This window comes from Rhodohalobacter halophilus (assembly GCF_001715195.1).
Lineage (GTDB): Bacteria > Bacteroidota > Rhodothermia > Balneolales > Balneolaceae > Rhodohalobacter > Rhodohalobacter halophilus.
Window position 1 is genome coordinate 1 of sequence record NZ_MDWE01000023.1, and the last position, 57,671, is coordinate 57,671.

The 57,671-nt window shown below is 42.6% G+C and carries 55 protein-coding genes and 1 tRNA gene (1 of these 56 running past the window's edge); 34 read left to right on the plus strand and 22 right to left on the minus strand.

Annotated features, from left to right (window positions below; translation table 11 throughout):
* From BG260_RS14155 to BG260_RS07340, 3 genes are all read left to right on the plus strand, one after another.
* The coding region (locus BG260_RS14155; RefSeq protein WP_408005554.1) for a PilN domain-containing protein at window positions 1-768 on the plus strand (768 nt) is incomplete at its 5' end.
* A gap of 12 nt (window positions 769-780) precedes the next feature.
* Complete coding sequence (pilO, locus tag BG260_RS07335; RefSeq protein ID WP_069131317.1) at window positions 781-1,635, plus strand: type 4a pilus biogenesis protein PilO; 855 nt, start codon at window positions 781-783, stop codon at window positions 1,633-1,635.
* A gap of 17 nt (window positions 1,636-1,652) precedes the next feature.
* Complete coding sequence (locus tag BG260_RS07340; RefSeq protein WP_245683923.1) at window positions 1,653-3,530, plus strand: type II and III secretion system protein; 1,878 nt, start codon at window positions 1,653-1,655, stop codon at window positions 3,528-3,530.
* Window positions 3,531-3,591: 61 nt separating this feature from the next.
* Here BG260_RS07340 and BG260_RS07345 read toward each other — a convergent pair whose 3' ends face one another.
* Window positions 3,592-4,401: an alpha/beta fold hydrolase gene (locus tag BG260_RS07345; RefSeq protein ID WP_069131319.1), complete on the minus strand. Its 810-nt coding sequence runs from the start codon at window positions 4,399-4,401 to the stop codon at window positions 3,592-3,594.
* Between the two features lie 252 nt (window positions 4,402-4,653).
* Here BG260_RS07345 and BG260_RS07350 point away from each other — a divergent pair, with 252 nt between their 5' ends.
* Window positions 4,654-5,448, plus strand: a complete 795-nt coding sequence (locus BG260_RS07350) for a lysophospholipid acyltransferase family protein (RefSeq protein ID WP_069131320.1) — start codon at window positions 4,654-4,656, stop codon at window positions 5,446-5,448.
* A gap of 4 nt (window positions 5,449-5,452) precedes the next feature.
* The gene (locus BG260_RS07355) at window positions 5,453-7,045 is read left to right on the plus strand and encodes a VTT domain-containing protein (protein ID WP_069131321.1); all 1,593 of its coding nucleotides are present in this window, start codon (window positions 5,453-5,455) and stop codon (window positions 7,043-7,045) included.
* A 32-nt stretch (window positions 7,046-7,077) separates the two neighbouring features.
* Here the strand turns inward: BG260_RS07355 and tadA are convergent, their stop codons facing one another.
* Window positions 7,078-7,557 (minus strand): tRNA adenosine(34) deaminase TadA, encoded by a 480-nt coding sequence (tadA, locus tag BG260_RS07360; protein ID WP_069131322.1) that lies wholly within the window; start codon window positions 7,555-7,557, stop codon window positions 7,078-7,080.
* A gap of 73 nt (window positions 7,558-7,630) precedes the next feature.
* Here tadA and BG260_RS07365 point away from each other — a divergent pair, with 73 nt between their 5' ends.
* From BG260_RS07365 to BG260_RS07425, 13 genes are all read left to right on the plus strand, one after another.
* Window positions 7,631-8,179 carry an adenine phosphoribosyltransferase gene (locus BG260_RS07365; RefSeq protein WP_069131323.1) on the plus strand — a complete coding sequence of 183 codons (549 nt, stop codon included), beginning with the start codon at window positions 7,631-7,633 and terminating at the stop codon, window positions 8,177-8,179.
* A 63-nt stretch (window positions 8,180-8,242) separates the two neighbouring features.
* Entirely contained in the window at window positions 8,243-8,692 is a 450-nt protein-coding gene (locus BG260_RS07370) for a hypothetical protein (protein ID WP_069131324.1), read from the plus strand.
* A gap of 12 nt (window positions 8,693-8,704) precedes the next feature.
* Window positions 8,705-9,925, plus strand: a complete 1,221-nt coding sequence (locus BG260_RS07375) for a hypothetical protein (protein ID WP_069131325.1) — start codon at window positions 8,705-8,707, stop codon at window positions 9,923-9,925.
* 299 nt (window positions 9,926-10,224) lie between these two features.
* A complete protein-coding gene (gene trpE, locus BG260_RS07380; protein ID WP_069131326.1) occupies window positions 10,225-11,685 on the plus strand; it encodes an anthranilate synthase component I in 1,461 nt (486 codons plus the stop codon).
* A gap of 38 nt (window positions 11,686-11,723) precedes the next feature.
* A complete protein-coding gene (trpS, locus tag BG260_RS07385; protein WP_069131327.1) occupies window positions 11,724-12,719 on the plus strand; it encodes a tryptophan--tRNA ligase in 996 nt (331 codons plus the stop codon).
* Window positions 12,720-12,729: 10 nt separating this feature from the next.
* Window positions 12,730-13,296: an anthranilate synthase component II gene (locus tag BG260_RS07390; RefSeq protein WP_069131328.1), complete on the plus strand. Its 567-nt coding sequence runs from the start codon at window positions 12,730-12,732 to the stop codon at window positions 13,294-13,296.
* A gap of 29 nt (window positions 13,297-13,325) precedes the next feature.
* Window positions 13,326-14,363, plus strand: a complete 1,038-nt coding sequence (trpD, locus tag BG260_RS07395; protein WP_069131329.1) for an anthranilate phosphoribosyltransferase — start codon at window positions 13,326-13,328, stop codon at window positions 14,361-14,363.
* Complete coding sequence (trpC, locus tag BG260_RS07400; protein WP_069131330.1) at window positions 14,363-15,157, plus strand: indole-3-glycerol phosphate synthase TrpC; 795 nt, start codon at window positions 14,363-14,365, stop codon at window positions 15,155-15,157. Before trpD ends, trpC begins: the two co-directional genes overlap by 1 nt.
* A 15-nt stretch (window positions 15,158-15,172) precedes the next feature.
* Window positions 15,173-15,838 (plus strand): phosphoribosylanthranilate isomerase, encoded by a 666-nt coding sequence (locus BG260_RS07405; RefSeq protein ID WP_069131331.1) that lies wholly within the window; start codon window positions 15,173-15,175, stop codon window positions 15,836-15,838.
* 85 nt (window positions 15,839-15,923) lie between these two features.
* Entirely contained in the window at window positions 15,924-17,111 is a 1,188-nt protein-coding gene (trpB, locus tag BG260_RS07410) for a tryptophan synthase subunit beta (protein ID WP_069131332.1), read from the plus strand.
* 46 nt (window positions 17,112-17,157) lie between these two features.
* Complete coding sequence (gene trpA, locus BG260_RS07415) at window positions 17,158-17,970, plus strand: tryptophan synthase subunit alpha (RefSeq protein ID WP_069131333.1); 813 nt, start codon at window positions 17,158-17,160, stop codon at window positions 17,968-17,970.
* A 29-nt stretch (window positions 17,971-17,999) separates the two neighbouring features.
* Window positions 18,000-19,082: a DUF4837 family protein gene (locus tag BG260_RS07420; RefSeq protein WP_069131334.1), complete on the plus strand. Its 1,083-nt coding sequence runs from the start codon at window positions 18,000-18,002 to the stop codon at window positions 19,080-19,082.
* Window positions 19,083-19,100: 18 nt separating this feature from the next.
* Window positions 19,101-19,883, plus strand: a complete 783-nt coding sequence (locus BG260_RS07425; RefSeq protein WP_069131335.1) for a methyltransferase — start codon at window positions 19,101-19,103, stop codon at window positions 19,881-19,883.
* Window positions 19,884-19,888: 5 nt separating this feature from the next.
* On the opposite strand, the gene BG260_RS07430 is transcribed toward BG260_RS07425, so the two are convergent.
* Together BG260_RS07430 and BG260_RS07435 are read right to left on the minus strand one after the other, a co-directional pair.
* On the minus strand, window positions 19,889-20,845 hold the full coding sequence (locus BG260_RS07430; protein WP_069131336.1) for a phosphoribosylaminoimidazolesuccinocarboxamide synthase: 957 nt from the start codon (window positions 20,843-20,845) through the stop codon (window positions 19,889-19,891).
* A 9-nt stretch (window positions 20,846-20,854) separates the two neighbouring features.
* On the minus strand, window positions 20,855-21,880 hold the full coding sequence (locus BG260_RS07435) for a LacI family DNA-binding transcriptional regulator (protein WP_069131337.1): 1,026 nt from the start codon (window positions 21,878-21,880) through the stop codon (window positions 20,855-20,857).
* A gap of 170 nt (window positions 21,881-22,050) precedes the next feature.
* On the opposite strand from BG260_RS07435, the gene BG260_RS07440 reads away from it, so the two are divergent.
* The 5 genes from BG260_RS07440 (at window position 22,051) to BG260_RS07460 (ending at window position 27,118) form a co-directional block, all read left to right on the plus strand.
* Entirely contained in the window at window positions 22,051-23,022 is a 972-nt protein-coding gene (locus BG260_RS07440) for a phytoene/squalene synthase family protein (RefSeq protein WP_083750161.1), read from the plus strand.
* 183 nt (window positions 23,023-23,205) lie between these two features.
* Window positions 23,206-23,919, plus strand: coding sequence for an alpha/beta hydrolase-fold protein (locus BG260_RS07445; protein WP_069131338.1), 714 nt, complete (start codon window positions 23,206-23,208; stop codon window positions 23,917-23,919).
* 9 nt (window positions 23,920-23,928) lie between these two features.
* Window positions 23,929-25,431 carry an acetyl-CoA carboxylase biotin carboxylase subunit gene (accC, locus tag BG260_RS07450; RefSeq protein ID WP_069131339.1) on the plus strand — a complete coding sequence of 501 codons (1,503 nt, stop codon included), beginning with the start codon at window positions 23,929-23,931 and terminating at the stop codon, window positions 25,429-25,431.
* A gap of 3 nt (window positions 25,432-25,434) precedes the next feature.
* Window positions 25,435-26,358 carry an N-acetylmuramic acid 6-phosphate etherase gene (gene murQ / locus BG260_RS07455; protein WP_069131340.1) on the plus strand — a complete coding sequence of 308 codons (924 nt, stop codon included), beginning with the start codon at window positions 25,435-25,437 and terminating at the stop codon, window positions 26,356-26,358.
* 79 nt (window positions 26,359-26,437) lie between these two features.
* Window positions 26,438-27,118, plus strand: coding sequence for an energy transducer TonB (locus tag BG260_RS07460; RefSeq protein WP_141691538.1), 681 nt, complete (start codon window positions 26,438-26,440; stop codon window positions 27,116-27,118).
* A 193-nt stretch (window positions 27,119-27,311) separates the two neighbouring features.
* Here BG260_RS07460 and BG260_RS07465 read toward each other — a convergent pair.
* The 4 genes from BG260_RS07465 to BG260_RS07480 all read right to left on the minus strand — a co-directional run bounded on the left by BG260_RS07465 (window position 27,312) and on the right by BG260_RS07480 (window position 30,360).
* A tRNA-Ser gene (locus BG260_RS07465) sits at window positions 27,312-27,398 on the minus strand.
* Window positions 27,399-27,451: 53 nt separating this feature from the next.
* The gene (gene pncA / locus BG260_RS07470; RefSeq protein WP_069131342.1) at window positions 27,452-28,066 is read right to left on the minus strand and encodes a bifunctional nicotinamidase/pyrazinamidase; all 615 of its coding nucleotides are present in this window, start codon (window positions 28,064-28,066) and stop codon (window positions 27,452-27,454) included.
* Window positions 28,067-28,071: 5 nt separating this feature from the next.
* Window positions 28,072-29,478: a nicotinate phosphoribosyltransferase gene (locus BG260_RS07475; RefSeq protein ID WP_069131343.1), complete on the minus strand. Its 1,407-nt coding sequence runs from the start codon at window positions 29,476-29,478 to the stop codon at window positions 28,072-28,074.
* A gap of 69 nt (window positions 29,479-29,547) precedes the next feature.
* Entirely contained in the window at window positions 29,548-30,360 is an 813-nt protein-coding gene (locus BG260_RS07480; protein WP_069131344.1) for a hypothetical protein, read from the minus strand.
* 205 nt (window positions 30,361-30,565) lie between these two features.
* On the opposite strand from BG260_RS07480, the gene BG260_RS07485 reads away from it, so the two are divergent.
* From BG260_RS07485 to BG260_RS07495, 3 genes are all read left to right on the plus strand, one after another.
* Complete coding sequence (locus BG260_RS07485; protein WP_069131345.1) at window positions 30,566-32,197, plus strand: Ig-like domain-containing protein; 1,632 nt, start codon at window positions 30,566-30,568, stop codon at window positions 32,195-32,197.
* Window positions 32,197-33,069 (plus strand): mechanosensitive ion channel family protein, encoded by an 873-nt coding sequence (locus BG260_RS07490; RefSeq protein ID WP_069131346.1) that lies wholly within the window; start codon window positions 32,197-32,199, stop codon window positions 33,067-33,069. The genes BG260_RS07485 and BG260_RS07490 overlap by 1 nt, the downstream gene beginning before the upstream one ends.
* A 157-nt stretch (window positions 33,070-33,226) precedes the next feature.
* Window positions 33,227-36,694 carry a methylmalonyl-CoA mutase family protein gene (locus BG260_RS07495; protein WP_083750163.1) on the plus strand — a complete coding sequence of 1,156 codons (3,468 nt, stop codon included), beginning with the start codon at window positions 33,227-33,229 and terminating at the stop codon, window positions 36,692-36,694.
* A gap of 221 nt (window positions 36,695-36,915) precedes the next feature.
* On the opposite strand, the gene BG260_RS07500 is transcribed toward BG260_RS07495, so the two are convergent.
* The 12 genes from BG260_RS07500 to thrS form a co-directional block, all read right to left on the minus strand.
* The gene (locus BG260_RS07500; RefSeq protein WP_069131347.1) at window positions 36,916-37,602 is read right to left on the minus strand and encodes a tetratricopeptide repeat protein; all 687 of its coding nucleotides are present in this window, start codon (window positions 37,600-37,602) and stop codon (window positions 36,916-36,918) included.
* 101 nt (window positions 37,603-37,703) lie between these two features.
* Window positions 37,704-38,399, minus strand: a complete 696-nt coding sequence (locus BG260_RS07505) for an ABC transporter ATP-binding protein (protein ID WP_069131348.1) — start codon at window positions 38,397-38,399, stop codon at window positions 37,704-37,706.
* Window positions 38,396-39,211, minus strand: coding sequence for a TIGR00282 family metallophosphoesterase (locus BG260_RS07510; protein WP_069131349.1), 816 nt, complete (start codon window positions 39,209-39,211; stop codon window positions 38,396-38,398). Before BG260_RS07510 ends, BG260_RS07505 begins: the two co-directional genes overlap by 4 nt.
* 81 nt (window positions 39,212-39,292) lie before the next feature.
* On the minus strand, window positions 39,293-39,907 hold the full coding sequence (gene trhA / locus BG260_RS07515; protein WP_069131350.1) for a PAQR family membrane homeostasis protein TrhA: 615 nt from the start codon (window positions 39,905-39,907) through the stop codon (window positions 39,293-39,295).
* Window positions 39,908-39,981: 74 nt separating this feature from the next.
* Window positions 39,982-40,275 carry a cell division protein ZapA gene (locus BG260_RS07520; RefSeq protein ID WP_245683925.1) on the minus strand — a complete coding sequence of 98 codons (294 nt, stop codon included), beginning with the start codon at window positions 40,273-40,275 and terminating at the stop codon, window positions 39,982-39,984.
* Between the two features lie 2 nt (window positions 40,276-40,277).
* Window positions 40,278-40,526 carry a hypothetical protein gene (locus BG260_RS07525; RefSeq protein WP_069131351.1) on the minus strand — a complete coding sequence of 83 codons (249 nt, stop codon included), beginning with the start codon at window positions 40,524-40,526 and terminating at the stop codon, window positions 40,278-40,280.
* Between the two features lie 12 nt (window positions 40,527-40,538).
* Window positions 40,539-42,956 (minus strand): phenylalanine--tRNA ligase subunit beta, encoded by a 2,418-nt coding sequence (gene pheT, locus BG260_RS07530; RefSeq protein WP_069131352.1) that lies wholly within the window; start codon window positions 42,954-42,956, stop codon window positions 40,539-40,541.
* Window positions 42,957-43,037: 81 nt separating this feature from the next.
* Window positions 43,038-44,048: a phenylalanine--tRNA ligase subunit alpha gene (gene pheS / locus BG260_RS07535; RefSeq protein WP_069131353.1), complete on the minus strand. Its 1,011-nt coding sequence runs from the start codon at window positions 44,046-44,048 to the stop codon at window positions 43,038-43,040.
* Between the two features lie 118 nt (window positions 44,049-44,166).
* Window positions 44,167-44,514 carry a 50S ribosomal protein L20 gene (gene rplT / locus BG260_RS07540; protein ID WP_069131354.1) on the minus strand — a complete coding sequence of 116 codons (348 nt, stop codon included), beginning with the start codon at window positions 44,512-44,514 and terminating at the stop codon, window positions 44,167-44,169.
* Window positions 44,515-44,551: 37 nt separating this feature from the next.
* Window positions 44,552-44,755 (minus strand): 50S ribosomal protein L35, encoded by a 204-nt coding sequence (rpmI, locus tag BG260_RS07545; RefSeq protein WP_069131355.1) that lies wholly within the window; start codon window positions 44,753-44,755, stop codon window positions 44,552-44,554.
* Between the two features lie 72 nt (window positions 44,756-44,827).
* Window positions 44,828-45,352 carry a translation initiation factor IF-3 gene (infC, locus tag BG260_RS07550; RefSeq protein WP_069131356.1) on the minus strand — a complete coding sequence of 175 codons (525 nt, stop codon included), beginning with the start codon at window positions 45,350-45,352 and terminating at the stop codon, window positions 44,828-44,830.
* Between the two features lie 36 nt (window positions 45,353-45,388).
* Window positions 45,389-47,338, minus strand: coding sequence for a threonine--tRNA ligase (gene thrS / locus BG260_RS07555; RefSeq protein ID WP_069131357.1), 1,950 nt, complete (start codon window positions 47,336-47,338; stop codon window positions 45,389-45,391).
* Between the two features lie 148 nt (window positions 47,339-47,486).
* Here thrS and BG260_RS07560 point away from each other — a divergent pair, with 148 nt between their 5' ends.
* Both BG260_RS07560 and BG260_RS07565 read left to right on the plus strand, forming a co-directional pair.
* Window positions 47,487-48,899 (plus strand): PAS domain-containing protein, encoded by a 1,413-nt coding sequence (locus BG260_RS07560; protein ID WP_069131358.1) that lies wholly within the window; start codon window positions 47,487-47,489, stop codon window positions 48,897-48,899.
* Window positions 48,863-49,990, plus strand: coding sequence for a sensor histidine kinase (locus BG260_RS07565; RefSeq protein ID WP_141691539.1), 1,128 nt, complete (start codon window positions 48,863-48,865; stop codon window positions 49,988-49,990). Before BG260_RS07560 ends, BG260_RS07565 begins: the two co-directional genes overlap by 37 nt.
* A gap of 53 nt (window positions 49,991-50,043) precedes the next feature.
* Here the strand turns inward: BG260_RS07565 and BG260_RS07570 are convergent, their stop codons facing one another.
* Entirely contained in the window at window positions 50,044-52,164 is a 2,121-nt protein-coding gene (locus BG260_RS07570; protein ID WP_069131360.1) for a M3 family metallopeptidase, read from the minus strand.
* Window positions 52,165-52,540: 376 nt separating this feature from the next.
* Between BG260_RS07570 and BG260_RS07575 the strand changes: the two genes are divergently transcribed.
* From BG260_RS07575 to BG260_RS07585, 3 genes are all read left to right on the plus strand, one after another.
* Window positions 52,541-53,053: a hypothetical protein gene (locus tag BG260_RS07575; RefSeq protein WP_069131361.1), complete on the plus strand. Its 513-nt coding sequence runs from the start codon at window positions 52,541-52,543 to the stop codon at window positions 53,051-53,053.
* Between the two features lie 326 nt (window positions 53,054-53,379).
* Window positions 53,380-54,654 carry a site-specific integrase gene (locus BG260_RS07580; RefSeq protein ID WP_069131362.1) on the plus strand — a complete coding sequence of 425 codons (1,275 nt, stop codon included), beginning with the start codon at window positions 53,380-53,382 and terminating at the stop codon, window positions 54,652-54,654.
* Window positions 54,655-54,710: 56 nt separating this feature from the next.
* Entirely contained in the window at window positions 54,711-55,208 is a 498-nt protein-coding gene (locus BG260_RS07585) for a hypothetical protein (protein WP_069131363.1), read from the plus strand.
* Window positions 55,209-55,307: 99 nt separating this feature from the next.
* Here the strand turns inward: BG260_RS07585 and BG260_RS14355 are convergent, their stop codons facing one another.
* A complete protein-coding gene (locus tag BG260_RS14355; RefSeq protein WP_245683926.1) occupies window positions 55,308-55,454 on the minus strand; it encodes a hypothetical protein in 147 nt (48 codons plus the stop codon).
* A 3-nt stretch (window positions 55,455-55,457) separates the two neighbouring features.
* Here BG260_RS14355 and BG260_RS14595 point away from each other — a divergent pair, with 3 nt between their 5' ends.
* The 3 genes in view from BG260_RS14595 to BG260_RS07600 are tightly spaced (at most 18 nt apart) and all read left to right on the plus strand, a layout consistent with a single transcriptional unit that may run on beyond the window.
* Window positions 55,458-55,568 carry a hypothetical protein gene (locus BG260_RS14595; RefSeq protein WP_408005556.1) on the plus strand — a complete coding sequence of 37 codons (111 nt, stop codon included), beginning with the start codon at window positions 55,458-55,460 and terminating at the stop codon, window positions 55,566-55,568.
* Between the two features lie 18 nt (window positions 55,569-55,586).
* Window positions 55,587-57,107, plus strand: coding sequence for a DNA primase family protein (locus BG260_RS07595; RefSeq protein ID WP_083750164.1), 1,521 nt, complete (start codon window positions 55,587-55,589; stop codon window positions 57,105-57,107).
* Window positions 57,094-57,671, plus strand: partial view of a DUF6371 domain-containing protein gene (locus BG260_RS07600; RefSeq protein WP_069131365.1) — the 5' portion only. 394 nt of this gene lie beyond the right edge of the window; only the first 578 of its 972 coding nucleotides appear in the window; it begins with the start codon at window positions 57,094-57,096; its stop codon lies off the right edge, out of view. Before BG260_RS07595 ends, BG260_RS07600 begins: the two co-directional genes overlap by 14 nt.

Sequence of the window (57,671 nt, forward strand, 5' to 3'; positions counted from 1 at the left end):
ACGGTTGGTGAGGATGCTACAGATTTTTTCAGGAAAAATTTCCCTGATCTAAAAGTTGATAATTTCAAATTTAACCCGGATCTGTTTAGCTGTGAAAACAGCTTGAAAGAGATTGTACCGGGTTACACTACGGCCATTGGTATCGCCTCTCTGGCTGCCGGAATTGGAAGAAAACAAGTACCTGAAATCACCTTTCTTCCGGAATATATTTCGGATCGACAGAAATTTTTTAAACTGCAGTGGCACGGTTTTATTTTACTGATATTAATCGGTGCAAGCCCGGTTGTATTGAACCATTACTACATGCAGTATTCTGAGCAGATCAGTCAGCTTGAACAGGATAATAGCCGACTGCAGACAGATATCCGATCAATACAGCCATTGGTTGAAGAGTCTGAAGATTTGACGATGCAGCTTGGACAGATGCAGAATCAGCTTGAGCTGTTAGGAGATCTAAGTGCAGAAAATATTCGATGGTCTGTGACTATCGATAAATTCAATCAAGCTGCCGAGAGTGTTGGCGGACTTTGGATTAACAGCTTCAGACAAAATAATGATGTGATTATGGTGGATGGATATTCTCTCTACAGAGATCGGATTCCACAACTGGCCAATCAGTTTGATGCAGTGACGCTGCTCTCTGTAAGGAGAGAGGAAGTACGGGAGCGGGAGGTGTTCTATTTCAATATGATGATTCGATCCGTCATTGAAGATGATAGTGAATTTACTCCCGATAATGTTCGAAGTCTTAATGAATTAATCAATTAACCGGTAACAAATATGTCCTACGGTCTTCGGAACACACTCATTCTTTTGTTTGCCTTGCTGGTGATTAATGGAGGTGGATTTGCCTACATGCACTTTTTCCAGAAAGCAGAAATTGAAGAGCTAGAACAGCGAAAGGAGGGATTGGAACGCGACTATCAGCAGGATGTAGAGACTGCCGAACTGGTTCCCATGCTCAGGGAACAGTTTGAAGAAGCTACATCAATCATAGAAAATTTTGACAAAACAATCTTCTCCAATAATAACGCTGATGAAATTTTTCGATACCTGTCTTTGATCAATGAAGGAGCGAATGTCAACTTCAACTTTACCTTTCGCGATTCAACCAGTTCTGAGCAGTATGGTGTCATCAGTTCAGAAATTAATGGCGCAGGACCGTACAGAAATGTGGTTCGTTTCATCAACGCGATTGAATACAGCGAGCCGGTACAAAAAATTAACAATATTTCGATCAGCCCGTCTGGTGAAGCAGATGGATATCAGAATGTGAACTTCACCTTTAACTTACAGAGTCATTACGACAGAGTGAATGTGTTCGATAATAATAACAGAACGCCCGATATCGCATTTCGTTCAAATAGTTCCAATCACAATCCATTCTTTCCACTCATAAGGAACATTCCGCCCAACGAAGACGGACTTCCAAATGTGGAACAGAGCAGGATCGTGGGGCTTACAAGCAACGCTATTTACATGATGGATCAGACCGGAAGGATGAATACTCTGAGGGTGAACGACAGGGTATACCTGGGCCGGTTGGAACGAATCAACATGCAACAAGGATCGGCCTCTTTCAGGCTCAATAAAGGTGGAATTATCGAAGTGGTAACACTGGAGGTACAACGATGAAATTAATCCAAAAAACAATGAAAAGCACGAAAATAGCAGCCTTTTTGATGACACTTTTCATCGCTTCCGTGGCGGTTGAATTTGTTTCTGCACAGGATCGTATCCCCAGAGAGTACACCAACCCTGATGAGATGATCGCTTTTGATCGCAGGACAACTTTTCCTGAAGCCATTGATGTGCTCAACCAGTTTGCCCAGGATTTTGAAGGGAAATTTATTATCGATAGAACCGGATATACGGGACAGATTGGCGTAACACTGCCCGCCATGCACTGGCGCGAAGCTCTTGATTATATTTTACGCGTACAGAAATTTGTGGCATTTGAGGAGGCAGATCTCTATGAAATTGTAACTCAGGCTGAGGCTGATGCCCAACAGGAGGTAGAGCGTCGGGGCACAACAGGACAGCAACCCGGCCAACAGACAGGGCCTGCTGCATTAGATGGAATTCAAATCAACACGGGAACCCGCGAGGTACGTATTAATGCTACATTTTTTGAAGGCAGTAAACGTGCTCTTCGCGAAATCGGTGTGGATTGGTCTACATTGACAAGCGGCGTACCGGAAAATCTCTCTGACCTGGTTAACCAGGATGGAGGCGGTGGAGGCGGATCTTCAGACGGTCAATTTCCGACTTCTGAGTTTGAAAGCAGTTTTGTGAACATTAATTCCCGTGGAGCCCAGAATGTGTCACAAAATGTGTTTAATTCAATTGTAAACTTTGGAGAAGTTGGTAATAGCGGAATTGAAGTGCAGGCACTTTTCAGTGCATTTGAAGCCGACAACCTTGGGCAAATTCTTGCAACTCCCTCAGTGAAAGTGATGAACGGGGAACCGGGCCGCATACAGGTGGGTGAGGATTTTTCCATTAAACAGCGAGATTTTGCAGGTAATGTTACCGACCAGTTTTTTAGCACAGGTACAATTCTTGAAGTGACTCCCCAGATTGTGGAATATGCGGATACGACTCTCATCTATTTGGAAATACAGGCCGAGCGGTCTTCTGCTCAACCGGATCCTGTAAGTACCGTAATCAGTAAGCAGCAAGCAGAAACACACGCGTTGCTTCTTGATGGCGAAAGCACAGTGATTGCAGGACTGTATCGAACCGAAGAAGCCAGGGTCAGAAGAGGTATTCCGATTCTGAAAGATTTGCCGGGATGGTTTTTTGGGTTGAAGTATCTGTTTGGGTACAACTCATCAGATGTCATTGAAAATGAGCTGATTATTCTGTTGCAGGCTGAACTGGAAGAGTCCGTACCGGAAAGGTTTGCTAAACGATTCAGCTCACAGCAAGAGCTGGTTGATAATGCCCAGGAAAGGCACAGAAACCGATTTGAATATATCAGTCCGAATTCACCCTCATATGGAATTGCGAGTGATAATGAACTAAGATACTCAGAAACGAATCACGCAGAATCTGAGAATGAAGTTATTACAAACGGTTTGGAAGTAGTCGAAGAACAAGTTGAACTAAGTACAACACCACAGACCGTTGATCGTGAAGAGATCGATCGATTGAAAGCACAGCTTGAAGCCAGACAACTTCAGGAAGGTAACGTAAACCGAAGAGATCTCTCCGAATACAAGGGTGAGTGGAGAGAAGTAGAGATGGAGAATATGAACGGGGATTACAGTAATCTTAACTTCTATGTGATCGGGGGATCGTTTATTGTAAAATCCAATGCAGACAGATTGTATGATCGATTTCTTGAACAGGGATACGATGCACACATGCTCTTCAACCCTGCTACTGATTACTATTTTGTTGCTTACCGTGGCTTCGAAGATCCGGATGATGCTATCTCCTATACGCGTGAAATTCAAAGCTCAGTACAAGCAGAAGCTTGGCTGTCGAGAATTATTCGTGAGGAGCGATTAACTCCGGGCAGATAGGTAATATTTGCGAACTTTAAGAAAACCTGTTGGGGTGAAAACCCTGACAGGTTTTTTTGTTTCAGGATTCGACTTTCTTTAAGTCACTTTGACGATGTAAATACTCGAGTGTGATTTGATTGAACTCATCGGGTTTATCAACATTCACCACGTGGCCACTTCCCTCAACAACAACCAGTTCGCTGTGTTTAAATTCCTGAATCATTTTCCGAACCGGGGGTAAAAACATGTGATCCTCTTCACCCATAATATAAAGAGTAGGGGCTTCCATCTCTTTCTCTTTAAAGTAGCGTAAAAGAGGGTTCACATCATATGTGAGCCGAAACCATTTCAAAAACTCTTTTCGTGCTAAATTTTTAGCATCTTTTACAAAAAGTGACCTGGACTCCTCATGATTTTTTTTCGGCATGATAATCCATGCGAAAAGCTTATAGAGCCAGATAAAAGGAACCACTTTTTTGAAGGTATGGCCGAGCCAGACCAGTACACGGCTCCTGACATCGAGACGGGTGATAGCACCGCACATTACCGCAGATTTTACCACATCAGGATTAATTTCTGCAATGGTGCGTATAATAATTGTTCCTAATGAAACACCGACAAAATGAGCTTTCTGAATATTTTCCTGTTTCAGAACCTCCAGTACATCGTAGCTGACGGTTTTAAATGTGTATTTCTCTTTGTAGTACTTTTTCATCGTACTCATCTCTTTAGACTTTCCGTGTCCGCGGAGATCCACAAGCAGCACATTAAATTCATCTTTATACGCCTTTAGCTGGCGAAACCAGATGGATGATGATCCACCGGCACCATGCACAAAGACAACCCAGTCTTTGTCTTCTCCGTTAAAAAATGATTTACTGTATAACATTGCTAAGATGGCGTAATAATCTCTATATGATCCGTTTACTGAACGTCTAAAAATACGAATAAGATCCTCACTTCTAAGAAAATGTTTGATCCGTCAAATTCATTCAATGTGGGATTGACTTTAAGCAATGTTTGGTTAACCATTACATATGTGCGGTTTGAAGCCCCACTGATACGGAAAAAATCAATATGGGTATCGCATCAGACAGTAAATCATATTGCAATGCGAGTGTAGAAAGAGTTATTTTCTCGCATGGATTTACTGAGAGCACTTTTTAAAACATTTCTCACGATTCTTGCAACGCTGGTTCTCTACAGCTGTTTTGCGATTGGATATTTCTTTTTAAAACTATTTGGAAAAGAGACCGGCCGATGGCGTAATCTCTGGCTGAGGCAGTGGGGAACATGGATATGCCGGATTCTCTCCATAAAAGTACACATGGAAGGAAAACCACCGGAACCGCCATTTTTTCTTGTCAGTAATCATCTCAGCTACGTTGATATCATGGTCTATTTTAAGCTCCTGGACACCTCGTTTGTAGCAAAGTCTGAGATCAAACAGTGGCCGGTGATTGGATATATGGCAAAAACCCTTGAAGTAATATTTATCGATCGAACCAGGCGGTCTGATGTAACCAGGGTGAATCATGAGGTTGCGCGTCAAATCGACGATCACAAAGGAGTCGTTTTATTTCCGGAAGGGACCACCTCAAGCGGGGATGATATTCTGCCATTTAAAGCATCCATTTTGGAGCATCCGGCGTCCGGTAATATGCCGGTACACTACGCTTGTATTTCATACGAAACCGGACCTTCCGATCAACCTGCACGTGAATCTGTCTGTTGGTGGGGAGACAGTCCATTTGGAGCGCACTTTTTAAATTTTGCCAAGAATCGTTCTGTTGATGCACACGTTTGTTTTGGAGAGACGTGCATTTCGAATAGCGATCGAAAGGAGTTGGCTTTAGATCTGTATGAAAAGGTAAGTCTCCTGCAAAAGAAGATGGATCAGGTTGATAAGGTGAATCAAAAGGTTGTGGAAGAGTGATTTGATGAGCAGTAAGAAACAAATAGTATTTTATAGTTTTCTGATTTACGCTTTTCTGCTTTCTGGATCGTGGCTTGTTCAGACTTTATACCCTACAGTTGAGAAACCGGGTAAGTATGAGAAGCAGATCGAAGTTACTAACCGGGGGGAGAACTGGGTAGTAAGTTATCATGATGTTTGTAAACTGAATTGTAGTGATAGTTCTGTATTGGTGATGATTCCGGATGTCTATTTTGATACGGAGGCGGTTCTGCCGCTTGCTGAATATTTAAGTGATTCGATTCGTGTTATCATCCCTGACTTCAAATCCATTCATAAAACTGGTTTTCCGGACAGATTTACAATTTCCGGTAAGGCTGAACTAATCCGTAGTTTATTAAATCAGTTGAGTTTTGATTCTGTTCATCTTGCCGGTCATGGATATGGCGGTCTTCCGGCTGTAGAAATTGCAGTAACCGACTCGATGAATTTACCTGTTAAAAGTTTAACTCTGATCGGATCGCTGGGGGTACAGGAACTTCGGTTTCTTGGTAATCATCATGTTAATCAATCTCTCTACAGTATTGTACGTCCGCTTGTGCAATTGTATAATTATGCATTTCCACACTTTGGGTGGGCAAACCACCAACGGTTTAATCTCGACTATGTGGATACCATGCGGAGGATCGATCAGCGTGATTTTAGAGATCAGGTTTCCGGGATTGAACTGCCGGTGAAAATAATTCATGCAGAAAAAGATCCAAATGTACCGCTGATTACCGCCAAAGAGACCAACAGGCTAATTCCACAGAGCGATCTAAAGGTTATGAATCATGATCTGTCGGGGTATGAAAACGATGTAACCGGGTGGGGGAACGAAATTTTATCTTTCATATCTGAAGTCAACAGTGGCTTAGCAACTACCCGCGGTGGTGCTTCGAGTGAACGAGTTGAAAAATCAAACGAACCTTTCGACTCTGATGATGTTGAACCTCTTCACGGCAAAGCTCTTGTTATTATTATTTTGCTGATTATGACATTTACCATTTTCAGCGAGGATCTATCCGTCATTACAGCAGGGCTTCTTGCTGCAGGTGGGATCCTGCCATTCTACGTGGCCGTGCTGAGTGTCTTTATCGGCATTGTAATTGTTGATACCAATATTTATTGGCTGGGTAAAGCTGTTGGGAGTCCGATTCTAAAAAGAGCACCATTTCGTTGGATGGTCGCAGAAAATGATTTGAATCGTGCTCAAAATCTTTACGAAATGTATGGGATGGAGCTACTCTTTATTGCTCGATTTATACCGGGAGCTCGTTTTCCAACCTATTTTTCTGCCGGACTTCTAAAAACAAGCTTTAAAAAATTTCTGATCTATTTTGTGATATCCGTAGCGGTCTGGACTCCGCTTCTGGTCGGGTTAACCGTTTTGATCGGTCAACCAATGATCCACTACCTGACTGTATACCAGGATTATGCTATCTGGATTCTGCTACTGACCATCTTTCTCATTTATATGATCGTGAAGGTAGTCATACCACTGACCACGGTACGGGGTAGAAGACGATTACTTGTTAAATGGGCTCGTTTTCTGGAAACCTGGGGAGTAGGTCGATAGAGGCTTGGTTGATGAAAACGTCCCAGGAATTATTATCCTCGCTTACTTCTAAAAAATTCTTTGAGCAGATACTCACAATCAGCTTCCATAACTCCCTGAATCACCTCCAAACGGTGGTTCAAATTTCTGTTTTCTGTGATATTGAAACGTGAACCGCAACCGCCGGCCTGTTCATCCATGGCTCCAAACACCACTCTTTTTAACTTTGACCATACCGCTGCACCGCTACACATCATGCAGGGCTCCAGGGTGACATATAGAGTGCAATCACTTAAGTATTTGTTCGTAAGCGTGTCACAGGCTGCAGAGATCGCAATCATCTCGGCATGGGCTGTCGGATCATTTAACCGTTCAACCTGATTATAGCCTTTTCCTACAATAGTATTTTCGTAAACTATTACGGCCCCGACAGGTACTTCACCTTCATCAAATGCCTTTTCGGCTAAAAGAAAAGCCTGCAGCATAAATCGCTGATGAAAATTTTCAGTTTGTGTACTATTTCCATTAAACATTTGCAGCAAAATATATTATGTTTAGTGCTTTGTGTTAATATAAAAGAAATTTACGGCGAAGCGGGTATAAGGGATGTCATTAAATGATGCCAAACAATCGTTAAACAAAATCCTGAAGGAGGCTGTACGTTCAGTTTCGGATTTTCCAAAACCGGGAATTGTTTACAAAGATATCACTCCTCTGTTGAACGACAAATACCTGCTTGAGTTAACCTCCAGGCTTTTAGCGGAACCATTTAGAGGATACCGAGTGGATTATGTAGCCGGACTTGAATCGCGTGGCTTTTTATTTGGTACAAACCTTGCGCAGGATTTACATGCAGGATTTATTCCCATCAGAAAACCGAATAAATTACCGGCTGAAACCGAATCTGTTGAGTACGAACTCGAATATGGAACAGACATACTGGAAATGCATAAAGACTCTATTCAGCCCGGAGACAACGTATTGATTCATGATGACTTAATTGCAACAGGCGGTTCTGCGCTTGCTGCCACCAGACTGGTCGAAAAACTGGGAGGAAACATCATCGGGTACTCTTTTGTTATGGAAATTGAGGCGTTAAATGGTGTAGAAAATTTGGATCAAACCATACCATTTCACGCTATTTTAAGCGTTTAAGAAACAAATCTATCATAAGGTTATATAAACCAATAATCACTAAAACATCATAAACTAACTACTATGGCAAAACCAACAATTACCACACTCGCAATGTGTGTTGCACTCTTGTTTGGCGCTGCAGCCTGCGGGCCGTCGTTAGTTATTCAGAATGTGGATTACGCTCAACCTATTGAAAGCGTACTCACTCCGGATTCGAATAACGACGTACACGATCAGCGTTATGCAATTAAGTTCAACATCTCAAATTTGCTTGAAGAAGAGGGTTCTTCCTCAGCGAATGAGATTCGCCTGATTCGAAACAGTGCGGGTTACTATTTTGTAACAGCAGCCGATTTCAACAACGTATATGTATTTGAAACGGACGAAGGGGAACTGAAACTGAAAAATAAAATTGAGATTACAGCAAATGGCCTTGGTCAGCCTGCGTTCAACCAGCGCGATGGATTTATCGAATTGGTTGATCTGGCTTCAGGGAATACATACAATCTCAATCACGAAGGACGAAACTAAGAGACAAATATCATGAAGAAATCAATACAACAAACTCTATCGATTTTTGCTGCTCTCTTGTTCGTTATCAGTTCAACAGCTGTAGCTCAACAATCTGACTACCAGATACAGCAAGATTTCAGAGCAGATTACTCAGAACTTGTAAACCGGGTAGATAACGCTGTTTCTTCCGATGATCTGCAAGGGTTAAACGCAGATATTGATGCACTTGAGGCAGACTACTCTGAATACTCTTCAATTATCAATGCGGCACTATATCCAGAAACATTTTCGCAGAGAATTGAAGATTTGAGAAACCGCTACACAGCTTCAGAGCAGAATATCACTGTAATTGAGGAGCTGAATGAGCGAATCCGTGGTTTGATGGACGAACTGGACGGCTTTAGAAATCAACTTTCTGACCTGGATGAAGAACAGGCGAACCTAAAAGAGCAGCTCGACAGATCATCTGCCAATGAAAGAAGACAAGCAGCCCTGATTCGTCAATATCGCGAAAATCTGGAAACACGGGATCAGTTTGTAACCGAGTTTCTCGAAAATCTGATGACGAAGTATCAGTCTATGGATGCTGCAACTCAGTCAGAAATTGCTGATGCGGCTGAGCGAATGGAAGACAATCCAGTAGAAGTGCTGAAAACAATTATCGCCGAATACACCAATACAGCAAATCAAAGCTCTGATTTGGCTGCGGGTGACTATCTGGCCATGAGAGCTCAGCATGGATATTTTGCTGATGTGTGGGACAGAATTGGCGACCGTTTGACAAATACATTTACACCTGACTCTCCTGTTCAGGAACGCCAGGAAGTGTCTGATATGCTAGCTGCATGGCAGGCAAGTATAGACAACAAACTGTGGAATTCACTCTCAACTGCATTTAACCAGAATGGCATTGAGCTCGGGTCTTTCACAAGTGCAAGCACTTTCTTTGATGCACTTGGTATCTACGTGCGGGAGTCTTCACAGCAAGCTGTAGAATCAAACAGCGAAGAAGACTACGAAGTGTATCGTAATTTTGCCAACTTCTGGAACTCAACTGTGAAAGGACAGTGGGGAGAACTGATGATACAGGGTAATGTACTCAGTACATCAGAAATGGCAGAAATTGACGTAGAATTGGGAACCTGGGGGGAGAATGCTCCTGCAACATCTAACTTAATGTTTATCCTGTTCCTGGTAAGTTTAGCTGTAATTATCGGTCTTGTTGTTCTTCTTGTAACCAAGAAAAACTAAGTGACAGACAGATAATAAACTATTTAAAGCCGGCTCATTGATGAGTCGGCTTTTTTTATGCAAATTTGTAATGATCAGCTTAATCGAAAAGTTTTATCACATTTGTTCACAAATCTGTTGCATTTAAACAAACCAACCTATACTTTCTGCACGTATGAAAAAGCATAACGTACATATCAATTGGTGGTGGCCCGCGCGAAATATTTCGGCAGTGGAATCACTATGATTTGATTACGTTTCAGAAAGAATTATTAAACCCGCTGCCGTGTTACGGTTGCGGGTTTTTTTATTTATAGCATATGGATTTCAATCAATTTTCAGAGTTAGCCAAGCAGTATACTGCCATTCCGGTCTACAGACGGATGATGGCCGATATATTAACCCCGGTTTCACTTTTTCTATCAATTCGGGAAAAGGCGCACTACCCGTTTCTTTTTGAGTCTGTAGAGGGGGGAGAACATCTTGCCCGATACTCATTTCTGGGCAGTAATCCATACCAGGTATTGACATTCGACGGTAACCGGGTTGAACTGCAGGTAAACGATGAAAAAACAGAACTTAAAGAGAACTATTTTTCAGCACTTGAACGGCTTACAACAGAGCACAGTGAGCCAAATTTGCCTGAATTACCCCGTTTGACAGGTGGTGCTGTGGGATTTTCATCCTATGACACCGTTCGAGAGGTTGAAAATCTTCCCCATGTTCCCAAACAAGATCTGGATGTACCGGAAGCGATCTGGGCTTTCTATGATGAAGTGTATGCATTTGATCATGTAAAGCAACAGGTCATCATCATGAAGACGGTTTTTGTAGATGAATCTACTGATCTTGAAAAAGCCTATTCAGAAGCAGAATCAGCCCTGGATATAATGGAGGATAAAGCTGTAGCTGTTCCATCCAAACCGGGCTCCTTTCAACTTGATACGTCATCATTGAGCAGCAATATCACGCAGACAAAATTCCATTCCGTCGTTAACAGGGCAAAAGAGTACATCTACGAAGGGGATATTTTTCAGGTTGTCCTTTCCCAGCGGTTTGAAGTTCCGTTTGAAGGCGACAAATTCACTCTTTACAGAGCATTGAGGATGGTAAATCCATCTCCCTACCTGTTCTTTCTGGATTTTGATGAGTTTTCATTAGTAGGCTCATCACCGGAGGTATTGGTTCGAACAACGGGGAAAGAAGCACGGTTACTTCCAATTGCCGGAACCCGGCCGAGGGGAATAAATCATGAAGAAGATCTTGAGCTGGAAAAAGATCTGTTGAATGATCCGAAAGAGATTGCTGAACACATCATGCTGGTTGATTTGGGGCGAAATGATCTATCCCGGGTTTGTAAATCCGGAACTGTTAAGCTGGAAAGAAATATGGCCATTGAGCGATTTTCACACGTGATGCATATTGTATCGGATGTAATCGGAGAACTTTCGGAAGATCAATCATCCGTGGATGCCCTGATGCAGTGTTTTCCTGCCGGCACCGTTAGCGGCGCACCGAAAATTCGTGCCATGGAAATAATTGATGAACTGGAGCCAACCAAACGTGGACCCTATGCCGGAGCTGTCGGTTATTTCGATTTTTCCGGCAACATGGATACCTGCATTGCAATTCGTACCATGCTGGTAACCAATGGATCCGTTTTCATTCAGGCAGGTGCGGGGATCGTGGCAGACAGTGAACCGGATAAGGAGTTTGAAGAGACCAAAAATAAAGCCGGTGCGCTAATTGAAGCGCTAAACGTTGCACTGAATATCACTTAATCTAAACGTAAAGAGACTAAAAGAACGAAACGAATACGATGACAAAAAAGAAAACGATTCTCTCCGGAATTCAACCATCAGGTAAACTGCATATCGGGAATTACTTTGGTGCGATGAGACAGCACATCGCCATGCAGGAGGAGGGAGATTCCTTCTACTTTTTGGCCAATTATCACTCACTTACTTCTCTGAACGACGGACAACTTCTTGAGGAGTACACAAAAGATGTAGTGCTTGATTACCTGGCATTAGGGCTAGATCCCAATAAATGTACATTTTTTGCCCAGTCGGATGTTCCGCAAACTACCGAACTGGCATGGATTCTCGGATGCCTGACTCCGGTTTCCTTAATGGAGAAAGGAGTGGCGTACAAAGATAAAATCGCGAACGGATTGAACCCGAATATCGGTCTGTTTACCTATCCAATTCTACAAGCTGCGGATATTTTAATCTACCACTCTGATCTGGTTCCGGTCGGTGAAGATCAGAAACAGAACATTGAAATTGCACGTGATCTGGCCGGAAAATTGAATCGGGCATATGACGAGGAACTGCTTAAGATTCCGGAAGAGTATATCGTAAAAAGTGTGGCAACAGTTCCGGGAATTGATGGACGTAAGATGAGTAAATCGTACGACAATACGATTAATATCTTTGATGAAGGGAAATCACTTAAGAAGCGGGTGATGTCTATCGAAACGGACTCCACGGCTTTGGAAGAGCCCAAAAACCCCGATTCATGCAACGTATTTTCACTCATCAAACTATTTGCAGATGAAAATCGACAGCATGAAGTGGCTCAAAAATATAGGGCCGGCGGATACGGCTACGGTCACGCCAAAAAAGAGCTTCTTGGATTGATTCAGGACTATTTTGCCGATGCACGAGATCGCAGAAAAGAGTTGGAAAATGATATGGATTATGTTCACGATGTACTCAGGGAAGGCGGTAAAAAAGCGCGTGAACGTGCTGAAGAGGTCATGGAACCGATTCGGTCCGTTACAGGTTTGTTCAGAAGCTTTAACTACGAATGATTACTGAGCAATGATACTAATTATCGACAATTACGACTCTTTTACTTACAACCTGGTCCACATTGTGGCTTCGGCTACTGACAACTACAAAGTGGTTCGGAATGATGTAATGAGTGTAGAGGAGATTAAATGCCTGAACCCAAGTAAAATATTGATTTCCCCCGGACCCGGTCGACCGGAAAATGCAGGTGTTACAGAACAGGTGATACGGATTTTAGGGAAAGAGATTCCGATTCTGGGAGTTTGTCTGGGACATCAGGCAATCGGTAATGTATTTGGCGCAAAGGTTGTACACGCACCCAGCTTGATGCACGGTAAAACCTCACAAATACATCACGACGGCAAAACCGTTTTTGATAAAGTAGATGATGCATTTACTGCAACCCGATACCACTCACTTGCACTGGATTCAACCACCATACCGGATGTACTGGAAGTGAGTGCACGGACAGATGATGAAGTCATCATGGGGGTGAGGCATAAAGAGTATCCAATTGAAGGTATCCAATTCCATCCGGAAAGTATCTTAACAACGGAAGGACCGAAAATTGTAAAGAACTGGATCCGTCAGAACTAAGTATTGAATCATATAAACGGTAAAATATTTTGAGCAAAGAGTTTACATACTATTTAGAGAAAATTTCTATCAGTGAAAACCTGGAGACAGATGAGGCATCTTCTGCCTTGAACCTGATACTGAAAGGTGAAGTATCTGACGCCGAAATTGCCGCGTTTTTGATGGGCATGCGGAGTAAAGGAGAGACGGTGGGTGAATTAACCGCTTTTGTAGAAGTGATGCGAAAGGAGTCTGTCCCGGTTGAAGTAAACAGCGATGGAGCCGTTGATCTTTGTGGAACGGGAGGCGACAAATCCGGAACATTTAATATTTCAACAGCAGCCATGTTTGTTGTTGCAGGAGCGGGTGTGCCGGTCTTAAAGCATGGAAATCGAAGTGTTTCGAGCAAGAGTGGCAGTTATGATGTACTTGAGGAGCTAGGAGCTGTACCCAATTTGCAAAAAGCGGGCGTGGAAAAGATGTTTGATGAAACCGGAATGGCCTTTATGTTTGCTCCCAATTTTCATCCTGCCATGAAATACGTGATGCCGGCAAGAAGGTCACTGAAAATGAGAACATTCTTCAATATGCTGGGGCCGCTTTTAAACCCTGCAGATGTTAAAAGCCAGGTAATCGGCGCATTTAGCCGCGAAGCTGCATCTATGATGGCTCAAATACTCGCAAATCTCGATACTGAACGCGCCTACACCCTGAACGCTCATGATGGGCTGGATGAAGTCTCTCTGACAAGCCAGAGCGAAATTTTTGAACTTCAATCAAACCTCACCAACGGTTCCGTAACATTTGATCCTGAATCGTTGAATTATCAAAAGGAGAGTATGGAATCTCTTATGGGGGGCGATGCTAAAAAGAATGCTTCAATCATCAAGAACATTATGGATGGCGAAGCAACCCGGGCACAGCAGAATATCGTAACGCTGAATGCGGCATTTGCCATACATGCTGCCGGAGCATCAGATTCACTTCAAGATGCCAATCAAAAAGCGATAAAGAGCATTGAGACGGGCGAGGCGAGTCGAAAACTGGATGAATTTATTACTGTATCTCAAAAATTATCTCAAATCTGATGGTATCCATTCTGAATCGAATCACTGAACAGACTTTAGAGGATCTCAAGAAAAAGAGACGCAGGGTATCAATGCGCGATTTTGAAAGTTTTCCACGGTTTGAAAAACCACGGAAGCTGATGAGTGATGCACTTTCTGACAGTGAGTCTGTATCGATCATTGCTGAAGTGAAAAAAGCTTCTCCCTCAAAAGGAGTGATACGAGACGATTTTGATCCTGAGAAAATTGCAGATCGGTACATCGAATCAGGGGCATCGGCTATCTCTGTACTTACAGATGAACCCTTTTTTCAGGGATCTCTTGACTACCTGGAGAAAATCTCTGATTTGAGTCCCATACCTGTATTAAGAAAGGATTTTATTTTAGACCCGTATCAGATAAAAGAGGCGAGAGCGAGTGGTGCAGATGCCATACTTTTAATCGCAACGATCTATGAAGGCAATCAACTTTCCGAGTTATTGGCTGCAACCAAAGAATTTGGTTTACAGGCGTTGGTTGAGTGTTATCATGAAGAAGAAGTTGAGTCCATGAATTGGGATCAGATTGAGATTCTGGGCGTGAATAACCGTAACTTAAACACGTTTGAAGTGGATCTTCATCGAGGTATTGAGCTACTGAATCGGGCACCGGAAAACATTATAAAAGTTTCGGAAAGCGGCATTCACAAACGAGAAGATATTTCCCATTTGAAGAAAAAAGGCATACATGCTGCTCTGATCGGTGAACATTTAATGAAACAGCACGATCCGGGTAAAGCATTGAAAGAACTCCTGAACAAAGAACAGAAATTTTAGAAAACAAATCAGTTCATGTTTGCAGAACCAGAAAACAGAACAAAAGTAAAAATTTGCGGATTAACCACGTTAGAGGATGCACGATTTGTGTCAGGTGCGCTGGCAGATTTTCTTGGTTTTATTTTTTATCCGGAGAGCCCGCGCTATGTTGACCCTGCAAAAGCAGGTGCTATTATTAACTGGCTTGAAGGGCCGGGGAAAGTTGGTGTTTTTGTAAATCAGCCGCTCGATGATGTGAACAGTATCGCTAAACAGACCGGAGTGGACTATGTGCAGCTTCACGGTAATGAGTCGCCCGACTACTGCAGCTTAGTTGAAAAACCGGTTATAAAAGCATTTCATATAGACGAAGATACAGATCCGGCGGATCTTGAGAACTCCATCGAGTCATATTTGAATGAGATTGAGTTCATTCTATTTGATACCAAAAGTGAAACAGAGTGGGGCGGGACGGGCAAATCTTTTGATTGGAAAATATTGGAGAATATCACTCACGATAAACCATTTTTCCTTTCCGGAGGGTTAAAGACGGAGAATGTTCGTAAAGCCATTGATGCTGTTCAGCCTTACGCCGTGGATCTCTCAAGCAGTCTCGAGGATTCTCCCGGTTTAAAAGATTTTGATAAGATTGAACGCTTCTTTGATGAAATGCGTGAGATTTGGGAGGAGCAGGAACTTTAAAGCATCATGTTTGGGATTGTTGACAAACCGATTGATGGATCCCGCTGCTAATTATTGACTTTATAAGAATTGACAGGCTAAGATTATGAAATACACAGCCCCAACAAAAGAAGGATATTTTGGGAAGTTTGGCGGTAAGTTTGTTCCGGAAATTTTAATTCCTGCCCTTGAGGAATTAGAAGCTGCCTATGAAGAAACTCTGGACGACCCGGTTTTTCAAAAGGAGTATCACGATTTACTACGCGAATATGTTGGAAGACCGACAAAATTGACCTATGCGAACCGGTTGACAGATCACTATGGAAAAGCAAAAATTTATTTTAAACGTGAGGATTTGTGTCATACCGGAGCTCATAAAATCAACAACGCAATTGGGCAGCTTCTTTTGGCAAGAAAAATGGGTAAATCCAGAATTATTGCCGAAACCGGAGCCGGGCAACACGGAGTAGCGACGGCAACTGCTTGTGCAAAGTTCGGCTTTGACTGTGTTATATACATGGGTGCTGAGGATATGGAGCGCCAAAAATTGAATGTTGAACGAATGAGGCTTCTGGGCGCTGAAGTTCGCGGTGTACACAGCGGATCGAAAACCTTGAAGGATGCCACAAATGAAGCGATCCGGGATTGGGTGACTAATGTGGAAAATACATTTTATATCATCGGATCTGTTGTGGGTCCGCATCCCTATCCAATGATGACCCGAAATTTTCATCGCGTGATTGGGGAGGAGACCGGTGAACAGATACGAAAATCAGAAGGGAGAGACCCTGATTATCTGATTGCCTGCGTTGGCGGTGGAAGTAATGCCATAGGTTTTTTCTATCCATTTATCGAAAATGACATGGTAAAAATGATCGGTGTTGAAGCGGCGGGGCTTGGAGCAGATACCGATCAAACAGCCGCTACCATCACAAAAGGTGTTCCGGGAGTTTTACACGGTTCACTAAGCTATTTGCTGCAAAGTGAAGAAGGGCAGATTCAGCTGGCTCACTCCGTAAGTGCCGGTCTCGACTACCCAGGTATTGGCCCGGAACATGCTCATCTCCACGACTCAAAACGTGTGCATTACTACGGTGTGACGGATGAGGAGGCAATGAATGCGGTAAAATTGGTTTCAGAAAAGGAGGGGATCATTCCGGCAATTGAAACAGCACATGCTCTGGCTTTTCTTGAAAAGTTGATGCCAACGACTCAAAAAGATGAAATTGTAGCTGTTAACTTTTCAGGGAGAGGCGATAAAGACATGAAAACCATTTCAGACTGGTTTGCCTGAACCATGCCTTACTTTTATCAAGAATTGATACGCAAAAATTTAGAAAATGAACAATCATAACGGACGAATTACATCTCTCTTTACAAATAGAGACAAGCACGATAAGGTGATGTCTCTCTTTATAACGGCAGGATATCCAAATCTTGAAGATACGGTTGATCTTGTATTGGGATTCGAAGCAAATGGGGCTGAACTCATTGAGTTGGGGATGCCATTCAGTGATCCCCTGGCTGACGGCCCGACCATTCAGGAGGCCAGCAATGTGTCAATTCAGAACGGTATCACCATCCCGAAAATATTTGATATGGTTAAACAGATACGGGAAAAGTCTGAAATCCCGATCATCTTAATGGGGTATATCAATCCGGTGTTAAAGTATGGAGTGAAAAAGTTTTGTGAAGAGGCTTCAAAATGTGGCGTGGATGGGTTGATTATCCCGGATGCACCGCTTGAGGAGTCTGCGATATTATCTAAAGCTGCATCCAATAATAACCTGAACATGATCTACCTGGTTGCCCCAAACTCTACCGATGAACGAATGCGGAGAGTGGATGAAGAGAGCAGCGGTTTTGTTTACTGTGTATCTGTTACAGGAGTAACTGGAGCCCGTGAGGGGAATGAAGTAGCTGATTCTGTATCGATGTTTATTGACCGGGTCAATAAAAATGTGACTCAAAATCCGAAACTGGTCGGTTTTGGAATTAAAAATCACCAAGATGCGCAAGTAATTTCTAAAAAACTGGATGGGTTTATCGTGGGCAGTGCCTTAATCGATACTATTAAATCCAACTATCCCAATAACGGCTGGCAAGAAAACGTTTTTCAATTTGTTAAAGAATTGAAATATGGGAATATTTGAGCCTACAAATCAAGCATACTTAAAAAGTTATGAAAAATAGATTTTACCTGCTTCCAGTTATCCTCGTTCTATTAATTATGAATGCCTGTGAATCTGATTACAGGCCGATGTCGATCGGTCAGATTGATGAAGTGTTTGTTGTAATGGACTCCACAAAATGGGACAGTGAAACTGCACTAGCCATTGAAGAGACGTTTGGCAAAGCGATTGAGACGCTTCCTAGCTATGAGCCTACTTACCGACTCATTTTCAGGGACTTCCGGAATAATGATGAACTGGACCGACTCAGAGAACTCAAGAATATCATCTTTGCGGCTCCCATCGACGAAGAGTCGAATGTTGCCTCATTTATTCGCGCGGTGCTTAGTGATGAGGTTGAAGAGAGGGTGCGAAGCGGCGAAAGTTTCGCCTTTCCTCTTGAAGATCGCTGGGTACGTGACCAGTGGGCACTCATTTTGACATCAAACGATGATACTGAACTTTCTGAAAAAATCAGGAATTCTGAAGAGTCACTTGTCGGCCATCTGATGGATCGTGAATTTGATCGACGTATCGATGAAGTTTACCGCAGAGGAGAGCAAGTGGCTCTGAGTGATTCTCTGTGGGAAAACCACGGCTGGAGAATGCGGATTCAGCACGACTACGTGAAGACGATAGATACTACGAATGTTCAGGTGTATCGAAGGTCTTTGCCTGACAATGATCGGTGGATTCTTGCCTGGTGGAAGGATGATGTACCGACTGCCGATTTTCTGGATTATGACTGGATCAATTCTACACGAGACTCTCTGCTTCAAAAATATGTGCAGGGAACAAGAGAAGGATCATATGTAACCACAGAGTACCGTGATCCGCGTGTAGTAACCACGAAAGAGATGGAATTAGACAACCGACTAACCGGCTTTGAAACACTAGGAACGTGGCGAATGACAAATGACTTTATGGGCGGCCCCTTTGTGAATTTTTTCTATCATGATCCTGAAACAGAGCGGCTCTTTATGCTTGAATACGGCCAATTTGCTCCAAGTGTTGGGAAACGCCGTTTTGTTCGGCAGTTCAGGGCAATGGGGCGTACATTTGAATCCGATTCTACCTGGACGAACCCAAATTAAAATATTCAATCATCAAGTATGGAATTTCCCAAACAGAAAATCATTCAACGATTTTCTGAATCGGCAGATGAGTATGACCGGTCAGCCAGAATTCAAAAGTTGACTTCAGACCGCCTGGCAAATGCACTTCAGCCGTGGCAGTACTCCATTCCGGAAGGGACGATTCTTGAAGTAGGTGCCGGTACCGGTTTTCTTACAGAAAAACTTGCCGGTATGTATTCATCACGTGAAGTGCTGATTACAGATGTATCCTCCCAGATGCTGAATAAAAACAGGGAGAAACATTCCGGAAATTCCAACTTTACGTTCAAGCAGTTAGATATTGAACAAGAGGAGTGGGAAGAGGAGACGTACTCACTTATTCTATCCAACTTTTTACTCCACTGGCTCAAACATCCGGCTCAAACAGTAGCCAAAATTCTGCCGGCACTTAAACCCGGCGGTTTACTATTGATGTCATTTCCGGGGGATGATTCATTTCCTCAATGGAGAAAAAACTGTTTAGATTTAGGATTGCCCTTCACAGCCAATCCATTACCGGACCTGGAAGAGATGGTTATTAACCTTTCGATGGGGCCGGTGAAGGTTGATTATTACGAGGATCAGACGAATCTTGAATACACTTCCCTTTTTGAATTCTACAGGGAGTTGAAAAACTCAGGTTCAGGAACAAGTGTAAACGGAAAGAGGCTGAATGTTAAGCAGTTAAAATTACTGGACCGGTACTGGAGGGAGAAGAATAACGGCAAAATTAATGTGCACTATCATACCGCATTTATTGCCGTTAAACGGGACCTTTGATCGTTTTAGATATACTCTTTAAATACTTTGTCCAGATCGGAATCGATATCCCGGATCAGTTTGGGTTCAAAAGACGATCCTGTCAAAGTTTCAAACAGTTCGGAATAACGTTGATAGATACTCCATCGGAACTGGTCGGGCAGGTCCGGCAGTGTTTGTCCATCTTTTCCCTGAAAATTTTTCTCCATCAGCCATTCACGCAAAAACTCTTTTGAAAGCTGCCGCTGAGGCTCTCGTTTTTTCTGGCGCTCTTCGTATCCGTCCAGGTAAAAATATCGGGATGAATCGGACGTGTGAACTTCATCAATCAGTGTAAGTTCTCCGTTATAAAGGCCAAATTCATATTTTGTGTCTACAAGGATTAAACCTTGTTTATAGGCAACCGCAGTTCCCCGTTCGAATAGTTGAAAAGCAACGTCACGAATCTGACTCCAAAGTTTCTCCGTTACAATATTGTTTGACAAAATCTCAACTTCAGAGATATCCTCATCATGTCCCTCTGTAGCTTTTGTAGCAGGAGTAAGGATCGGCTTTTCAAACTTTTGGTGTTCAATCATGCCGTCCGGCATTCTTACACCGCAAATTTCGCGAACGCCGGAACGGTAAACTCTCCAGGCGTGTCCGGTTAAATACCCTCTGATCACCACCTCAATAGGAATAGGATCGCACTTTTTGGCAATGGTAACATTAGGATGAGGAACCTCTATGATGTGGTTTGGAACGATATCGGATACCGCATCAAACGAGAATTTTGATAGCTGATTCAGAATTTGCCCTTTAAACGGAATTGCCTGTCGCATAATGTGATCAAAAGCAGATATTCGATCGGTAACAACAATTCCAAGTGTGTTCTCATTGAGCGAATATACGTCTCTAACCTTACCCCTGTAAGGTTCTGATAATTGTGGCAATGATGTGTTGGACGTGGTAATACAGTTGGAGAGCGCCTCCTGCTGATCCATTATGAAAGATTATTTGTTCGGGTTGTTAGTTGAATTCCTTGGCACGAGTACCGGGTCAATGGTAATCTGCAGTTTATTGTCTGTTTCTCCATTGATGATCTCAGCCAATCGTTTAGTTGCTTGAACACCGATGGAGTGCATCTTCTGATCGATTGTGGTCAAATCAAGATATTTGGTAAATTTGATATTGTCGTACCCCATCAAGCCGATGTCGTCCGGCACCCGCATTCCAAGTCTGTTAAGCGCATGGTAGGCTCCAATTGCCTGCGTGTCGTTTGCGCAGAAAATGGCATCCGGAAATTCACCCATTTGGTCGTAGATGTTGATGGCTTCAAAACCGGCTTCTTCTGTAAATCCGGCATGCTTAGTACTTTCACCGGTAATGAAAAGGTGATCATGTATTGGCATTTTAAACTCTTTGAGGGCATCCAGAAATCCTTTTTCGCGTAAACTGCCTGCTTTTGTTTCCAGAGCCGGACGTATCAAACCAATTTTTTTATACCCCTGTTTTACCAAGTGTTCACCCGCTAAGAATCCACCTTTTCGATGATTGAGGTCGATATAATCATATTCCGGGTGAGAGCTGCCAATTAATACAATGGGCATTCCGGAGGCCTGAATCTGGCGGTGGATATTATCATCAATATCAATACTGATACTGATAACTGTATCAGCCGTGCCTCTGTTAAAAAAGTTTTCAATTCCCTCTTTCGGATTTTTTGAACCGGTGTTATAGATCACAATGTCGAGATCCATCGGTCCAATCTCATCCTTAACCCCTTTCAGTACCTCATTATAGTAGGGGGTAGTAAAAGATGGAACTGCAATGGCCAGCATTTGTGGTTTACGGCTGGCCAATTTTCGTGCACTTACCTGTGGTCGAAAATTGAGCTCATCAATCGCCTTTTTCACTTTCTCCTTCGTCTTTTCTGAAACGTTGGGAGAATCGTTTAATACCCTTGAAACCGTGGAAATGGCAACTCCGGCACGGTTAGCTACCTGGTATATCGTTACTTTTTTATTCTGAGGCTTCATTTGATCTTGCGTTAACAATGATAATTAACCGGTTATTGGTAATAATACGCTTAATAATTATGAGCTTAAAATAGCAGAAAAAAGAGAAGAATATGAGAAAAATTTCCTATTGAGGAACTATTTGCAGTAATGGAAGCATTGCATATACTGAATAAAATAATTAATGGCTGATGACCGGACTTCTTAAATATCCTTATTCTCTTATTCGCCCTATCTATGAACGGACGAACTTTCATAAGTCTGTTATTCAAGAATTGGATAGTGACAAACTCAGATCTGCCTATGCTCACTGCAGGGCAATAACCCGGGTACATGCAAAAACGTTTTATATGGCAACTCGTTTTTTGCCAAACCATAAGCAGAGAAGTATTTTCGCCATTTATGGATTATGTCGCTACCTCGATGATCTTGTAGATGAAGCTGAAGATCTCATCAAGCACGAGAAAATCAGTCCTTTCGATGTGCTGGAAAAATTGGAGGAGTTTAAAACCAGATTGATCGATACCTATAGGGGAGAATCGCAGGAAGATCCGATTTTAATCGCGTTCTCAGACACTCTCAACCTTTATAAAATTCCTCTCGATTTGCCTCTTCAGCTTATGGACGGTGTGATGATGGATTTAACGAAGAGTAGATACGACAATTTTGACGAGTTGTATGACTACTCCTATAAAGTAGCTTCGGTTGTTGGGTTGATGACCAGCGAAGTTTTTGGATACGATAACCCCAAAGCTGTAGAGCATGCGGTTGACCTTGGGATTGCCATGCAGCTAACCAATATTTTACGCGATGTTGGTGAAGACCTGGAACGCGATAGAATTTACCTGCCACAAGATGAACTGAAAAAGTTTGGACTCAGTGAAAGTGATCTTTTCAATCACTCTCTGAATGAAAACTTTATTGATTTCATGAAATTCCAGATTTCCCGTGCCCGGAGCTATTACGACAGTGCCGATAAAGGAATCCCGATGCTATCCAGAGATAGTCGTCTGCCTGTGTGTTTGGCGCGAGAAAACTACTCTCGAATTCTTGGTAAGATTGAGGAGAATAACTTCAATGTCTATCAGAAAAGAGCCTACCTCAACTCAACAGAAAAGCTTTCTATCGTGCCAAAAGTGATGTATACCCTCCGTTCAGCGTAAGTCTCAAATTCTTTTACTATTCATTGGAAAAGCGCTTACAAGAGCCTGAAAAATTCCTATCTTTCTGTTATTCAACAAAACCACGCGGGATGGTACACCGCAAATCTCACACCGGATTGTTCTCATACCGTTGATGATGATTTCAAACTCTGAAAACTTCAATTAGATAGAAATTTACAGGCTATGCAGCGAGAATACAGAAAATGGAAAAGCCCTACATTGGGCAGAGAGATGGAGATGCTTGTATTTGGAAAAGAGGGGACGCCGGTCCTGATATTTCCAACAGAAAATGGCCGCTTTTTTGAGTGGGAAGATCAAGGCGTTATGGATCATGTTGAGGAGCAGATCGAACTTGGGTACAATCAGTTCTTTTTGGTTGACAGTATTGACTCCGAAAGTTTTCTGAACAGTGATGTAGATCCTTACACACGTGTGATGCGCGAAAATCAGTATCAGATGTATATCAAGGATGAAGTACTGCCTTTTATTGAAGAGCAAAATTCAAATCCGTTTGTGATAACAGCCGGCACGGGTTTGGGAGCATACCATGCAATGGTGTTTGGTCTAAAATATCCGCAGTTGGTAGACAAGATTTTGGCTATTTCGGGCTATTACGACATCAATATACACCTGGATGGGTTTAAAGATGATAATAGTTACTACAACAATCCTATTGAATTTATTCCCAATCTGCACGACCAGCAGATATTAAGAGATATTTCTACGATTGATATACGCCTGCTCAGCTATTTGAATGATCCGCACCGGGAGGAGACGGAGAAAATGAGTGAAATCTTATGGTTGAAATTTATAGACCATGAACACTATGTTTGGGATCAGGAAACGAACAATCCATGGACATTGGTTTCGTCAATGTTTAAAGAAAATCTCTTTTAAATATTCCCTATGCCTAAAATCAAAAAGGTTCTGATCGCCAACCGGGGGGAGATCGCCCTTCGTGTCATTCGAAGTTGTAAGGAAAAAAATATTCAAACCGTAGCGGTCTATTCTCGCCCCGATGCTGCATCACCTCACGTTTTGGCCGCTGATGAGTCTGTTTTTATCGGGGAAGCGGCATCTTCAGAAAGTTATCTGGTTGTTGACAAAATCATCCGTGCCATTAAAGAGACCGGTTGTGATGCCGTACATCCCGGGTATGGATTTTTGAGCGAAAATGCAGGTTTTGCACAGCGCTGTAAGGACGAAGGGATAATTTTTATCGGGCCGGAACCGGATGCAATCGATTTGATGGGAGACAAAACCAAGGCCCGTGAATTGATGGCGAAAGCGAATGTGCCTTATCCACCCGGAACAGAATCGGCTATGAAGGATATTGACAAGGCTCGTTCTATAGCTGAAGAGATTGGGTACCCGGTGTTGATTAAAGCTGCTGCCGGAGGTGGGGGTAAGGGTATGCGTATTGTACACGATCCCGCTGATTTTGACAAAAGTGTAAAGGCCGCAAAATCTGAAGCAAAGAACGCCTTTGGAGATGACAGGGTTTATATCGAAAAATATCTTGAAGAACCGCGTCATATTGAGTTTCAGGTTTTGGCAGATAAGGAAGGGAACACGGTTCATCTCTATGAACGCGAATGCTCAGTTCAGCGACGGCACCAAAAGGTGATTGAAGAGGCTCCATCCTCTGTTTTAACGCCCGATCTTCGGAAGGAGATGGGAGAGGCCGCAGTAAATGCAGCCAAAGCCTGTAAATATGTGGGAGCCGGTACGGTTGAGTTTTTGGTCGATAAACATCTCAACTTTTACTTTTTGGAGATGAATACTCGCCTTCAGGTGGAACATCCGGTTACTGAATTAATTACAGGTCTCGATCTGGTATCCCTGCAGATCGATATAGCTGAAGGTGAACGTCTGCCGTTTACCCAAAAAGATATTGAAGCAAACGGACACGCCATTGAATGCCGGGTTTATGCGGAGGATCCATCGGATAACTTTCTGCCCAGTACCGGCTTGTTAAAAAAGCACCGTATGCCTTCCGGCCCCGGAATCAGGGTTGATGCCGGTGTGGAAGAGGGACAGGATGTAACCATCAACTACGATCCGATGATCTCCAAACTCTGTACGCATGCACCAGACAGAAAATCTGCCATCAAAAGAATGCTGCGTGCACTGGATGAGTACGAAATTGCGGGTGTACGTACAACCATTCCGTTCTGCAAGTTTACGCTGCAACACGAATCATTTACCAGTGGAAAATACGATACTCACTTTGTGCAGGATCACTATACACCTGTGGCTGATGAGCTTCAAAAAAACAGTAATCCGGAAGTAATATCTGTTGTATCTTCACTGTTGAAATTAAGGGGAAACAAAGATCAGACCAATCGAAAAGCGGCCGTTGCTGCAGAGTCCCCGGCAGACAATTGGTGGAAAAACAGAACGAAGTAGTTTGTGAAAAAAGACCAGTCTCTATTTAATCAGCTCGAAAAATTACTAACAGAACAGCGTAATCCGGCCAGTGAAGAGATTGATCTGGCCGACTCCAGGCAGATTGTTTCAATTATCAACAGTGAGGACAAAAAAGTAGCTCACAGTGTAGAAACCCGTTTGGATGAAATTGCCTCAGCAATCGATACGATTGTAAGTAAACTTAAAACTGGCGGGAGGCTCCTCTACTTCGGAGCGGGAACAAGTGGCAGACTTGGCGTACTGGATGCTTCCGAATGTCCGCCAACATTTGGTACGAAACCCGAAACGGTTCAAGGTTTTATTGCCGGTGGTAAAGAGGCAATGTTTGTAGCGCAGGAGGGTGCAGAGGATAGTGAAGAGGAGGGCAGGAAAGAGATTATGAATGCCGGTGTAACTTCGAATGACATTGTTGTCGGGCTGGCAGCCAGCGGACGCACCCCCTATGTACATGGAGCTGTTAAAGCCGCCGCTGAAATTGGAGCGCCAACTATTTTCGTAACCACTGTTTCTGCCGATCAGGTAGATTTAAAGGTCGATCACATGATTGATATACCGGTGGGACCGGAAGTAATTATGGGCAGTACCCGAATGAAAAGTGCAACTGCACAAAAAATGGTTCTCAATATGTTCACCACCGGGGCTATGATTCTTCTCGGTAAAGTGTATCAAAATGTGATGGTAGATTTACAGCTCACCAATAAAAAACTCGAAGAGAGAGCCAAACGAATTGTTATGTTGCTTGCAAAACTATCCTACGATGAAGCGTCCTCCTATCTGGAAAAAGCAGACTATCATGTAAAAACAGCTCTGTTAATGGCACTTGGTGACTTAAATCAGAAGCAGGCTGTTGACGAACTGAAAAAGCACAATGGTTTTATTCGCAGGGCGTTAATCAATCTTCAATAACTTATTGCCTAAATCACACCTTCTGCTTCGAAAGTTGTATTTTCAATCTCTTGTTTTTTGATAACAGATCAGAGAAAGTTTGTCAAACAGTAATTCTACAGATCGCCGAATGCCTGAACCGGTTTACAGAAACCGGTACCTGCTGGCCATTGTAGTTATAGAATTATTATTGATAGCTTCTATAAGGCTTTGGCCTGATACAGAATACATACCAACACTTGATTTTGAAATTCCCCCTCAAGAGCAGGTTTTTCTGGATGAGATTGAAGTAACACGTCAGGCCACCTCGCCACCACCGCCACCCAGACCGATCATTCCGATTCCAATTCCAACCGATGAGATTATCGAGGTTGAGCTTGATAATGAACTCGATCTGGATCTGCCCGACCTGCCGGAACTGGAAGATGGATTTGGCACGGGGGATACAGGGGATGAGGAGAGAATAGTTGCTAACCCTCAAATACCACCTACGGTAGTACGTATTGTTGAGGCCACAGCTCCTGAAGAGGTACCGGCAGAATATAAAGGGAAGCTGGAGATGATCGTAAATTTTTTAGTAGATCGAGATGGGAGAGTTGAAGAGGCAAGTGTTATGGAAATTCGGCTCTATAAAGATGACGGCAGTTATGAAGAGCTGCCTTTTGTGCAGTATGGCTTAATGGATGCTGTTCTTAGAGCCGCGATGCAGTGGCGATTTAGGCCGGCCCGGCAGGATGGGGAGCCTGTAAAAGCCTTTACTCGTCAAAGATTTAATTATTGATATTCTGATCAATCGGGGATTGAAGAACTTTATTTGATGAGAGGCGATCTTCTGAATAGGAGAGAGAGGGATTCCCCGATTTGCGCCTGTCGGCTTAATTACCCTTCGGCGGGGCAGGCTTCTCATCCCTTGTAAACTAAAGAAGGATAGAAGAGAGAATCAGGAAAGTAAAAATTAAACAATATCGTAAGTGCGGAGAGAGAGGGATTCGAACCCTCGGTACCCTTGCGGGCACACTCGCTTTCCAGGCGAGCCCATTCGACCACTCTGGCATCTCTCCAAAAAATCGAAGACTGAAAAGATAGGAGTTTAAGTCAGCAGATTCAAAGTTATTTACACGAAAATTTCTGCTGCCTTCACAATTTTTACACCTTTTTTATTCATCTCTTTCCAGGCTTGTTGCAAAGATCCGTTAAGATCAATTCCCCGGACGGCATCTTCTACAATATGCATGGTAAATTCCTCATCAATACCGTCAAGAACGGACCATTTCACACAGAAATCCGTTGCCAGTCCCACCGTGTAGAGATCTGTAATTCCGCGCTCTTTTAGATAACCACTGAGTCCGGTCGGTGTTTTCTGATCATTTTCAAAAAAGGTGGAGTATGAGTCAATCTCTCTGCGAAACCCTTTCCGAATGATAACTTGAGATTTATCTGTAATCAGTTCCGGATGAAATTCAGCTCCCTTCGTTCCCTGAACGCAGTGATCGGGCCAGAGAACCTGTGTTCCGTAGCTTGCTTCAATGGTTTCATATGGCTCTTTATTCTCATGGTTTGAAGCAAATGAAGAGTGATCTGCCGGATGCCAATCCTGAGTTTGTATTACTGTATCAAACCTCTCAATCAGACTGTTAACCGTTGGGATGATAGAATCACCGTTTGGAACCGCAAGAGCTCCACCGGGGCAGAAATCGTTCTGAATGTCAACAACTAAAAGTGCTTTCATGTATGTTATGATTTAAAAAATTTGAGCAGAATATCTCGTTTTTCCATCAGTTTGGTACTGATTCCTACTTTATAGATGTGAGGATTGTCAAGGCGTTTATATTCCGGTTGCAGTAACTTAAGACGTTTTTTTGCGTATTTTGCAATCGATTGAACATCAGGGAGTTCCTGAATAATATTTCCATTTTTAATGACCGGACTTAACAGATCTTCATACGTTCTGTTGGTCAGGTCGCTTTTCTTTGCCGGAAATGTTGGGTGATGCATTCGTTCGATCACTTCCTCATTATCAAATAGAATTGCATCTCCGTAAAATGATCCATCTCCATTTAAATACCGAAACACTTTCTTATTTCCGGGCAGGGTGATCTTCTCAATATTCTCAGAAATTTTTAGCTTCGGCTCTCCATCGATAGAGTTTAATTTATAAACTCCATCAAGTGCCGGTGATGTATGACCTGTAACCAACCGGGTACCCACACCATAAATATCGATTGGGGCTGACTGAGTGCGCAAACTGTGTATTACCCGTTCATCAAGTTGATTGGAAGCTGCAATTTTTACGTAGTTTAGTCCGGCTTCATCCAGTAATTTTCGCGACTTTTTGGAAAAGTAGGCAAGATCGCCGCTGTCTAAACGAATCGCTTTCAGTTTATGACCCTTTACTTCGAGTTCCTTTGCAATTTTGATTGCGTTGGGAACACCGGAATCAAGAGTGTCATATGTATCCACCAGCAAGGTTGTATCGTCAGGGTAGTAGTTGGAGTAGGTTCGGAAGGCTTCAATTTCGGAGTCGAAGGATTGTATCCATGAGTGCGCCATGGTTCCACCTGCGGGCACATTAAAGCGCTGGGCAGAATAGACGTTCGAAGTGCCGTCAAATCCGCCAATCATTGCTGCGCGGGTAGCATGGATACCGCCGAGTCCCTGCGAACGCCGAAGACCAAAGTCGAGTACGACAGAATTTTCACCGGCAGCGAGCTTTATCCTCGCGGCTTTGGTGGCAATCAGTGATTGAAAGTTCAATATATTGAGCAAGAGAGTTTCCAGTAGCTGAGTCTCAAGCAGATCTCCTTCTACTCGAAGGATCGGCTCCGAAGGAAAAACAACTTCCCCCTCGCGAACTGAATAGATATTTCCGGTAAATGTGAAATGTTTCAGATACTCCAGGAATTCCTCCTTAAATCCCTCTTTTCTAAAATAATCGATCTCTTCATCACTGAAGGTCAGATTCCGGATTGTTTCTACCAGCTCATTCAATCCTGCGAAAATAACATAACCGCCATTAAATGGGATATTTCTGAAGAAATAATCGAATCCGGCGGTCTTTTTGTGCATTCCGGAAAGAAAATAGCCCTGCGCCATCGTGAGCTCGTAGTAATCAGTGTAAGACGCGGGTTTGTTGATATACATAGTTAAATTCTTACGATGTTTAAATGTGGACTAAAAATAGGGAAGTGAAGGCCAATCATAAAAAAGTATTTATACTGAAAAGAGCATCAGAGAAACAATAAACCACAGAATAGGAATCGACTCTATCCAGAAGGAGGCGAAGTAGTTGGCTTGATAGATCGGTAAACGCAATATGGCTGCAACAAGCAATATCAAAACGAAAAGTTGAGCCATTAACATGGGGAACTCTTTTGAAGGCATACACAACGCCATAATGATAATTACCGCCGAGATGACGATGCTCAATCGTTTAGTTTGATGGATACCGATCAGTGAGGGTATCGTTTTAACTTCTCCATAGTCTGCTCGTAAATCACGGAGGTCGAACGGGAGAGTCAGCAGGATCACAAACAGACATCGCTGAATGAATTCGCTTAACAGAACTGTATCAAGCCGGACATTAGCTTCAATGGCGGGTAACAGCACAGAAAACCCTGACCAAACAATCGAGATGGCCACAATTTTGAAACCTGTAATTCTTCTCAGATTTCGTTTTGAAGCGAAGAAGGAGTGAGGGTAGAACAGTACAATCAACCCAAGCAGAAATAACAGGCTTAATGAAGGTAGCCGGAGGTCTGTGACCAACAGAAGCGATGCCAATACTGAGATTAAAGTGATGCCTGCTATAATTATTTGTTCAACCTTTGGCGAGATTAGAACTCTACGAACCAGATGACCAAATTTGATGAAATTATAACCTGCTACCGTTCCCAAAAAGGAAAGTGTGATCATCCTAAGATTAAATGGAAGACCGAAATGAAGATATGTCAACCCCGTAAATGAAGCCACGGCAAGGGCTACATGCAGGCTTGATTGAATGTAGAGGTCAAAAATTCGTTTCATAATCTCACGATCATCCGATCGAATATCTTACCGAAAGAAAATCAGCAGTTCAGATACGAATCGAATCACAAATTCTATATATTTGCACCTCCATGAATGTAGCAACTCATTTAGCATGATAACAGAGCAATATCGAGAAAGATGTAGCGGTAACGGCAGACGTACAGTGTATGTGTTGATCTCTTTTATAACAGTATTCATTGCTATGAGCTGTGCTACACCCATTGCTCCGACAGGCGGCCCCCCCGACCGTACAGGACCGGAAGTGATTGAAACAACTCCGGCAACCGGAACAACAAATTTCCGTGGAGACGAAGTTCGATTTACATTTGACAAATTCGTTGACAGAAATTCGGTTCGCCAGAATGTAAGTATCGAACCGGATCTCGCCATACCTTTTGAAGTTAATTTCAGGCGAAAAACCGCCATTGTTTCGTTCGATTCAGACCTGCCGGATAACACCACCATAGTCGTAAAACTTGGCGTGGATGTAACCGATACCGATCGCAATAAAATGAATAGCTCTTTTGATCTGGCGCTCTCTACCGGTGATGTGTTGGATGAAGGGAGGGTAACCGCAAGAATTATCGATGCAGAAACAGGTGAAACTGAGAGCGGGCGCCGCGTCTATCTTTACCGGGAACCGGCAGATTTTTCATCACGGGCGAACTATGTCGCTCAAACCGATACAGCCGGTGTAGCAGAGTTCGGCTATCTGAGTGGCGGATCCTACCGCGCTATTTGGATCAACGATGTAAACCGCAACAGGATATGGGAGAGAGGACGTGAGGCAGCACAACCGTTTTCTGTTGAGTTGTTTGAACTTGAACAGAATGGAGAGTTTGATCTTGGCACTCTCTATACTTCTGTTCCTGACACAACCGCACCTGTACTTGAAGGAATTGGATTACTTTCTGAGCGCAGGCTCCGTTTGCGTATAAATGAAGAGGTGCAGTGGAGTTCTAATGCTTACATCTCGGTTGTTGATACATTGGAAAATGAAATAACCCGGGCATACCCGCTTTATAAAGACGAAAGTGACCCAAATGTACTATTCTCCCAAAGTGATGATCCGTTAACAGAGGAGGGAACGTATAATGTTAATCCTGTTCGTTTTAGAGATCGAGCAGGGAACTCTTTGGAGTCAAATATTGAACCGTTTACCGGGTCATCGGAGCCGGACACAACGGCTCTCCGCCCAATTTCTCATAACGCTCGAAACGGTCTGTTTCCTTTTGAATCGCTGGAAGTAACATACTCTAAGTTTATAGATGAGAATACAATTGTAGATTCTCTCCTGGTGTTTGAGGGAGATCAAATGTTTGAAGAGTGGCCCGCTTTTGAAATCGATCGGCATATTTTGCGTATATCTCCGAAAGACAGCGTATGGGAGGCGGGATTGAGGTATGAAATGAGAGTATGGGATCCGTGGGAATCAGAATATCTTCGGATCAACCCGGAGATTTGGCAGAGAAATCAGCTCGGTAGCATTGAAATTACTGTGGAAAACGGAGAGCCCGATCTACCAAAAAGGCTTACAGTTCATGACCGGGATGAGAGCGTAGTTGTGGATACAACATTTACCGGGCAGAAGATAGAAATTGAGAACCTTCCCCCGCTCGAATATGTTGCCAGGCTATACCTGGATGAGAATGATAATGGACGCTGGGATACCGGCAGTGTGGATCCTTATCGAAAACCGGAGCCATATATTATCCGACGATCCATTCCCGTTCGGGAGGGATTCGCGTCTGAGGTTTCCTTACGTTTCCCCAACCTATCAACAGATTTACAGTCCATTGAGCCCGATTCACTTAATCTAAATGACATAGAATAATGGTAGAGTATTTTTCAGACCTAGTAACCCAATACGCCATGCCCATTCGGGTGACTATAATTCTAATTGTTACAATTTTTGTAGCAAAACTATCCAAACGTCTGTTCAAAAAATTTGTAATCAATAATACAACCGAAGATGAAAATCTCACGAACTACAAGTTTATAGAGCACTCTCTCTCCACAATCATCTACCTGATTGGTTTTAGTTTTGCAATTTGGAACATTCCAACACTTGAGAATATTGCTCAATCAATGGTAGCCGGTGCCGGTATATTGGCCATTGCGGTTGGTTTTGCATCGCAACAGGCATTGGGAAATATCATCAGCGGTTTGTTTATTGTCATTTATAAACCATACGTCATCAATGATCGAATTACACTAAGAACGGATCTCCGGGGGGTAGTTGAAGACATTAGTCTTCGGCACACCGTAATTCGTAATTTTGAGAATCAGCGAATCATCATTCCCAACTCCGTGATCAGTAATGAAGTTTTGATTAATTCCAATTTCAGTGATTCAAAAATCTGCCGTTTAATTGATGTTGGTATTAGTTATGGGTCAGATATTGACCTTGCAAAGAAAATCATTGCTGAAGAGGTTGAGAATCATCCATTGAGTATGGATGTAAGAAAGCCGGAAGATATTGAAAATGGAGCTCCAAGGGTATTGGTTCGGTTAACCGGATTGATGGATTCATCGGTTACATTGAGAGGGTGGGCCTGGGCAAAAGATGCTCCCGATGCATTTACATTACAGTGTGATGTGCTCGAGAGCATTAAAAAACGTTTTGATCAAGAGGGGATCGTGATTCCATTCCCTCAGCGTACAATCAGCTACTTGAACGAACCTACATCAAAAGAGGAGTCTTAGCATATCTAAGCAGCTTATAAATGGTATGAGATCGAATCGTATGATTTACAGCTTTTAAACGTTCATCTACTGAAGTGTAATAAAGTTTTTCAATCGAATTTCCTATCTTTGGAATCGCTTCCATCAACAAGAATTTGAATTAGCATAGACGAAATTTATGTCGAAAGGTACTGTTGCAGAAAAAAGCTCTAAAACTAAATCATCAACCAAACAAGGTTCCACACCGAAAAAATATCAACCGAAGCATAAGGTGCGATTTGTAACGGCTGCCAGCCTGTTTGATGGACATGATGCCAGTATTAACATCATGCGGCGGATTTTGCAGGGAACCGGTGCCGAGGTGATCCATTTGGGACACAACCGTTCGGTGCACGAAATTGTGAACTGTGCAATTCAGGAGGATGCTCAGGGGATTGCGATCAGTTCGTACCAGGGCGGTCATGTGGAGTATTTTAAATATATGGTAGATCTGCTCAAGGAGAACGATGCATCTCACATCAAAGTTTTTGGAGGCGGTGGCGGTGTTATTGTAGACCGTGAGATTAATGAGCTCCATAACTATGGAGTTGAGCGAATTTTTTCTGTTGAGGATGGCAGTAAAATGGGGCTCCAGGGAATGATCAACTATATGATGGAAGCTTGTGATTTTGACACAAATGAAACAGCCCCGGTTGTTCCGGAAAAGGTAAGTAAGCAGGACCGAAACGCAATCGCCCGAACAATATCTGCCCTGGAAAATGGATGTTCGAATGTTGCCTCATTTGATGAAAAGGGATTGCACATAGCAGGTAATCAGGTTAGTCATTCAGTGAAAACCATTCCAGTTCTTGGAATTACCGGAACCGGCGGTGCAGGCAAAAGTTCACTTACTGACGAAATAATTCGCCGGTTTATCACGGAATTTCAGGAGTTGACGATTGCTGTAATTTCTATTGATCCCTCCAAACTGAGAACGGGTGGAGCACTGCTGGGTGACCGTATACGAATGAACAGCATTGACACACCACGTGTTTACATGAGAAGCATGGCGACCCGGGCTTCAAACAAAGCGATCAGCGATTCTGTAAGGGGGGCAATTGAGGTATTCAAAACTGCCGGTTTTGATCTGATAATTGTAGAAACAAGCGGAATTGGGCAGAGCGATACGGAGATAGTGGATATCTGCGATATTCCGCTATATGTGATGACCCATGAATATGGTGCAGCTACCCAGCTTGAGAAAATCAACATGCTGGACCTTGCCGAAATTGTAGTTCTGAACAAATTTGAAAAGAAAGGGTCACTGGATGCGCTTCGTGATATCCGTAAACAGATTCAGAGAAATCGCGGATTATTCCACACCGATCCAAAAGAGATGCCGGTTTACCCAACGATAGCCGCTCAGTTTAATGACGAAGGCGTTCATCGTCTGTTTGCAGCCATCGTGGATCGTATCAACACCCATTTCAATATCGGCTGGACACCGGAACTATACACAGACGCTGAGCCTGCTGAGGATCTTCACACTCAAGCAGTTATTCCGGGAAAACGGCAGCGTTATCTTTCAGAAATTACCGAAACCATAGAAAACTACCATCAGTGGGCAGAAGAGCAGGTTGAAATTGCATCCAAATTGGACCAGGTACGGGGAACCATCGAACAGGTAGAGAACTGGAAACCTGAGGATCAGGAAGTAATGATCTCCCGGCTGGAGGAGATGGAGGAGCATTGGTCGGTGAAACTCGATCCGCTTCCCCAAAAGATCCTGGACGGCTGGGATGAGCTTTTTGATAAGTATCGACAGGATTCGTTTAAGGTGAAGATCAGAAATAAAACATTTGAGAATCAATTATTCCGGACATCGCTCAGCGGTACGAAGATTCCGCGTATTTCCATGCCAAAAACTCAAAATCTTGGCGACAGGCTGAAGTTTGCACTGAAGGAGAATCTGCCCGGATATTTTCCATACACGGCAGGTGTGTTTCCATTTAAGCGGGAGGGAGAAGATCCGACCCGTATGTTTGCAGGAGAGGGAACGCCTGAACGAACCAACAAGCGTTTCCACTATGTGAGCGAAGGTATGCCGGCGGCGCGTCTGTCAACTGCATTTGATTCCGTGACGCTTTATGGAGAAGATCCCGCTTATCGCCCTGATATTTACGGTAAAATTGGTAATTCCGGTGTGAGTATTTGTACACTTGACGACATGAAAAAGCTCTATTCCGGTTTTGAACTGACGGCACCGACCACCTCTGTGTCGATGACCATCAACGGACCGGCTCCAATGATTTTAGCGATGTTTATGAATACTGCTATCGATCAGGAGGTGGAACGGTACTTGAAAGAGAGTGGTGAGTGGGAGAGTGCCCGGAAAAAAATCGAGTCGATCTATAAAAAGAAAGGATTGCCTGCACCTCAGTATGCGGGCGAACTGCCACCAAGCAGCAATGGTTTCGGACTTGGCACACTCGGTGTGAGCGGAGATCAGCTCTTGGATCAGGAAACGTATCATAAAATTAAAGAGCAAGCACTGAAGGTGGTTCGAGGAACGGTTCAGGCCGACATCCTAAAAGAAGACCAGGCTCAAAACACATGTATTTTCTCAACTGAGTTTGCCCTGAAGATGATGGGCGACATCCAGAAGTATTTCACTGAGCACCGGGTTAGAAACTACTACTCTGTCTCCATTTCCGGTTACCATATTGCGGAAGCCGGTGCAAATCCGATCACACAGGCAGCGTTTACACTGGCAAACGGGTTTACTTATGTCGAGTACTACCTGTCACGAGGCTTAGACGTAGATGACTTTGCACACAATCTCTCATTCTTTTTCAGTAACGGATTGGACCCTGAGTATGCTGTCATTGGGCGTGTGGCGCGTAGAATTTGGGCCATCGCCATGAAGAACAAATATGAAGCCAATGAACGATCTCAAAAGCTCAAATATCATATTCAAACAAGCGGACGGTCGCTTCATGCGCAGGAGATTCAGTTCAATGATATTCGAACCACCCTGCAGGCTCTGATGGCGATTTACGACAACTGTAACTCCCTTCATACCAATGCTTACGATGAGGCAATTACCACACCTACAGAAGCTTCTGTAAGAAGAGCTCTGGCGATTCAGCTCATCATCAACAAGGAGATGGGGATGACCAAGAATGAGAATCCTCTTCAGGGATCTTACATCATAGAAGAGCTTACCGATCTCGTTGAGGAAGCGATACTGACAGAATTTGACCGGATTACCGATCGCGGTGGTGTATTGGGTGCCATGGAGAGCATGTATCAGCGCGGAAAAATACAGGAAGAGAGTCTATACTACGAATCCCAAAAACATTCCGGTGAACTTCCGATAATTGGGGTTAATACGTTCAAATCTGATACTCAGACAGGAGAGGATGAACGTGAAATTGAACTGATACGATCTACAGAAGAAGAGAAGAAGCAACAGATCGATAATCTTGAGGCATTCCATCAACGAAACAGTGATTCCGCGGATCAGGTAATTAAGAACCTTAAGAAGGTTGCCCGTGAAAATGGAAATTTATTCGAAGAGATGATGGAGACCGTTAAAGTTGCTTCACTCGGACAAATTTCCCAGGCGCTTTATGAAGTGGGTGGTCAATACAGAAGAAATATGTAGTGCATCCCGGCTTTTTAAAATCATGATCCTGAGGAGTAAACAGATCTCTTGATATCATCGTAACCATTGACCTCAAGCGTTATCTGTAGAGGTTAACTTTAATGAGTAGTTGACAGATTACAAGGATTGGCTATAGTCTGCATTTTCGCAAGATATATCTTGATACAAAAAAAGGGGAATTCGTATTGAATTCCCCTTTTCATTTTCAAAAGAGTCGAGTTCTATCCTCGAACTGCAAGCGCTCCTTTCATGCGTTCGGCCCGTGCTATTACCTGACTGTTCGGATAGTCACGCAAAATTTGATCAAGTACACGATTGGCTTCAGTTGTGAGGCCGGCTGCATCGTATGCTTGTGCTGCCTGATAGAGATTTGCTGGGGTTGTAGCATTGTTTTCGTCCCAACCGGCAGCCTGCTCAAAAAGTGATGCTGCATCTTCGAACCGTTCCATTTCCAAAAGCAAAGTAGCATGAAAAACGGATGGTGGTACACCCAGAATGCCTCGCGGCTTACTGAAAGATTCGATATAGGAGAGTGATGATTCAAAATTTCCTAATTCATATTCAGAAACTGCGGCGTAGTATTTTGCCAGATTACCGGCATCGGTTCGTGAAAAGTTATTTGCAATCTGTGCAAACCCGAGAGTAAACTCTTCATCATCCCCATGTAATGCAGTCTGGAAGTCTCCCTGAAAGAGAGCCTGTTCTGCAATACTCAGCAAATTCTGAGCTCTTTGTTCCTGCTGAGCACTGTAGTAGAAATAACCGATCAGCAATCCTATAACCAAAACAAAACTGATACCACCGCCCAAAACAGCTGCTTTATTCTGATTGTAGAAGTGAACAAATCGTGAAGAATATTCAATCAGAAGATCCTGTTCGAGGTCTTCATTTTTAAGTCTTTTACTCATTCTGCTTATTTAAAATTTGCTGGTTTACTTCAATTTTTCATCATGCTTTCAAGACCGATAAAAATATCACAGTTTAGCCATTTAACCAAAAATTTACCGGCTCATTTTACGCTTTCAAGCACACCTGCATGTAGATTATAAAGACGGTCACATCGCTCGGCAATTTCGTGTTCATGAGTAATCAAAACGAGGGATACCTGTTCAGTTTCCCGAAGCTCAAATAGTAGATCTAAAATGATCTGAGTGTTATTTTCATCCAGATTACCGGTGGGTTCATCTGCCAGAATGATGGATGGATTATTCATAAGTGCACGTGCCATAGATACCCGCTGCTGCTCTCCGCCGGATAATTGTGAAGGTCGATGATTTAACCTTTCGGCAAGCCCAAAACGATTTAGCAGATCCGTAGCCCGTAACTCGGCCTTCTTCATCCCAAGATTCTGTATAAGTGCAGGCATCATAACATTTTCAATAGCCGTAAACTCCGGTAGCAGATGATGGAACTGAAAAACAAAGCCGACATTTCTGTTTCTCAGATCAGCAAGTTTGTCCGGTTTATGATCATAAATCGATTCATCGTTCCAGAATACATTTCCTTCGTTTGGCCGGTCAAGTCCACCCAGAATGTGCAAAAGCGTACTTTTTCCGCTTCCGCTTGATCCAACAATACTTACCATTTCAGACGATTTTAAAGTGAGATCAATCCCTCTGAGAATGTGCAGATCTTCCGCTCCTGATTCAGATTTAAACTTTTTGTGGATATTTTCACATCGTAAAACGGTAGGTGATGAGCTCATGAATCAGATGTTGTGTTAAATTCCGGAAAAATAACAGGTTCGATTTTTGTGCATTTAGCCGATTCAGAGTCAATTTCGAGGTAAACTCCACAGATTCTGTTATCATTATCGGCAATTTTGTATTTCTGAGGCGTACCCAGCCTAAATCTATTGATGGAGGTCTTTTTATCCATTCCAATTACAGAATCAAACGGCCCGGTCATCCCGGCATCGGTCAGATACCCTGTACCTTTTGGTAAAATTCGCGCATCGTTTGTTGGAATATGTGTGTGAGTACCAATTACAGCCGACACCTTTCCGTCAACAGTCCAGGCAAACGCCATCTTTTCGGCAGTTGCTTCTGCATGAAAGTCGATAAACACGATATCGGTCTCCTCTTTAATTTTTTCCAAAGCCCATTCTGCAGTGGAAAATGGATCATCAATGTCGGGCATAAAGGTTCGACCCTGCAGATTCAATACACCAACTTTCAGGTCCGATTTTTTAACCTTATAAATTCCATATCCAAAACCTGCATTTCCTTTTGGATAGTTCATCGGGCGCAGAAGGTTCTCATCGGTTTTCATGTATGAGAAAATTTTCCACTTATCAAAAGAGTGGTTTCCGCCGGTAATTACATCTACATCCAGATCATAAAGTCGCTGTACGATGTGGCGGTTTACACCTCGGCCTTCATGAGAGTTCTCTGCATTTGCAATTATAAAATCCGGGGAATATTTATCACGAATGGGAGGGAACATCGTCTCAAGCAGATTGAGACCGGGCTCACCCACAATGTCTGAGATGAAAAATAGCTTCAGTTTTTTTGACATGTATTTGATTTGTCAGGCATTTAAAAAATCTGTGGTAAGGTAAAGAAAAGTGAGGGGAGAACCACAGAATTCTCTCGCAAACTAAACGAATGCAGCGATAGTAATAAAGTGGCTGACACTGCCGGCAAGCACAAAAAGATGCCAGATTCCGTGCGCCAGTTTATGTTTGCTGTCGAGAACATAAAAGAGTACTCCCATGGTGTAGAGCAGCCCGCCAGCCATCAGCCAATCCATAGCAGTTACTGAAAGATTATTCATCAGTGGCTCCATCACCAAAATAACAAGCCATCCCATCAATAGGTAGATGACCAACGGTAAGATTCTGTGACCTTTTTGAGGCAGTAAATCTATAACAATGCCAATCATGGCTAATCCCCAAATAATGGCGAAGATGGTCCATCCAATGTGATTAGGCAACGTGACAAGAGTAAACGGCGTATAGGTACCTGCAATCAGAAGATAGATTGCGATGTGATCAAACTTCTGGAAGATTTTCTTCCACTTTCCCCTGAAACTGTGATAAAGTGTGGAAAACAAGTAAAGAATAACCAGGGTGGATCCGTAAACGGTAAAGGAGGCGATTTTCCAAATATCGCCTTGTTGAATGGACAGATAGAGTAGTAATGCAAAGCCTGCAACAGCAGCAATTACGCCAATAAGATGTGAAATGGAATTGAAACGTTCTCCTTTATACATGATGAAAAATAGAGGTAAAGTAAATAGTGAGGTACTAACGCTTAAAGTAGCTCAAAAATTCTTTATCAGCTAAATCAGGTCAGCTCTTTGATGAAATTTTCAAGTTTATCATTCACCTGATCCATCAACTCACTCTCTTTGTCCTCCTGAACCTGAAGTCTAGATCTTAATTCAAACAGTTCTTCAGCAATATTCAGACAGGCGAGTATCATCACTGTTGAGTCGGGCTGGTTAGAGAGCTGATTACGATACATTCTGAATTTTTCATCGACAAACTGTGCCATTTGCCGAGTAGCTTCCACTTCACTCTCCTCAACTTTAAGGGGAATTTGCTTACCCATGATCGTTACTTTAATCGACTGCATCATAGCTATTTATTCAGATGTTGATTCAACTTTTCAATGAGTCCGTCAACTTTATGCCTCATGGCAATTCGTTCCGATTCGCTGATAGATGAGAAGATATCGGTTTGCTCTTTCTGTATCTCTTCCAGCTTTGATTTAAGCTTCAGGTTTTCCCGGCTCAGTTCCTTGTTCTTCTTTCTAAGTGATTGAACCTCAGTCCGTATCTGCTCCAGAAGATTGAAAAAAGTTTCCTTTTGAATTTCACTGATAGCCATAAGTAAGCTAATTTAAGATCTCAATTTAGCTCCAAAGTCGTTCTCCAAAGATTGAACAATTTTTTGAACTTTCGGTTCTACATCTTTGATTGTCAACGTTTTATTAGGATCTAAAAAAGTGAGCCTAAATGCAATACTTTTTTTCTCTTCTCCAATATTTTTTCCTTCATAAACATCAAAAACCGATATAGACTTGAGTGTATCATCTGCGGCTTTTTGAATACCTGAAGAGAGCTCACCCGCTCGGATCGACTTATCAACGATAAAGGCGGCATCAAACTCGAATGAAGGGAATTTGGCAACCGGAGTGTAGGTAGTTTCAGATCGTCCGGCATTCAATTCAAACAGTTCAGTTAAATCAACTTCTGCTATAAATACATCCTGCCCAACATCAAAGCTCTTCAATACCTCTTCATCCAACTGCTGCAGAGTTGCAATGATCTTTCCATCCAGCAAATAGTTAAGAGAGTAATTGCTCTCCGCTTTTCGCTCAACTTTTCCATCAATATTTAGAAAATGTATTAACGACTCAAGATCAGATTTGATGTCAAACACCGAATAAGCTTCCGATGCACCCTGCCAGTTATCTGATCTCTTCTGACCGCAAACTCCCATCAGAAGGTTTGTGTGTTCCCGGACTCCCTCAATCCAGGTACTTTGTTCTTTCTCAACATTTTTGAAGACGTGCCCAATCTCGAAGAAGCGAATATTCTCGATATTCCGGTTCAGGTTGTAACGGATTGACTTCAGGAATCCGCCACTGAGATGGGTTCTTAAGGTTGTATTCTCCTGAGATACAGGATTCAGTGTTGAAATCTGTTCCTCTCTATCTGCCAAGGCATCTGCTTCTTTCTGAGAAAGGAGGGAGTTGGTTGTAATCTCTTTGTAGCCAAGACTTCGAGCAAATCTTCTTATTTTCTGATTGTAAACTTCAGTCTCTGACAGTGTTTCCGGTGTAAAAAATGGAGAAGTTTCAGGAGACGGTATATTATTATAATCGAATATACGTCCTACTTCCTCAATCAGATCAATCTCCCTGGATACATCCGGGCGAAAAGTCGGAACTTTGCAAAGAAGCTGACCTTCACCGGCAAGGGTAGTTTCAAACTCAAGATCGTTCAAAATCTTCTCGGCATCCTTCATCTTTAAGGAGGTACCCAGCACCCGGTTTATTCTGGAAAGCCTGAGTTTCACTTCACACGGTTCAAACTTCACAGGATGAACATCTGCGTATCCTTCTACAATTTCACCGCCGGCAAGTTTCACAATCAGTTCTGCTGCGCGCTGAGCGGCTTTGAGTTGAATTTCAGGGTCAATGCCTCGTTCAAACCGATAGGAGCTGTCAGTTTGCAAAGCAAGGCTTTTAGAAGTTTTCCTGATGGATGAAGGTTTAAAATACGCACTTTCGATCAGTATGTTGGTTGTGCTGTCAGTAACTTCACTGTTTTCTCCACCCATCACACCGGCAATTGCCACCGGTCCGTTTCCATCACAAATGAATAGGGAACCGGCCGGAACCTCACGTTCTACATCGTCCAGTGTTGTGAATTTAACGTCCTTGTCAAATGTTTTAACGTCTATTTTCTTATCGGCAATTTTATCATAATCAAATGCATGGAGAGGCTGCCCAATTTCGTGCAATATAAAATTCGTTACGTCAACTACGTTATTTCTTGGGCGTAACCCAATGGCTGTTAATCGCTGTTTCAGCCAGGCAGGTGATTCTTTTATTTCAACACCTTTCACCATCATCCCCACATAACGGTGACACTTCGTTTTGTCTTCAATAGATATAGAAATTTGGTCATCAATCGAGCCTGCTTTCGATACTAATTCGTTGTACGGGTTTTTTAGGGGGCTGCCGGTCACGGCAGAAAGGTCACGTGCTACTCCAACATGACAAGCTGCATCGGGACGATTTGGCGTGAGGCCAATTTCAATAATTACATCCTTTTCAACATCCAGGGCCTTCTTAAGCGGAGTTCCGGCTTCCAGATCAGGATGAAGCACCATAATTCCTGAATGGTCATCACTCAGGCCCAGCTCAGATTCCGAACAGATCATTCCATTTGATTTCTCTCCACGTAACTTCGCCTTTTTGATCTTCAGGTAACTTCCGTCCTCCATGGGTAACGGCATTACAGAGCCGACAGTGGCAACGGGTACTTTCTGTCCTACAGCAACATTGGGTGCTCCACAAATAATTTGGACTGTATCGGAGCCTACATTGACATCACAAATCTGAAGTTTATCAGCGTTAGGGTGAGCTTTTACCTCGAGTACTTCCCCAACAACAAAACCGTCAAAATCAGAACCGATCTGCTCCATTCCTTCTACCTCAAGTCCGGAGAGGGTTAATTTCTCTGAAGTTTCTTCGGGTGTTAAATCAAGATCGATATACTCTTTTAACCAGTTGTAAGAGATGTTCATGCGTAATGTCGTTCGGTTTTATCAGTCTGAAAGTTGTTGTTTGAATTGTTTAAATAACAATCTGAATAGAGAAATAGCGTGTTACGATTTGAACTGCTCTAAAAATCGGATGTCATTTTCATAGAGAAGACGAATGTCATCGATTCCATAGCGAAGCATGGCAATTCGGTCAACGCCCATTCCAAAAGCGAAACCGGTATAGATTTCCGGATCCACATTCACAGATTCAAATACATTGGGATCGACCATTCCGGCGCCCAGGATCTCCAGCCACTGACCACCTTTCTCATTCTCCCACCACACATCCATCTCGATACTGGGTTCAGTAAATGGAAAGTAGGAGGGACGCACACGGTATTTCACATCGCTGCCATACATAAGTTTCGCAAACATGACGAGCGTTTCAATCAGCTCACCCATGTTAACATTCTTATCCACATAAAGTCCCTCAACTTGATTAAACTGGAAATAAGATTTTGCTGTTACGGCCTCATTTCTGTACACACGCCCCGGCATGATGGACCTGAGTGGCGGCTGCTGATTTTTCATCAAACGAATTTGAACGGGTGAAGTATGAGTTCTTAAAACCAGGTCCTGCTCATTTTGGTCATCCGATTTTCGAACAAAAAATGTATCCTGCATGTCCCGGGCAGGGTGGTCAGGCGGAAAGTTGAGTGCAGTAAAATTGTGAAAATCGTTCTCCAATTCCGGACCGTCTGCTATGTTAAAACCAAGCCTCAAAAATATCTGCTTCATCTCATCAAGTGCCTGGGTGAGAGGGTGAAAAGAGCCGGCATAGGTTGGTTCTACAGGCAGCGTAATATCATCTAAAGCACCAAACTCTTTTCGGGTTGCTTTTTTGAGTTCAAGCTGTGCGTCATCAAACTTTTGCTGAGCGAGAACTTTAACGCCATTCATCGCTTTACCAACTTCCGCTTTTTGCTCTTTCGGCACCTTACCCATCAAGGCGAACATACTCTGGATCTTTCCGTTACGGGAGAGGAATTCTAATCGAAAGGCTTCCAGATCATCTTCATTTGAAATGTTAAAATCTTGAATCTCTTTTTTGATCTTTTCAATGTTGTCGATCATGCCGTTATGCGCTTTTAAAAGACTCTAAGGAGAGTATGGTTAGTAAGTTCGTCAATAATTGATAAAAAAAAGCCGGCAAACCTTAAAAGATCTGCCGGCTGTAAATAGGAAATAACAATTAGTTTACTGCTTCTTTGACAATTGCAGCAAATGTTTCCGGATCGCGAACGGCGATGTCGGCCAACATTTTTCGATTAATTTCCATGTTGTTTTCTTTCATGCCGTGAATAAGCTTGGCATAAGTGGTTCCGTTTAATCGAGCAGCTGCATTTATACGCGTAATCCAAAGCCGACGAAACATTCTTTTACGAACCTTTCGGTCGCGGTATTGGTACTGAAGACCTTTTTCTACCGCATTTTTGGCAACGGTGTAAACGTTTTTGCGTCTGCCCCAATAGCCTTTCGCCTTATTGAGTATCTTACGGCGACGGCGACGGGAAGCCACCAGATTTCGTGATCGTGGCATTTTTACTTAACGTTTAGAGATTAATTGTTTAGTGTAATTACTTTCCACCGTAGGGGAGCATATCCTTGATTGAGGATTCATCAGCTTTGTGAACCAATGCATCCTTGCCGAGGTTATTTTTCCGCTTCGATGTTTTCTTTGTCAAAATGTGACGCTTATAAGCTTTCTTGCGCTTAATTTTACCGGAACCGGTAACCTTAAAACGCTTCTTGGCGCCACTATTCGATTTCATTTTAGGCATAATTAGCGTAATTGTCTGAAATTATAAAGAACAGAAAGATAAAAATGTTTGAGTTCTGATAAAAGCTATTCTTTAATCTTTTGACGGAGACAATACCATGATCATTCTTCGCCCTTCCATGGTCGGTTTGGACTCAATTTTACTCACGTCGCTCAACTCTTCAGCCAGATTTTGCAGTAGCTCCTCACCTTGCTCCGTATAGAGCATATCTCGGCCTCTGAACTGCACAGTAGCCTTAACTTTATCGCCACCTTCCAAAAACTCTCTTGCGTGACGAGTTTTAAATTCAAGGTCGTGATCGTCTGTTGTAGGACGGAAACGCAGCTCTTTTACCTGTATGGTGTGCTGTTTCTTTTTGGCTTCCTTCTCCTTTTTCTTTTTTTCGTACATGAATTTTCCAAAGTCGATCACCTTGCAAACCGGCGGTTTGGCATTGGGTGCAACTTCCACTAAGTCCATGTCAAATGATTCGGCAATTTGCAGGGCCCGTTCAACTGAAACGATTTCGTGATCTTCATCAGGCTTAATTAACCTGACTTTTGAAGCCCGAATCTCGTTATTGACCCTGGGCCGGTCATCATCTCGTTTTCTTCTCATAGGTCGTCGTCTTGCGATAAGTAAACCTCTGTGTTTTTATTTATGATTAGATATTAATGATTTCGAGTTTATCTCGTCCATCACTTTGTCAAAAAATTCATCGAGCGAAAACGTTCCAATATCGCCTTTTTTATGTCGTCTGACGGATACGGTTCGATCTTTCTGCTCTTTGGCTCCAACTATTAACATATAGGGAATTTTTGCATTTTCTGCATCCCTTATTTTTCCGCCAATCATTTCGGAGCGGGTGTCCACTTCTACGCGAACTCCTTCGGCTTCAAATTTAGCAGCACACTCTTCAGCGTAACTGTTAAAATCTTCCGAAATCGGTAAAACCTTCATCTGTAAAGGGGAGAGCCACAGTGGGAAATCACCTGCAAAATGTTCAATTAAAATACTTACAAATCGTTCCATTGACCCAAAAGGGGCTCGATGGATAATTACCGGTCTGTGCTTATTATTATCTGATCCCACATAGGTCAGATCAAACCGCTCCGGCATTACATAATCAACTTGAACAGTTCCAAGCTGCCACTTTCTACCGATGGCATCCCGGATAATAAAATCGATTTTTGGTCCGTAAAAACTGGCTTCTCCGAGTGCAACTTTATAATCGAGATCCATCTCATCGGCTACCTCTTTGATTTCCTGTTGCGCTCGCTCCCAATATTCATTGTTGCCACCATACTTTTTGTCATTGTCATCCCGGAAAGAGAGACGAATATCTACCGGCATTCCAAAAGTGCTAAATACAAATTGAGTAAGCTCGATCGTGCTTTTTATTTCACCCTTAAGCTGATCGTGTGTGCAGTAAATGTGAGCATCATCCTGGGTAAACCCGCGCACACGAGACAAGCCATTCAGCTCTCCGCTCTGCTCATAACGGTACACGGAGCCAAATTCAGCAAGCCTGAGCGGGAGATCACGATAACTGCGCAGTTCATTTGAATAAATTCTGTGATGATGAGGGCAGTTCATCGGTTTGAGCATATACTTCTCATCATCCACCTCCATCGGATCAAACTGAGAATCCTTGTAGTAAGGGTAGTGCCCGGAAGTTTCATAAAGCTCAATATTGGCAATATGAGGAGTGATTACCTCTTTATAGCCGCGCTTTTTCTGTTCATCACGCAAAAAAGCTTCCAGTGTTCTGCGCAGTACGGTACCATTCGGCAACCATAACGGTAATCCGGAGCCAACCATGCGGTCCATCATGTAAATACCGAGCTCTTTGCCCAGTTTTTTATGATCTCGCTTTTTGGCCTCTTCAAGCTGCTCAAGATACTCTTTCAGCATTTTCTGTTTGGGAAACGTAATTCCGTAAATTCTCGTCAGCTGTTTGCTATCCACATCACCGCGCCAGTAGGCACCGGACATGCTGGTGAGTTTAGCTGCCTTGATCAGGGAAGTATTAGGAATGTGCGGACCTTTACACAAATCTGTGAAATCACCTTGCTCATAAAATGTGATGGTTCCGTCTTCCAGATCCTTAATCAGGTCAACTTTATACTCATTGCCTTTCTCCTTATAGAAGGTGAGAGCTTCCTCCTTGGAAACTTCACGCCGTTTGAACTCCTCCTTATTTCTTGCAAGTTCAATCATCTTCTCTTCAATTTTCGGGAGATCGTCCAGACCTACTGTTTTATCCCCGAAATCGATATCGTAATAGAATCCGTTTTCAATTGGAGGACCAATTCCAAATTTTGCATCAGGGTACAGTTCCTGAACAGCTTCGGCCAGCAGATGGGCAGATGAGTGCCAGAATGTGTACTGTCCGTCTTCCGAATCCCATGTGTTAATTTCTATAGTACCATTTTCAGTAATAGGAGCGTCAAGATCTTGAATGGTACCATTCACGGTTACACTTAACGCATTGCGAGCTAATCCCTTAGAAATAGATTCGGCGACTTCATATCCTGAAATTCCTTTCTTATACTCTTTTTCAGCACCATCAGGAAAGGTGAGCGTAATAAAATCTTCTGGCATTAAATTTTTTGTCTGTGAGGAAAAAGTTTATTTCGTTAACATGTGAACTGTTAAAATACAAAATCCTGACAATCCTTTAAACTGTTATCTCTGTTTGATATAGTTGAAATAAATTTCATCGGGAAGGTGCAGAAATAAAAACTACGTGATGGAAAAATCTGCTCTACAAAATGATAAAATTGGTACGTTCTTTACCAATGAGTGCATGCTTCTTTACGACTATTACACGCTTGATATACTTGAAGTTAATGATGCCTGTTTAAGAAAGTACAAGTTTACTGAGGATGAATTTTTAGCCAAGAAAATAACCGATCTGGGCGAAAAATTTAGAGAAGGTGTTCGTGACACTTCATCAAACAACGAGCGCTTTCAGCTTCCTGCCATTTGGAAACACTACCGAAAGGATGGCTCTTCATTTTATGTACAATTCACCTTCCATCAGTTAAAACGGAATGGACGGAATGTTCAATTTTGCATACTTCACGATATTACAAACGAAATTCCCGATCTCAGCAAAAAGCTGCACCATCTTCCAAGAGTAGATACCTATCGTGAGCAGCTGCCCCTCGCCACAGTAGAATGGGACCGTAATGGTATCATCAGAGATTGGTCACCAAAAGCTGAGGAGATTTTTGGCTGGAAGTTTGAAAAGATTTTGGGCAACTCTCTGTTTAAAGCAGGGGTGGTAAAACTCTCTCAGAAGCAGATGATTCTTGATAAAATTCAGGAAATGACTGCTCATCAGACAACCTATTTCACGTTTGACACGGCTGTGGAAAATCTGGAAGGTAAGATAATACACACCACCTGGCACAACACAGCAAACTACGATCAGGCCGGTAAGCTTCTGACAGTCGTTTCGCTGATTGAAGATGTATCAGAGAGCAGGGTAGCCGAGGAGAGGTTAATGGCATCTGAGCAGCGATTCAGAGTACTAAGTGAGGCATCAACAGTAGGGGTTTATTTAATTCAGAATGGACACTTACGGTATGTTAACCCAATGTTTTGCAAGATATGCGGATTTGATAAAAACGAACTGATAAACGGAATTGATCCACTGGAATTAATTCATAATCAGGATTTAAAAAAATTACTGACCATCAGGCAGCGCTTTTACAACTCCGAAATCGATTCTTTTGAAATAGATGCCCGTGCAAATGCAAAAGACGGAACTCAAATTTATGTTCGAATTTACGGATCAAAAATTGAGCTTGATGGTCAGTTGGCAATTATGGGCGTAGTGATTGATCAAACGCGGCAGATGGAAATGCAGAATAAGCTCAACCACTCCATTCAAAGCTACAGAGATCTGTTTAATTCAATCGGCGATGCAATTTACATTCACGATGAGAGTGGAAAATTTACTGAGATCAATCAAACCGCAGAGGAAATTTTTGGATATACCAGGGAGGAGATGATTGGTAAGGACCCCATGCTTTTTGCGGCTCCCGGAAAGGTCGACCCGAAAGAGACCTATCATTACATCCAAAGTGCATTGAATGGCCAACGTCAGCGGTTTGAGTGGTGGGCCGAGCGAAAAATGGGGAGGTTTTTCCCATAGAGGTGACGTTAACTCCGGGTAAATATTTTGGCAAAAATGCGGTTATTGCAATGGCCAGGGATATCAGTACTCGACATGAACAGCAGAAAGATTTAAAACATAGTGAAGAGCTGTTCAGACAGCTGTTTCAGAATGCTCCGGTGGGCATCGTAATGCTCGACAGTCATAATGAGGTGAGACGAGTGAATAAAAGTTTTGAGTCGATATTTGGCTACTCCGGGGAAGAGATTAATGGATTAAATATTGATGAAATCATTGTAGGAAAAGATCAACGTGATTCGGCTCGCAAACTTTCAAACAGTACAGAGGCGTTTAAGGTAACCGGTGTTCGAAGAACTAAATCGGGAGATGCGGTTGATGTACTGATTTACGGCGTGCCGGTGAAAGTTGATGGAAAAACGATCGCCATTTATGGTATATATTTGGATATCACAGATCAAAAAAGGGCTGAGACTAAACTGAAAGGTTCGCTGAAAGAAAAAGAGGTGTTGCTCGCTGAAATTCACCACAGAGTGAAAAACAACCTGGCGGTTATTACCGGCTTGCTCGATCTCCAGTCTCACAGTTCTGAGAATGAAGATGTTCAGAATGCTTTGAAAGACAGTCAGATGCGTATAAACACCATGGCATTGATTCATGAAAAGCTTTATCAGAACGATACGCTCTCCAATATCGACTTTTCAAGATACATCGTTGAATTGGTTGAGGTTATTGAAAAATCTCATCAAAAAACAGCAGACAAAATTGACATCCGGCTGGATCTTGATAAAATTGAATTCACTATTACACAAGCTATTCCCTGCGGTCTTTTACTGAATGAGATCTTGACTAACAGCTTTAAGCACGCCTATCCTGATCAATTTTCAGGTAAACCGGAAATTCAAATATCCCTCAGCTCTGAGGATGAAAATAAGATTTTATTGAAGGTATCGGATAACGGAGTGGGGTTGCCTGAAGATTTTGAAGACTTGGGCAAAACGTCGCTGGGGCTCACTCTTATCAAAACCTTATGCCGACAAATTGATGCTGAAATGAGTGTCATCGGTTCGCAAGGAACGACCTATCAATTTATATTTAAGCTTGAAAAATAAAATAGCCTCATCCAGTTTGAATGAGGCTGACATAAAATTGCTTTGATGTGTGACTAGTCTGAGGAGAGGCCTCGTCTTTCAAGTAAATGTTGCACATCGGGCTCACCGCCTCTGTACTCCCGATAGAGATTCATCGCTTCATCACTGCCGCCTCTGGAGAGAATATACTGCCGGAAGCGATCTCCATTTTCACGGGTCAGCCCTCCCTGATTCTTCATATATGCAAAAGAATCTGCAGCTAAAATTTCGCTCCAAATATATGCGTAGTAATTAGCAGAATATCCGCCGGAAAAGATGTGGGAGAAGTATGCCGACTTATATCTTGGAGGGATCGCCGGATTGTTCAGGTTGTATTTTGCAAGGGAAGCATTTTCAAATGCAACCACATCTGAAGGAATTGACCCCGGAGATAACAGATGCCACTCCATGTCCACTAATGTTGCGGCAAGATACTCGTAGGTATCAAAACCTTGATTAAACTCCCGGGCTTCAATCAGTTTATCCAGCAAATCCTGAGGAATTTGTTCGCCGGTTTCATAATGGACGGCATAGTTTTCAAGAACTTCCGGCAGAATTGCCCAATCCTCCTGAAAGGTAGATGGAAACTCTACAAAATCTCGCGGAACCGAAGTACCTGCAAGAGAAGGGTAGGTGACATCGGAAAAGAGACCGTGAACAGCATGTCCCATTTCGTGAAATAATGTGGTTACATTATCGAAGCTGACTAATGCAGGCTCTCCCTCTGCGGGAGGTGTGATATTCAATACATTAACGACTACCGGCTTTCTCTCTTTCAGGTGAGATTGTACTACAAAAGAGTTCATCCAGGCACCGCCTCGTTTAGAATCTCGGCTGAAGAAATCACCGTAGAAAAGTCCAATCTGAGATCCGTCATCATCCATAACATTCCAAACACGAACATCCTCATGATAAACGGGTAGATCAAATCGCTCTTCAAACGTAATTCCAAAGAGTTTTTCCATGGCATAGAAAACACCGTCGTTTAACACTTTGTCAAGTTCAAAGTACTCTCGAACCTGATTATCATCGATGTTATACTGTTCCTGGCGAACTTTTTCTGCGTAATATTCCCAATCCCATGGCCGCAAATTATCTTCAACTCCATCGCGCCTCATGTACTGTTCAATAAGTGAGGCTTCATTATTACTGTTGGTAATTACGGGAGGTATTAAATCCTGTAACAAGTTCAGAACGCGTTCAGGTGATTCCCCTGTTTGAGGTTCAAGTGCATAATGCGCATAGGTTTCGTAGCCGAGAAGTTGGGCTCTTTCTGCCCGCAGCTCTGCGAGTTCAAGAACAATAGGGCGTGTATCAATTCCGCCATTTTCTCCCAATCCTCTAAAAGCTGAAGCTTCCCATACTTTTTGTCTCATTTCGCGATTATTTAGGGAGGAGAGGAGGGGATGACGGGTTGTATTCGAAATATTGATCAGGTAACGATCTTCAAGGCCGCGCTGCTCCGCTGCCTGTTTTGCTGATGCTATTCTATCACGACTCAGACCATCGAGCATATCGGCGTCATCCACAACAACGGCTCTCTCACGGGTAAGTTCGAGCAGTTTTTCCTGAAATTCTGTTGTAAGAGAAGAAATTTGCTCATTAATTTGCCTCATCCGCGATTGCTGTTCGTCACTGAGTTGAGCACCGGCTCGTATGAAGTCGCGGTGAGTATCTGAAAGCAATTTGCGCGATTCACTGTCGAGATCAAGATTGTCTATATCATTATAGAGTGATTCAACTCGTTCAAACAGGTTTCGGTTCAGATAGATATTATCTGAGTGAGCAGCTAACAAAGGTGCCAATTCAGATTGGATTTTCTGAATTTCATCATTTGTGTGAGCCGATGTTAAATTAAAAAATACTCTTTGAACCCGGGTGAGCAGTTCACCGCTCATCTCCATGGCAACTATGGTATTATTAAAAGTGGGTTCTTCATCCTGATTAGCTATCTCCTCAATTTCCTGTAGCTGCTCTTCCATTCCACGCTGAAACGCCGGCAAAAAATGGGAGTTTTCAATTTTATTAAAGTCCGGTGCTCCAAATGGGAGGGAGCTTTCTGAGTAAAAGGGATTTTGGTTCATATCTGAATCATTACTACAACTGACAACCAGAATGGCCGACATCAGTATAATTGTTATTGAAAATTTTGTCATGAGTCTGTTATTAGAAGGAAAATTATCCATATAAATTAACGTGAGGGATATTGGAAACAAAATAAGAGTCGGGGAATATTTCATTCAGAATCATAACACTTCACTCATTTTCTATTAATAGGTATTTCGGATAGTCAGAAAATTTTGACTATCGCTCTAAGCGAATACTTTAATAGGATAAATTACTTACATGAAATTTTTTTAATAATCGGTTGTTGGTCAGTTTTCATTGAATATCCATCCGTAAAAATCGTTACATTAAATAACTGATTTAGCAATCAATTAAGCGCAGGCATTTTATTCGCCTGTGGGGTAAAAAGTTAGGAGTGATATTGAGTCTGAAATTTGGACGGACTCCATCAACCAGGGTAAAATCATGAAGTGGCTATCGTCACATTTTTATGCAGCATCCGGGATGGTTCTATTAGCATCTCTGATTTTGATTTCGGCGTGTAAATTACACACACTGCAAACGTTTCCGTCTCCGGGTGTCAATAATTATCAACAGCAATTGGTCATTCGAAGTGCTGTGATCCCCTCTGACTCCAATATTCTGGCAGAGCCGCTTAATTCGCAATTAACCCGGAATGACGCCTTATTAAATGAGCCCACTGATGAGACTCTCACATTAATAGAGTCTGTAGATTGGGAGCATCGTCAATCGTCCATCGATGAACACAGAATCTTATTTGAGGTTTCACACAATGCCGATTCCATCTCTTATCAAATTACGGCTTGTGATCAATTGTGGAGTGACATCATACGCTGCTCTGATATGGCTTACTACGAGATTGTAGCCGTTAAGGGAGAGAAGGTAGAAACAGTTCGTGATTCTATTAACCTGAAATTTCTGAATGAACTATTTGTCTTAGATCGTTCCGGAAATTAATTATACAAAACACCCCAAATTCTGACACTCTTTTCTATTCGTATTCGCATATAATATTGGGAAAGACTAAAAAGAGTTGCTCAACAGTTGTCTAAATCTTCGTCGGATAATTGGAAATGTATAAATCCGACAGGTAGAATTAAACAAGCGGAAAAGATAGGAGTGGGTTCAGGCAGACTCAAACCAGTGTAGAGCCATGAAGTGAACTGAACTATAAATACGCTCTAATCTATTTTATTCCCTTATTTTGTTGTTCATTGGTTTTCAACTAAGCAATAAGAACCGTAAATTCTTGGTAACAGAAACGGTAACTTTGCACCACGCCAATGAAAACCACGATCAAACCTTTCCTACTGAAGAGAAGAAAAACAGCTGATGATCTGTACCCGGTATATTTCAGGATTACTCAGCAAGGCTCATATTCTCTTTACTCAGCTGAGATCTACATTGACAAAGATATGTGGAATAAGCGAGGGAACTACATAAAGCGGAACTGGATCAAAGATCATCCTTCAGCTGATGCCTGGAATAATCAGATATACAAAATCTGGAAAAGGATTGAGGATATCATTGAACAGAATCCGGGTATCAATAGAAAACAGATCGTGAAGAAGCTCAACAATGATGATCAGTCTGGAGAGGTTGTTTCCTTTGTTGACAAACAGATCAATTCAATGGAAGATGATGGCCAATATCACCAGGCTAAACATTTCAGAGTGTTATTGAATAAGATACAGGACTTTGTACGCTCTTCTGATGATTACTCAAATGAAGTACGCTTCTCTGATATTGATGTTCAGTTCCTGGAGGACTTCAAAGAATGGCTGGGGAAAGATCAATTTAATGATGATGGCTCTATACAATGGAAGGCAAACCATGTTAATACGATATCAAAAGAGATGGTACGCCTGAAGCGATTACTCAAAGAGGCCAATAAGCAGGGATATATCAGGTCGAATCCGTTTGATGATCCACACTACAACAAGGTTGCCACTGTGAAGTCGAAGAAAAAGGCTCTATCCATTGAACAAATTGAAAGGATTGAGGCTCTGGAGCTGGAAAAGGGTTCATCCTTATGGCACGTGAGAAACTACTTCCTGTTTTCGTTTTGGAATGCAGGGATCAGGTTCACAGATCTGGCTCTGTTAAAGTGGGAAAATATCAAAGATGGCCGATTGATATATGAGATGGGTAAAAATGGTAAAGAGAAGAATATCAAACTACTCCAGCCAGCAATCGAGATCCTGAGCCATTATAAAGATCATCCAGATAGTATTGAGAATTTCATCTTTCCGATCATCCAGCAGAAGAATCTCACACCGTTAGGGCTGAAGAAAAAGGCAGGATCTGCAAACGCTATTGTAAACAGAGATCTGAAAGAAATTCAGAAGATGGCTGATATCCAGACGAACATATCATTCCATATTTCGAGGCACTCCTTTGCACGCTGGGCAAAAAAGAAAGGCCTCAGTTTGGAAGCGATAGGCAAGGCACTGGCTCACAGTGATCGAGCCACTACTGAGCAATACCTGGATGACCTGAGGGAATACGATGCCGATTCTGAGCTGGAAACGCTGTTTTTGTCAAAGGGCAAAAATTAAATGTTTTGTTCAGATGCCATTTTTACCATTTTTACCATGAATAAAATAACGCTGTTATGATAACACTATCAGAAACTTTATCTAAAATTCTAAAATGTGAGATAACTGGAAAAACTGATTTAGTGAACCTTGTTGATGAAATATCAAAAGGATCAAAAGAAAGACTTCAGTCAATGAAATTTGAAATTGAGGACTATATCAATAATCAAAGTTTTTCTTATAAACTGGGCATAATGAGAAAATACTGGCCAGATGTGAATGATAAGATTTATCACAAAAGAGCACTGGATGGCTTAGCAAACCTTAAAAAGTTTGTGAAGATTGTTGAGTTAAAACTTGATACCTATCAAGATCCACGCCTGAAATATTATTCAGAAAATTACTGGGATACTGCATTTAAAATTTATCGAGATGATCAAATTAGTTGGAAAAGTGTCTATAAAAAAATGATTGCGGAAATGGAATCTCTTGGAATTGAAAAAAGACACACAAGCTTTGATTCATTCGATTCAGCCAGGAAGAGATACCAAAGGGAACAGCGTTCCTCTAATTAGGTAACTTTGTTCTTTAACTTATTGAATTCCATAGCTTTATATTGCGCATGAAGCAAACAAAAACCACCACACACTTAAGCAATGGAAGATACTTTAATACTAACGAAGGCAAGCATTCTGAAGCAGGTCGTTAATCAGGTTTTTGATGAACGTATTCCACAAATAGCCGAGCAATCGAACCAGAAGCCCTTCCTCACTAAAGAGGAAGTAATGGAGTTGACCGGATGGAGTTCTCGAAAACTTCAATACATGAGAAGTTCAAAACAACTTTCTTATGTGAAACATGGCCGTTCAATAGTATATCCGACAGACGAATTTTACCAATTCATGGAGCAACACCACATTAAACCGCTCCAATAACATAAACGAACAATTAACATGATTACCCCAGATGAAATAATGGACGAGGCCACCACATTGGCCACGAATGGCGTTGATAAAGATTCAACGTACATACTCAATTATCTTCTCAAACAGATCAAACCGATTGATTTTAAGGCTGAGGCCTTTTCTGATCAGTACGATAAGCTCCTGAAGCGAAAGGAAGAGGCTACTAAATCAAATGATGATGATACACTGGCTAAGATCCAGAAAGAGATCGAAGGCCTGAAATTGTATCAAAAACACTATCTGATCATTACGATTGAGAAGCTCCTGGAGATTGCCCGGAGTCGTGGCTGGGATCTGTGCAAACGATACATTTACTATTATGTGTATAATGGTAAATACTGGATTGTGATTGATGAAGCGGTATTGACCACGTTTTTGGGCAAAGGAGCTGAGAAGATGGGAGTTCCAAAATTTGACTCCAGACATTATGAGTTCAAAGATAAACTCTTCAAACAATTTGAGGCCTCAGCACACCTTCCAGAGCCTGAAATAGATGATGACACCACGCTGATTAATCTTCAAAATGGTACTCTCGAAATTACACCGGAGGGCTACGAATTAAGAGAATTCAGATCACAAGATTATTTGACGTATCAGATGAACTTTGAGTTCGATCCTGAAGCCACCGCACCAATATTTGAGAGATACCTTTCTGAAGTGTTACCGGATGAAGAGAGCCAAAAGGTACTGGCTGAGTTTATGGGTTACATATTCACCCGAAATCTGAAGCTGGAGAAAGTTCTCTTCCTTTATGGTAGTGGCCGAAATGGAAAATCTGTGATGTTCGATATCATCCGGGCAATGCTGGGAGAGGATAATATATCATACTACTCACTTCAATCAGTTACTGGCGATGATGGATATCACCGGGCAAAGTTGGTAAACAAATTAATCAACTGGGCTTCCGATGTTGGTGATCGACTCCAGAGTAACACCTTCAAACAGCTTGCAAGTGGTGAACCAATTGAATGCCGTTTACCATATAAAGAGCCGTTTTTGATGACAAACGTCTGCAAATTTGCATTCAATACAAACACTCTTCCGGCTGATGTTGAGCATACAGACGCCTTTTTCGAGCGCTTTCTGATCATTCCCTTTGATGTGTATATCGAGAAGGAAAAGCGAGATCCAAAGCTGGCAGAGAAGATCATTGCAAATGAATTACCAGGAGTATTGAACTGGGTTCTGGATGGCCTCAACCGACTACTCGAACAGGGTACATTTTCACGATGCCAGGCAAGTGATGAAGTTCTCAAAGAGTTCAGGAAGGAATCGGATTCAGTGGCACTGTTTGTAGATGAAATGAACTACAAACCTGAGCCGAGCCATTGGACGAAGGAAAAGCCCGTTTACGATGATTATCGGCAGTATTGCTATGGAGAGGCGCTCAAACCATTAGCGAGGAAGAACTTCAGGAAGAGGCTTCAGAATCTGGGGATCTTCTCAGAAGTCAAAGACGTTGGCCGGGTTGTTTTTATGAAAAAATATTCGATGAATGGCACTCACTAAGTTTAGATATCAATTAGATTCAGGAAGCAAAAAGTTTCGCTGTCCAGCTTGCCAGAAAAAACGTTTTGTTCGATACGTTGATTCTGAAGATGGAAACTACCTTCCTGAAGATGTTGGAAGATGTGATCGAGAGCTGAATTGTGGCTATCACAAACCACCGAGAGAGGCAGACGGCCTGAGTATTGGCAGTGCTTTATATTCGATGCCTGAGCCACCACCTGAGCCAGTGCCGAGCTACATATCAAAAGAATATCTGGAGCGCTCTCTGGGCAAATATGAACGCAATTCACTGATCAGATGGATGGCCACACTGAAGGGCTGGAGCTGGGCGCTTGCCACCGATACGGCTAAAGAGTATAGAGTTGGTACTTCCTCAGATGGCTGGGCAATATTTTGGCAGATAGACCAGGAAGAGAAGATCCGTTCCGGTAAGATGATGGCCTATTCAAATGATGGCCACCGGATCAAAGAGGGATATTCTCAGGACTGGATACACTCCAAACTAAAGAGATCCGGCCACCTGAATGATTTTGAGTTGGTACAGTGCTTTTATGGCCTTCACTT

What these genes read in the sequence shown, in the direction of transcription:
- BG260_RS07440 (WP_083750161.1), top strand. Translation starts at nt 22,051, where the DNA reads ATGACCGGACTTCTTAAATATCCTTATTCTCTTATTCGCCCTATCTAT.
- BG260_RS07495 (WP_083750163.1), top strand. Translation starts at nt 33,227, where the DNA reads ATGTCGAAAGGTACTGTTGCAGAAAAAAGCTCTAAAACTAAATCATCA.
- pncA (WP_069131342.1), bottom strand. Translation starts at nt 28,066, where the DNA reads ATGAAAGCACTTTTAGTTGTTGACATTCAGAACGATTTCTGCCCCGGT.
- BG260_RS07370 (WP_069131324.1), top strand. Translation starts at nt 8,243, where the DNA reads ATGGCAAAACCAACAATTACCACACTCGCAATGTGTGTTGCACTCTTG.
- BG260_RS07355 (WP_069131321.1), top strand. Translation starts at nt 5,453, where the DNA reads ATGAGCAGTAAGAAACAAATAGTATTTTATAGTTTTCTGATTTACGCT.
- tadA (WP_069131322.1), bottom strand. Translation starts at nt 7,557, where the DNA reads ATGTTTAATGGAAATAGTACACAAACTGAAAATTTTCATCAGCGATTT.
- BG260_RS07520 (WP_245683925.1), bottom strand. Translation starts at nt 40,275, where the DNA reads ATGATGCAGTCGATTAAAGTAACGATCATGGGTAAGCAAATTCCCCTT.
- BG260_RS07430 (WP_069131336.1), bottom strand. Translation starts at nt 20,845, where the DNA reads ATGGATCAGCAGGAGGCGCTCTCCAACTGTATTACCACGTCCAACACA.
- BG260_RS07405 (WP_069131331.1), top strand. Translation starts at nt 15,173, where the DNA reads ATGTTTGCAGAACCAGAAAACAGAACAAAAGTAAAAATTTGCGGATTA.
- BG260_RS07365 (WP_069131323.1), top strand. Translation starts at nt 7,631, where the DNA reads ATGTCATTAAATGATGCCAAACAATCGTTAAACAAAATCCTGAAGGAG.
- BG260_RS07340 (WP_245683923.1), top strand. Translation starts at nt 1,653, where the DNA reads ATGAAAAGCACGAAAATAGCAGCCTTTTTGATGACACTTTTCATCGCT.
- BG260_RS07595 (WP_083750164.1), top strand. Translation starts at nt 55,587, where the DNA reads ATGATTACCCCAGATGAAATAATGGACGAGGCCACCACATTGGCCACG.
- rplT (WP_069131354.1), bottom strand. Translation starts at nt 44,514, where the DNA reads ATGCCACGATCACGAAATCTGGTGGCTTCCCGTCGCCGTCGCCGTAAG.
- BG260_RS07425 (WP_069131335.1), top strand. Translation starts at nt 19,101, where the DNA reads ATGGAATTTCCCAAACAGAAAATCATTCAACGATTTTCTGAATCGGCA.
- BG260_RS07525 (WP_069131351.1), bottom strand. Translation starts at nt 40,526, where the DNA reads ATGGCTATCAGTGAAATTCAAAAGGAAACTTTTTTCAATCTTCTGGAG.
- BG260_RS14595 (WP_408005556.1), top strand. Translation starts at nt 55,458, where the DNA reads ATGAGAAGTTCAAAACAACTTTCTTATGTGAAACATGGCCGTTCAATA.
- accC (WP_069131339.1), top strand. Translation starts at nt 23,929, where the DNA reads ATGCCTAAAATCAAAAAGGTTCTGATCGCCAACCGGGGGGAGATCGCC.
- trpC (WP_069131330.1), top strand. Translation starts at nt 14,363, where the DNA reads ATGGTATCCATTCTGAATCGAATCACTGAACAGACTTTAGAGGATCTC.
- trpS (WP_069131327.1), top strand. Translation starts at nt 11,724, where the DNA reads ATGACAAAAAAGAAAACGATTCTCTCCGGAATTCAACCATCAGGTAAA.
- BG260_RS07505 (WP_069131348.1), bottom strand. Translation starts at nt 38,399, where the DNA reads ATGAGCTCATCACCTACCGTTTTACGATGTGAAAATATCCACAAAAAG.
- pilO (WP_069131317.1), top strand. Translation starts at nt 781, where the DNA reads ATGTCCTACGGTCTTCGGAACACACTCATTCTTTTGTTTGCCTTGCTG.
- BG260_RS07480 (WP_069131344.1), bottom strand. Translation starts at nt 30,360, where the DNA reads ATGAAACGAATTTTTGACCTCTACATTCAATCAAGCCTGCATGTAGCC.
- BG260_RS07350 (WP_069131320.1), top strand. Translation starts at nt 4,654, where the DNA reads ATGGATTTACTGAGAGCACTTTTTAAAACATTTCTCACGATTCTTGCA.
- BG260_RS07435 (WP_069131337.1), bottom strand. Translation starts at nt 21,880, where the DNA reads ATGAAGCCTCAGAATAAAAAAGTAACGATATACCAGGTAGCTAACCGT.
- trhA (WP_069131350.1), bottom strand. Translation starts at nt 39,907, where the DNA reads ATGTATAAAGGAGAACGTTTCAATTCCATTTCACATCTTATTGGCGTA.
- infC (WP_069131356.1), bottom strand. Translation starts at nt 45,352, where the DNA reads ATGAGAAGAAAACGAGATGATGACCGGCCCAGGGTCAATAACGAGATT.
- trpA (WP_069131333.1), top strand. Translation starts at nt 17,158, where the DNA reads ATGAACAATCATAACGGACGAATTACATCTCTCTTTACAAATAGAGAC.
- BG260_RS07575 (WP_069131361.1), top strand. Translation starts at nt 52,541, where the DNA reads ATGAAGTGGCTATCGTCACATTTTTATGCAGCATCCGGGATGGTTCTA.
- BG260_RS07445 (WP_069131338.1), top strand. Translation starts at nt 23,206, where the DNA reads ATGCAGCGAGAATACAGAAAATGGAAAAGCCCTACATTGGGCAGAGAG.
- BG260_RS07580 (WP_069131362.1), top strand. Translation starts at nt 53,380, where the DNA reads ATGAAAACCACGATCAAACCTTTCCTACTGAAGAGAAGAAAAACAGCT.
- BG260_RS07585 (WP_069131363.1), top strand. Translation starts at nt 54,711, where the DNA reads ATGATAACACTATCAGAAACTTTATCTAAAATTCTAAAATGTGAGATA.
- BG260_RS07570 (WP_069131360.1), bottom strand. Translation starts at nt 52,164, where the DNA reads ATGACAAAATTTTCAATAACAATTATACTGATGTCGGCCATTCTGGTT.
- pheT (WP_069131352.1), bottom strand. Translation starts at nt 42,956, where the DNA reads ATGAACATCTCTTACAACTGGTTAAAAGAGTATATCGATCTTGATTTA.
- rpmI (WP_069131355.1), bottom strand. Translation starts at nt 44,755, where the DNA reads ATGCCTAAAATGAAATCGAATAGTGGCGCCAAGAAGCGTTTTAAGGTT.
- trpE (WP_069131326.1), top strand. Translation starts at nt 10,225, where the DNA reads ATGGATTTCAATCAATTTTCAGAGTTAGCCAAGCAGTATACTGCCATT.
- BG260_RS07375 (WP_069131325.1), top strand. Translation starts at nt 8,705, where the DNA reads ATGAAGAAATCAATACAACAAACTCTATCGATTTTTGCTGCTCTCTTG.
- BG260_RS07500 (WP_069131347.1), bottom strand. Translation starts at nt 37,602, where the DNA reads ATGAGTAAAAGACTTAAAAATGAAGACCTCGAACAGGATCTTCTGATT.
- BG260_RS07345 (WP_069131319.1), bottom strand. Translation starts at nt 4,401, where the DNA reads ATGTTATACAGTAAATCATTTTTTAACGGAGAAGACAAAGACTGGGTT.
- BG260_RS07510 (WP_069131349.1), bottom strand. Translation starts at nt 39,211, where the DNA reads ATGTCAAAAAAACTGAAGCTATTTTTCATCTCAGACATTGTGGGTGAG.
- BG260_RS07420 (WP_069131334.1), top strand. Translation starts at nt 18,000, where the DNA reads ATGAAAAATAGATTTTACCTGCTTCCAGTTATCCTCGTTCTATTAATT.
- BG260_RS07560 (WP_069131358.1), top strand. Translation starts at nt 47,487, where the DNA reads ATGGAAAAATCTGCTCTACAAAATGATAAAATTGGTACGTTCTTTACC.
- BG260_RS07490 (WP_069131346.1), top strand. Translation starts at nt 32,197, where the DNA reads ATGGTAGAGTATTTTTCAGACCTAGTAACCCAATACGCCATGCCCATT.
- thrS (WP_069131357.1), bottom strand. Translation starts at nt 47,338, where the DNA reads ATGCCAGAAGATTTTATTACGCTCACCTTTCCTGATGGTGCTGAAAAA.
- BG260_RS07485 (WP_069131345.1), top strand. Translation starts at nt 30,566, where the DNA reads ATGAGCTGTGCTACACCCATTGCTCCGACAGGCGGCCCCCCCGACCGT.
- pheS (WP_069131353.1), bottom strand. Translation starts at nt 44,048, where the DNA reads ATGATCGACAACATTGAAAAGATCAAAAAAGAGATTCAAGATTTTAAC.
- BG260_RS07390 (WP_069131328.1), top strand. Translation starts at nt 12,730, where the DNA reads ATGATACTAATTATCGACAATTACGACTCTTTTACTTACAACCTGGTC.
- trpB (WP_069131332.1), top strand. Translation starts at nt 15,924, where the DNA reads ATGAAATACACAGCCCCAACAAAAGAAGGATATTTTGGGAAGTTTGGC.
- BG260_RS07475 (WP_069131343.1), bottom strand. Translation starts at nt 29,478, where the DNA reads ATGTATATCAACAAACCCGCGTCTTACACTGATTACTACGAGCTCACG.